The 54,609-nt window shown below is 67.3% G+C and carries 54 protein-coding genes (1 of these 54 only partly in view); 17 read left to right on the top strand and 37 right to left on the bottom strand.

Annotated features, from left to right (window positions below; genetic code table 11):
* The 4 genes from F3J18_RS00270 to F3J18_RS00255 all read right to left on the bottom strand — a co-directional run.
* Positions 1-467, bottom strand: partial view of a cellulase family glycosylhydrolase gene (locus F3J18_RS00270; RefSeq protein WP_226285292.1) — the 5' end (the start) only. The gene continues 709 nt to the left of window position 1, outside the view; the window shows 467 of its 1,176 coding nt (coding positions 1-467); its start codon is at positions 465-467; the stop codon falls past the left edge of the window.
* 336 nt (positions 468-803) lie between these two features.
* Entirely contained in the window at positions 804-1,547 is a 744-nt protein-coding gene (locus tag F3J18_RS00265; RefSeq protein WP_166910612.1) for a YoaK family protein, read from the bottom strand.
* Between the two features lie 94 nt (positions 1,548-1,641).
* Complete coding sequence (locus F3J18_RS00260) at positions 1,642-2,487, bottom strand: cytochrome c (RefSeq protein WP_025101774.1); 846 nt, start codon at positions 2,485-2,487, stop codon at positions 1,642-1,644.
* Between the two features lie 276 nt (positions 2,488-2,763).
* Positions 2,764-2,997, bottom strand: coding sequence for a hypothetical protein (locus F3J18_RS00255; protein ID WP_025101773.1), 234 nt, complete (start codon positions 2,995-2,997; stop codon positions 2,764-2,766).
* Positions 2,998-3,339: 342 nt separating this feature from the next.
* Between F3J18_RS00255 and F3J18_RS00250 the strand changes: the two genes are divergently transcribed.
* Positions 3,340-4,278, top strand: a complete 939-nt coding sequence (locus tag F3J18_RS00250; RefSeq protein WP_025101772.1) for a LysR substrate-binding domain-containing protein — start codon at positions 3,340-3,342, stop codon at positions 4,276-4,278.
* Here the strand turns inward: F3J18_RS00250 and F3J18_RS00245 are convergent.
* The 6 genes from F3J18_RS00245 to F3J18_RS00220 form a co-directional block, all read right to left on the bottom strand.
* Positions 4,247-6,385: a phospholipase C, phosphocholine-specific gene (locus F3J18_RS00245; protein ID WP_166910610.1), complete on the bottom strand. Its 2,139-nt coding sequence runs from the start codon at positions 6,383-6,385 to the stop codon at positions 4,247-4,249. The genes F3J18_RS00250 and F3J18_RS00245 overlap by 32 nt on opposite strands.
* A gap of 34 nt (positions 6,386-6,419) precedes the next feature.
* The gene (locus tag F3J18_RS00240; RefSeq protein ID WP_036054952.1) at positions 6,420-6,695 is read right to left on the bottom strand and encodes a hypothetical protein; all 276 of its coding nucleotides are present in this window, start codon (positions 6,693-6,695) and stop codon (positions 6,420-6,422) included.
* Between the two features lie 12 nt (positions 6,696-6,707).
* Complete coding sequence (locus F3J18_RS00235; protein ID WP_166910608.1) at positions 6,708-8,789, bottom strand: LamG domain-containing protein; 2,082 nt, start codon at positions 8,787-8,789, stop codon at positions 6,708-6,710.
* A gap of 159 nt (positions 8,790-8,948) precedes the next feature.
* Entirely contained in the window at positions 8,949-9,821 is an 873-nt protein-coding gene (locus F3J18_RS00230) for an endo alpha-1,4 polygalactosaminidase (RefSeq protein ID WP_166910606.1), read from the bottom strand.
* Between the two features lie 298 nt (positions 9,822-10,119).
* Positions 10,120-11,970, bottom strand: a complete 1,851-nt coding sequence (locus F3J18_RS00225; protein ID WP_025100787.1) for a hypothetical protein — start codon at positions 11,968-11,970, stop codon at positions 10,120-10,122.
* A gap of 386 nt (positions 11,971-12,356) precedes the next feature.
* Entirely contained in the window at positions 12,357-13,103 is a 747-nt protein-coding gene (locus tag F3J18_RS00220) for an SDR family oxidoreductase (RefSeq protein WP_046581083.1), read from the bottom strand.
* A gap of 134 nt (positions 13,104-13,237) precedes the next feature.
* Between F3J18_RS00220 and F3J18_RS00215 the strand changes: the two genes are divergently transcribed.
* A complete protein-coding gene (locus tag F3J18_RS00215; RefSeq protein ID WP_025100785.1) occupies positions 13,238-14,209 on the top strand; it encodes a LysR family transcriptional regulator in 972 nt (323 codons plus the stop codon).
* A gap of 67 nt (positions 14,210-14,276) precedes the next feature.
* Here the strand turns inward: F3J18_RS00215 and F3J18_RS00210 are convergent, their stop codons facing one another.
* Together F3J18_RS00210 and F3J18_RS00205 are read right to left on the bottom strand one after the other, a co-directional pair.
* Positions 14,277-15,626, bottom strand: coding sequence for a type II toxin-antitoxin system HipA family toxin (locus F3J18_RS00210; protein WP_166910604.1), 1,350 nt, complete (start codon positions 15,624-15,626; stop codon positions 14,277-14,279).
* 1 nt (position 15,627) lies between these two features.
* Positions 15,628-15,891, bottom strand: coding sequence for a helix-turn-helix domain-containing protein (locus tag F3J18_RS00205; RefSeq protein WP_013688942.1), 264 nt, complete (start codon positions 15,889-15,891; stop codon positions 15,628-15,630).
* A 341-nt stretch (positions 15,892-16,232) separates the two neighbouring features.
* On the opposite strand from F3J18_RS00205, the gene F3J18_RS00200 reads away from it, so the two are divergent.
* Positions 16,233-16,850 (top strand): LysE family translocator, encoded by a 618-nt coding sequence (locus tag F3J18_RS00200; protein ID WP_025100782.1) that lies wholly within the window; start codon positions 16,233-16,235, stop codon positions 16,848-16,850.
* A 121-nt stretch (positions 16,851-16,971) separates the two neighbouring features.
* The gene (locus F3J18_RS00195; protein ID WP_013688940.1) at positions 16,972-17,220 is read left to right on the top strand and encodes a hypothetical protein; all 249 of its coding nucleotides are present in this window, start codon (positions 16,972-16,974) and stop codon (positions 17,218-17,220) included.
* Positions 17,221-17,311: 91 nt separating this feature from the next.
* On the opposite strand, the gene pcaC is transcribed toward F3J18_RS00195, so the two are convergent.
* From pcaC to F3J18_RS00165, 6 genes are all read right to left on the bottom strand, one after another.
* On the bottom strand, positions 17,312-17,704 hold the full coding sequence (pcaC, locus tag F3J18_RS00190; RefSeq protein ID WP_025100781.1) for a 4-carboxymuconolactone decarboxylase: 393 nt from the start codon (positions 17,702-17,704) through the stop codon (positions 17,312-17,314).
* A 12-nt stretch (positions 17,705-17,716) separates the two neighbouring features.
* Positions 17,717-18,502 carry a 3-oxoadipate enol-lactonase gene (gene pcaD / locus F3J18_RS00185; protein ID WP_025100780.1) on the bottom strand — a complete coding sequence of 262 codons (786 nt, stop codon included), beginning with the start codon at positions 18,500-18,502 and terminating at the stop codon, positions 17,717-17,719.
* Positions 18,503-18,514: 12 nt separating this feature from the next.
* Positions 18,515-19,873 (bottom strand): 3-carboxy-cis,cis-muconate cycloisomerase, encoded by a 1,359-nt coding sequence (locus F3J18_RS00180; protein ID WP_166910602.1) that lies wholly within the window; start codon positions 19,871-19,873, stop codon positions 18,515-18,517.
* A gap of 167 nt (positions 19,874-20,040) precedes the next feature.
* Positions 20,041-20,697 (bottom strand): 3-oxoacid CoA-transferase subunit B, encoded by a 657-nt coding sequence (locus F3J18_RS00175; RefSeq protein WP_166910600.1) that lies wholly within the window; start codon positions 20,695-20,697, stop codon positions 20,041-20,043.
* 17 nt (positions 20,698-20,714) lie between these two features.
* Positions 20,715-21,416: a 3-oxoacid CoA-transferase subunit A gene (locus tag F3J18_RS00170; RefSeq protein WP_025100778.1), complete on the bottom strand. Its 702-nt coding sequence runs from the start codon at positions 21,414-21,416 to the stop codon at positions 20,715-20,717.
* Between the two features lie 145 nt (positions 21,417-21,561).
* Positions 21,562-22,791: a 4-hydroxybenzoate 3-monooxygenase gene (locus F3J18_RS00165; RefSeq protein ID WP_025100777.1), complete on the bottom strand. Its 1,230-nt coding sequence runs from the start codon at positions 22,789-22,791 to the stop codon at positions 21,562-21,564.
* Between the two features lie 115 nt (positions 22,792-22,906).
* Between F3J18_RS00165 and F3J18_RS00160 the strand changes: the two genes are divergently transcribed.
* From F3J18_RS00160 to F3J18_RS00150, 3 genes are all read left to right on the top strand, one after another.
* Positions 22,907-23,830, top strand: a complete 924-nt coding sequence (locus F3J18_RS00160; RefSeq protein ID WP_166910598.1) for a LysR family transcriptional regulator — start codon at positions 22,907-22,909, stop codon at positions 23,828-23,830.
* Positions 23,831-23,948: 118 nt separating this feature from the next.
* On the top strand, positions 23,949-24,611 hold the full coding sequence (gene folE, locus F3J18_RS00155) for a GTP cyclohydrolase I FolE (protein WP_025100775.1): 663 nt from the start codon (positions 23,949-23,951) through the stop codon (positions 24,609-24,611).
* Positions 24,611-25,414, top strand: a complete 804-nt coding sequence (locus tag F3J18_RS00150; protein ID WP_166910596.1) for an SDR family NAD(P)-dependent oxidoreductase — start codon at positions 24,611-24,613, stop codon at positions 25,412-25,414. Before folE ends, F3J18_RS00150 begins: the two co-directional genes overlap by 1 nt.
* A 180-nt stretch (positions 25,415-25,594) precedes the next feature.
* Here the strand turns inward: F3J18_RS00150 and epsC are convergent, their stop codons facing one another.
* Together epsC and F3J18_RS00140 are read right to left on the bottom strand one after the other, a co-directional pair.
* Positions 25,595-26,545, bottom strand: coding sequence for a serine O-acetyltransferase EpsC (gene epsC / locus F3J18_RS00145; protein ID WP_025100773.1), 951 nt, complete (start codon positions 26,543-26,545; stop codon positions 25,595-25,597).
* Between the two features lie 221 nt (positions 26,546-26,766).
* Complete coding sequence (locus F3J18_RS00140) at positions 26,767-27,003, bottom strand: hypothetical protein (protein WP_013688929.1); 237 nt, start codon at positions 27,001-27,003, stop codon at positions 26,767-26,769.
* A gap of 477 nt (positions 27,004-27,480) precedes the next feature.
* On the opposite strand from F3J18_RS00140, the gene F3J18_RS00135 reads away from it, so the two are divergent.
* Positions 27,481-27,972 carry a universal stress protein gene (locus F3J18_RS00135; protein WP_025100772.1) on the top strand — a complete coding sequence of 164 codons (492 nt, stop codon included), beginning with the start codon at positions 27,481-27,483 and terminating at the stop codon, positions 27,970-27,972.
* 114 nt (positions 27,973-28,086) lie between these two features.
* On the top strand, positions 28,087-28,833 hold the full coding sequence (gene fnr, locus F3J18_RS00130; protein ID WP_013688927.1) for a fumarate/nitrate reduction transcriptional regulator Fnr: 747 nt from the start codon (positions 28,087-28,089) through the stop codon (positions 28,831-28,833).
* A 91-nt stretch (positions 28,834-28,924) separates the two neighbouring features.
* On the opposite strand, the gene F3J18_RS00125 is transcribed toward fnr, so the two are convergent.
* Positions 28,925-29,815 (bottom strand): LysR family transcriptional regulator ArgP, encoded by an 891-nt coding sequence (locus F3J18_RS00125; RefSeq protein ID WP_046581094.1) that lies wholly within the window; start codon positions 29,813-29,815, stop codon positions 28,925-28,927.
* A 102-nt stretch (positions 29,816-29,917) separates the two neighbouring features.
* Here F3J18_RS00125 and F3J18_RS00120 point away from each other — a divergent pair, with 102 nt between their 5' ends.
* A complete protein-coding gene (locus tag F3J18_RS00120) occupies positions 29,918-30,535 on the top strand; it encodes a LysE/ArgO family amino acid transporter (protein ID WP_098182367.1) in 618 nt (205 codons plus the stop codon).
* Positions 30,536-30,624: 89 nt separating this feature from the next.
* Here the strand turns inward: F3J18_RS00120 and F3J18_RS00115 are convergent, their stop codons facing one another.
* Together F3J18_RS00115 and F3J18_RS00110 are read right to left on the bottom strand one after the other, a co-directional pair.
* Positions 30,625-31,329: an SDR family oxidoreductase gene (locus F3J18_RS00115; RefSeq protein ID WP_036054995.1), complete on the bottom strand. Its 705-nt coding sequence runs from the start codon at positions 31,327-31,329 to the stop codon at positions 30,625-30,627.
* A 233-nt stretch (positions 31,330-31,562) separates the two neighbouring features.
* The gene (locus F3J18_RS00110) at positions 31,563-32,792 is read right to left on the bottom strand and encodes an NADH:flavin oxidoreductase/NADH oxidase family protein (protein ID WP_166910593.1); all 1,230 of its coding nucleotides are present in this window, start codon (positions 32,790-32,792) and stop codon (positions 31,563-31,565) included.
* Positions 32,793-32,867: 75 nt separating this feature from the next.
* On the opposite strand from F3J18_RS00110, the gene F3J18_RS00105 reads away from it, so the two are divergent.
* Entirely contained in the window at positions 32,868-33,335 is a 468-nt protein-coding gene (locus F3J18_RS00105; RefSeq protein WP_036028209.1) for a MerR family transcriptional regulator, read from the top strand.
* A 21-nt stretch (positions 33,336-33,356) separates the two neighbouring features.
* Here the strand turns inward: F3J18_RS00105 and F3J18_RS00100 are convergent, their stop codons facing one another.
* On the bottom strand, positions 33,357-33,767 hold the full coding sequence (locus tag F3J18_RS00100; RefSeq protein ID WP_166910591.1) for a hypothetical protein: 411 nt from the start codon (positions 33,765-33,767) through the stop codon (positions 33,357-33,359).
* On the opposite strand from F3J18_RS00100, the gene F3J18_RS00095 reads away from it, so the two are divergent.
* Complete coding sequence (locus F3J18_RS00095) at positions 33,717-34,607, top strand: LysR family transcriptional regulator (protein ID WP_036028211.1); 891 nt, start codon at positions 33,717-33,719, stop codon at positions 34,605-34,607. The genes F3J18_RS00100 and F3J18_RS00095 overlap by 51 nt on opposite strands.
* 60 nt (positions 34,608-34,667) lie before the next feature.
* Here the strand turns inward: F3J18_RS00095 and F3J18_RS00090 are convergent, their stop codons facing one another.
* Entirely contained in the window at positions 34,668-35,927 is a 1,260-nt protein-coding gene (locus tag F3J18_RS00090) for an alginate lyase family protein (protein ID WP_166910589.1), read from the bottom strand.
* Positions 35,928-36,128: 201 nt separating this feature from the next.
* A complete protein-coding gene (locus tag F3J18_RS00085) occupies positions 36,129-37,949 on the bottom strand; it encodes a transporter (RefSeq protein WP_166910587.1) in 1,821 nt (606 codons plus the stop codon).
* Between the two features lie 378 nt (positions 37,950-38,327).
* Here F3J18_RS00085 and F3J18_RS00080 point away from each other — a divergent pair, with 378 nt between their 5' ends.
* Positions 38,328-39,509, top strand: a complete 1,182-nt coding sequence (locus tag F3J18_RS00080) for a glycoside hydrolase family 88 protein (protein WP_166910585.1) — start codon at positions 38,328-38,330, stop codon at positions 39,507-39,509.
* Between the two features lie 48 nt (positions 39,510-39,557).
* Here F3J18_RS00080 and kdgR read toward each other — a convergent pair whose 3' ends face one another.
* The 5 genes from kdgR to F3J18_RS00055 all read right to left on the bottom strand — a co-directional run bounded on the left by kdgR (position 39,558) and on the right by F3J18_RS00055 (position 43,731).
* On the bottom strand, positions 39,558-40,418 hold the full coding sequence (kdgR, locus tag F3J18_RS00075) for a DNA-binding transcriptional regulator KdgR (RefSeq protein WP_166910583.1): 861 nt from the start codon (positions 40,416-40,418) through the stop codon (positions 39,558-39,560).
* A 190-nt stretch (positions 40,419-40,608) separates the two neighbouring features.
* Positions 40,609-41,658, bottom strand: a complete 1,050-nt coding sequence (locus tag F3J18_RS00070) for an alpha/beta hydrolase (protein ID WP_025100762.1) — start codon at positions 41,656-41,658, stop codon at positions 40,609-40,611.
* Between the two features lie 79 nt (positions 41,659-41,737).
* Positions 41,738-42,163, bottom strand: a complete 426-nt coding sequence (locus tag F3J18_RS00065) for an organic hydroperoxide resistance protein (protein WP_013688918.1) — start codon at positions 42,161-42,163, stop codon at positions 41,738-41,740.
* A gap of 232 nt (positions 42,164-42,395) precedes the next feature.
* Positions 42,396-42,962, bottom strand: coding sequence for a TetR/AcrR family transcriptional regulator (locus tag F3J18_RS00060; protein WP_025100761.1), 567 nt, complete (start codon positions 42,960-42,962; stop codon positions 42,396-42,398).
* A gap of 172 nt (positions 42,963-43,134) precedes the next feature.
* A complete protein-coding gene (locus F3J18_RS00055) occupies positions 43,135-43,731 on the bottom strand; it encodes a TetR/AcrR family transcriptional regulator (protein WP_205194069.1) in 597 nt (198 codons plus the stop codon).
* Between the two features lie 177 nt (positions 43,732-43,908).
* Between F3J18_RS00055 and F3J18_RS00050 the strand changes: the two genes are divergently transcribed.
* From F3J18_RS00050 to F3J18_RS00035, 4 genes are all read left to right on the top strand, one after another.
* On the top strand, positions 43,909-44,628 hold the full coding sequence (locus F3J18_RS00050; RefSeq protein WP_166910581.1) for a hypothetical protein: 720 nt from the start codon (positions 43,909-43,911) through the stop codon (positions 44,626-44,628).
* A 67-nt stretch (positions 44,629-44,695) separates the two neighbouring features.
* Positions 44,696-45,421, top strand: coding sequence for an SDR family NAD(P)-dependent oxidoreductase (locus F3J18_RS00045; protein WP_166910579.1), 726 nt, complete (start codon positions 44,696-44,698; stop codon positions 45,419-45,421).
* 145 nt (positions 45,422-45,566) lie between these two features.
* Entirely contained in the window at positions 45,567-46,565 is a 999-nt protein-coding gene (locus tag F3J18_RS00040) for an alpha/beta hydrolase (RefSeq protein ID WP_166910577.1), read from the top strand.
* 108 nt (positions 46,566-46,673) lie between these two features.
* Complete coding sequence (locus F3J18_RS00035; protein ID WP_166910565.1) at positions 46,674-47,504, top strand: hypothetical protein; 831 nt, start codon at positions 46,674-46,676, stop codon at positions 47,502-47,504.
* A 45-nt stretch (positions 47,505-47,549) separates the two neighbouring features.
* Here F3J18_RS00035 and F3J18_RS00030 read toward each other — a convergent pair whose 3' ends face one another.
* The 6 genes from F3J18_RS00030 to F3J18_RS00005 all read right to left on the bottom strand — a co-directional run bounded on the left by F3J18_RS00030 (position 47,550) and on the right by F3J18_RS00005 (position 54,188).
* On the bottom strand, positions 47,550-48,347 hold the full coding sequence (locus F3J18_RS00030) for a FadR/GntR family transcriptional regulator (RefSeq protein WP_166910575.1): 798 nt from the start codon (positions 48,345-48,347) through the stop codon (positions 47,550-47,552).
* Positions 48,348-48,438: 91 nt separating this feature from the next.
* Positions 48,439-49,380, bottom strand: a complete 942-nt coding sequence (locus F3J18_RS00025; RefSeq protein WP_166910573.1) for an ABC transporter substrate-binding protein — start codon at positions 49,378-49,380, stop codon at positions 48,439-48,441.
* A 71-nt stretch (positions 49,381-49,451) separates the two neighbouring features.
* The gene (locus F3J18_RS00020; RefSeq protein ID WP_025102230.1) at positions 49,452-50,489 is read right to left on the bottom strand and encodes an ABC transporter permease; all 1,038 of its coding nucleotides are present in this window, start codon (positions 50,487-50,489) and stop codon (positions 49,452-49,454) included.
* A 29-nt stretch (positions 50,490-50,518) separates the two neighbouring features.
* Positions 50,519-52,081, bottom strand: coding sequence for a sugar ABC transporter ATP-binding protein (locus F3J18_RS00015; RefSeq protein ID WP_166910571.1), 1,563 nt, complete (start codon positions 52,079-52,081; stop codon positions 50,519-50,521).
* Complete coding sequence (locus F3J18_RS00010; RefSeq protein ID WP_166910569.1) at positions 52,082-52,858, bottom strand: SDR family oxidoreductase; 777 nt, start codon at positions 52,856-52,858, stop codon at positions 52,082-52,084. It abuts the gene before it with no gap.
* 52 nt (positions 52,859-52,910) lie between these two features.
* On the bottom strand, positions 52,911-54,188 hold the full coding sequence (locus F3J18_RS00005; RefSeq protein ID WP_166910567.1) for an L-fuconate dehydratase: 1,278 nt from the start codon (positions 54,186-54,188) through the stop codon (positions 52,911-52,913).
* Positions 54,189-54,609: the final 421 nt, after the last annotated feature.

Raw genomic sequence — 54,609 nt, 5'->3', positions numbered from 1 at the left:
TGGCCGCCGATCACGCCGTGCATGTCGAAGATCACGTAGATGCCGTTGGCCGCCGCGTTGGCCACCAGCTGGTCGAGCTCGACGAAGGCATCGCTGCGCCAGCCCGGAATGGTCGGATTGTCGAGATCGAAGAACTGCCCCCACCACAAGGGCACGCGCACCACGTTGAAACCGGCGGCCTTGATATTGGCGAAATCCTGGGCCTGGATCCAGGTGTCCTGGTAGGCCTTCATCAGCGCGCGTTCCTCGGTCACGCCGTAGGCGGCGTCGAGCTGCTTCATCACGCTGTAGGTATCGGTCAGGCTGCCGGCATCCATCGGCGACATGTAGCCTTCCATCACGAACCAGCCGCCGAGATTGAAACCCTTCAACTGGACCGTCTTGCCGCTGGTATCGACGATCTGCCGTCCACTCGCGTGCAGCATCGACAAGGCCGCCTGCGCATCGGCGCCCGAGGCGGCGAACATGGCGAATGCGGCGGAGGCAAGGATGGCAGCTCGACGGAGACGTCCGATGGCGGACTTGCGGGGCGTTTTCATTCAGTATTCCTGTTCGAATGTCCGATGCCTGGCATCGGGCGCGTTGCAAACCAGGCCGCTTCGGCGAAGCGGCACGGGGGCTCGGCACAGCAAACTCATCGTCGCGACACGTGACGCGTTATTCACTTTTCTTGGGGTGTCGGCGATGACTCGGCAAAACGCGAGAGGCATTCGAATCAAATACCATTTCCCTGCTGCCCGCAATGCGGGAATGGTATGGTCCGCGGCCCGAATCGATATCAATAAGAATTCGGAATGAGGCGATCAAATACGGCGCGTCAGCATGTCGTCGAAAACCGGGACAAACGCGAGCGCGAACACCACCAGCGCGAGCGGCACGGTGGCGATGAAGCCGAGATGGCCGAAGCCGAGCGCGCCCACCACGCCGCCGGACAGGAAGGACAGGAACAAGGTGCCGAGCAGCACGATCTTCTGGCGATCGGCGCGCACGCGCTCTTCCGGATCGCCCCCGGCATTCCAGTACAGCAGCTTGCCGAGTTCGATGCCGATGTCGGTCACCAGGCCGGTGACATGCGTGGTGCGAATCTCGGCCTTGGAGATCTTGGTGATCATCGCGTTCTGCAGGCCCATCACGTAGCAGAGCAGGCAGACCGTGACCGGCACGAACAGCAGGCGATGGATTTCGAGGTTGGCGCCGAGCAGGCCGAACGCCAGCAGCAGCGATGCCTCGAGCAGCAGCGGGATCGCGTAGCGGCTGCGCAACTGCCGGCGGCGGCCCCAGTTGATCAGCATCGCCGAGCTGGCCGCGCCGGCCAGGAAGGACAGCAGCGAACCCAGGCCGGCGGCCACCAGATCCAGGTGGCCGAGCGCGAAGTTGTCGGCCAGCGAGGAGACGATGCCCGACATGTGCGAGGTGTATTGGCCCACCGCCAGGAAGCCGCCGGCATTGGCGGCCCCGGCGACGAAGGCGAGCGTGCGTCCCAGGCGGCGATTGGCGGCGTCGCTGCGTTGCGGCGTGGTGAAGCCGCGCAGGTAGTTGAAAGGCATCTGGCAGGCTCCCGGTGTGGATCACGCGTCGGCGGCCGGCTCGCGCTGGATGGCGAGCCCGCGACGCCCTGCATTGTATCGAGCCCGCGGCCGGTTACCTGGCAGCCGATGCCGGGTGCTTGCGCCCTGCCATGTACGCCAGGTAAGTCACCACCAGGTCGATCTCGCGATCGCTGAGCTGCGCCGCCGAGAAAGCCGGCATCGCGCGACCCGGCCAATCGCGCACTGAAGCCGGGTTGCGGATATAGCGATGCAGGGCGGCCGGCTGGAAGTATTCGGTCGGGTTCATCGGCAGGTTGAGGTCGGGGCCCATGTTCGAGCTGCCCGCGCCGTTCAGGCGATGGCAAGCCAGGCACTGCGTGATGAACAAGGTCTGGCCGGCGCGCACGGGATCGGTGGCCGGCAGCGCGGCATCGACCGCGAGCGCGGGCCAGCGCGCCGCCGGCGAGGGCTGCAGGGCCAGGTGCGTGACCTGGTAGGGCCACTGCTCGCTGCGCACCGAGGCGGCCTGCCTGCCGACCCAGACCAGGTAGAACGGCCCGGCGCCCACCGCCTTGCCCGGCAGCTTCGGCCAGGGCCGCGCCGGCTCCTCGATCGCCAGCCACGCCACGGCGCGCGACGGATCGCGGTTGAGCACCAGGTCCATCGGCAACTGCGCGGCGAAGCCATCGGCGGCGCGCGTCTCGAGTACCTCCCCGGCCGGCAGCGTCGCGCCCGCCAGCAGGTCGGCCAGCGGCACCGCGCGATAGCGCATCGGCTTGCCGTAGGAGACGTCGCGCGCCACCTCGATATCGGCCGCGTCGGCGCGCGCCAGCAGCGCGGCGCGCGTGAAGGAGACGGTCTTGCCGGCGGTGGCGAGGTCGACGGCGGGTTCGGCGGCCAGCGCATGGCCGATCGCGCAGATCGCCCACAGCAGCGCGCACAGGCTTCGTTTCAGCATGATTCTCGGGTCGGTCGTATCGGTCGAAGCGGGGGCGCCTTCATGGCGCGCCCGGGCCGCGTGAATTATCGGCAAAGCGCGGCGGCATGTCGAACGACTTTCCGAGAGGGAAGCCCATGTCGTGGCCGCTCCCGGGCCGCGACGATTATCTTTTCGCCTTCCCGTCACTCACTGAACATATTTATTAATTCAACAATTACAGACATGCCGGATGTGAAAATCAAACTCACGCCCGACGCCGAACCGCGACGACATCGATTCGGCGCCGCCCGCATTTCACTTGTTGACGTTCTCGCAACTCTTGGGATCGTCGCCCCAACTCTTGCCGCCGCCGTTCTTGCATTGCTGCTTGGTGTATTGCTCCGGCGGCCCGTTCTTCGGCAGCTTGCCGTCGTCCGGGCAGTTGTGGTGGTAATAGCAGAATGCCTTTGCCGCTGCGTTCGCGGCATTGCCGCCAATCAGCAAGCCGCTGGCCAGCGCGATCAAGACGATTTTTCCGAGCTTCGACATCGTGGTCTCCCGAGCTTGAAAACGACGAAAGAACCGCCACGCGGTCATACCTGGATTCGAAATGGCGTCCGCAATGACGGAACCGGAATCAGATTATTCCCGGCCAACATGGCGGTCAACGCATTTCAATACGATTCCCCCGCCTGCCATTCCGGGATTTTAAAAACATCGGATGCTATTCATGGCGGGATATTGAAAAATCAATCTCATCGTTCTCGTTCGCATTATCGAATCGGCGCAGGTATTCCCGGCAAACCCGTGCGCCGCCCTGCCATCAAGCCGACATGCGGCCGCCACACACTGCCCGCTCCTTCCGCCTGTCGCCCGCGCGCGCCTCCCGCCATGCTCCCCCTGCTTCTCGCCGCCTTCTACGAAACCGCCCGCCAGGGCAGCGTGACCGCCGCGGCCAGGCGGCTCGACATGAGCCAGCCCACCATCACCTCGCGGATCCAGCAGCTCGAGCGCCATTACGGGGTCGAGCTGTTCCATCGGCGCGGCAACCGGCTCGACCTCAGCGACGCGGGCGCCTCGCTGATGCCGCTGGTCGGCCAGATGATGCAAATCGAGAACGACATCGACTTCGCGCTGCGCAACGAGCGCGAGCTGCGCACCGGCAACCTGCGCGTCGGCACCACCGGCCCGTTCTACATCCTGCCCGCGATCGCGGCATTCCGGCGCCAGTATCCGGCCGTGAAGATCAGCATCGAGATCGGCAACTCGCAGCAGGTGCTCGACGCGCTGGTGGATTTTCGCGTCGATATCGCCGTCTCCTCGCAGCGCGACGACGATCCGCGTTTCGTGCGGCACACCATCGCCAACGATCCGCTGGTGGTGGTGGTGCACCCGTCCCATCCGTTCGCCACGCGCGAGGCCATCCCGCTCGCGGCGCTGGCCGGCGAAGCGCTGCTGCTGCGCGAACCGGGCTCGCGCACGCGCTCGATGATGGAAGACGTGCTGCGGCTGGCCGGCATCGAACTGCCCGCCAGCGTGATCGAGCTGGGCAGCCGCGAGGCGGTGCGCGAGGCGGTGCGGCACGACATGGGCTGCACCCTGATGCCGCGCGGCGAGGTGGGCAGCGATCCCGAGCTGTGCGCGATCCCGCTGGTCGACGAGATGCCGCCGATGCACGAGTACCTCTACTACCTCGACGCGCGCGGCGGCACGCGGCTGATCTCGGCCTTCATGGCCAATCTCGAGCCGCGCGCCGGCTCGCGCACCGAAGAGCGCGAGCCGGCGGCCGCCGCCCGGCTCAGCCGAGCACGCCCATTGCCGGATCGCTGATGCCGTCGCGGCCGGTCTCGACGCGGCCGGCGAAGCGCCGCGACAGGCCGTTCTCGGCGCTCAGCGTGAAGTCGTACCAACTGCTCGAGGCATCCAGCGTCCAGTACGGCTCGACCTGCATGCCGGCCGGCACCGCGTAGCTCCACGGACCGTCGCTGCGATAGGCGTTCGAGCTCACCGTCACCTGGCTGGCCGTCTTGCCGACGTTCATGATGGTGAGGTAGACCGCGTTGTTGGTCGGGTCGTAGCAGACGCGCACCTCGGGAGCCGGGCCGTTGGCGGCCGCGCTCACGTTGCCCTTGAACTCGCGCAGGAAGCCGTTCGGCCCGAGCACCCAGAGGTCGTAGCTGCCCGCGTCGTCGGCCACCGCGTTCCAGGAATCCGACAACTGCTTGCCGGCCTCCACCGTATAACGACGCGGCACGCGATCCAGGTGCAGCTTGTCGTAGACATGGAACACCGCGCCGGCCGAGCCGGTATTGCTGAACGACAGCCACAGCTTGCCGCCCGCCACGTCGGCGTTGGCGCTGGTGTGCAGCTCGTAGGGCAGCGCACGCGAGCCGCGCGTGCCCGATTGTTGCGTGGGCATCGTCTGCGCGCTGACCGACGGCACCGGCACCGCGCCCGCGTGGCTCTGCTGGGTCGATTGCGCATCGGCGGCGGCCTTGGTGGGCGCCGAGCGCGCGGTGGTCGCGGCCGCGTTCGGGTTGCGGAAATTGAAGGCCGAGGTCAGGTCGCCGAACACCGTGCGGCGCCACGGGCTGATGTTCGACTCCTGCACGCCGAAGCGCTGCTCGAGGAAGCGCAGCACCGAGGTATGGTCGAACACCTGCGAGTTGACCCAGCCGCCCGCGCTCCACGGCGACACCACGAACATCGGCACGCGCGGCCCCGCGCCATACGACAGGCCATCGGGCTTGAGCGGCGAGGAATCGCCGGTCGGGTTCGGCACCGTGAAGTATTCGTACTGCGTGGTGACGGTGGAGTTGCCCGCGTAGCTGCCGTCGGCATTGCGCGTGGGCGCGTTCGGCGGCGGCATGTGGTCGAAGAAGCAGTCGTTCTCGTCGTAGTTCACGAGCAGCACCGTCTTGCTCCAGACATCCGGGTTCGCGGTCAGCGTATCGAGCAGCAGTTGCAGGTAGTAGGCGCCCTGCCCCGGCGTCGACACGCCCGGGTGCTCGCAATAGGCTTGCGGCGACACGATCCAGCTCACCTGCGGCATGCGGTTGGCCGCGATGTCGTCGGCCAGCGCCTGCAGGAAGCCGCCGTCGGGCATGGTGTTGCCGATCCCCTTGTAGAGCGGCGAGAGCGCTTCCATGGCCGGCGTGTAGGGCGCGTCCGGCGAACCCGCCAGGGTCTCGTTGACCTTGCGGAAGGTGGCGAAGCCGGCCAGCGGGTTGTCGGTGTAGTTGTCGGGCTGGTTCTGGTAGACCTTCCAGCTCACCCCGGCCGCCTGCAGGCGCTCTGGATAGGTGGTCCACGACAGGCCCGTGGCCGACGGGCCGAAATCGTCCCAGCCGTTGTTGTTGACCACCGCCGTGTTCGAGCCGGTCGGGCCGTTGGTGCCGGTCCACTGGAAGATGCGGTTCGAGTTGGTGCCGCCGTGCAGCGAGCAGTGATAGGCGTCGCAGATCGTGAAGGCGTTGGCCAGCGCGAAGTGGAACGGCAGGTCGCCCTGCTGCAGGTAGCCCATCGAGGCATCGCCCTTGGAGGCGGGCCAGGCGGTCATGCGCCCGCCGTCCCAGGCGGAATGCGCGTCGGACCACGAATGCGCGCCGCCCACCAGCAGCGCGTTGCCCTTGGTGCTGTCGAGGTAGAACGGCAGCACCGGGCGCACGCCGTCGCTCTGCTGCCAGACCGTGGCGCCGCCCGGCTGCGGGATCGTGAAGCGATCGCCGAAGCCGCGCACGCCGGCCATGCTGCCGAAGTAATGGTCGAAGGAACGGTTTTCCTGCATGAAGATCACGACGTGCTGGACGTCGTTGATCGTGCCGGTCTGGTTGTTGGCCGGAATCGCCAGCGCGCGGCGGATCGCCGGCGGGAACATCGAGAAGGCCGTGCCGGCGGCGGCGGCACGGAGGAAGGAGCGGCGGTCGATGAGGGTCATGATCGGATCTGGGTTCGTCGCGGGAAGGCGCGCGTCACGGCGCGCAGCGCAGCTGGGCATTCAGCGAGGGCGACGGCAGCGCGGTCGTCCCCGAGGCCGGGCACGGCCCGGCGCCCGGCATCACCACGATCGGCACCGGCGCGCTGGCGCCGCCGGAGCCGGCCGGCGCGGCATCGGCCTTGGTGGGGGCCGGCGCGGCGCCGTCCGAGGAGTCGCCGCCGCAAGCGGCCAGCAACACGCTCAGGGCGCAGGCGGCCAGCAGCGCGCGCACGAGATGGGCGCCGCGGCGGCCCGGGAAATTCGCGTTCATGTCGGCGTTCCGTCAGTGGAGGATGGTGGACAGCGGCTTGCCCGAGCCCGCGATCGATTGCAGCTCGCTCTCGGTGAGCACGCGATTCCAGATCGCGAGGTCCGAGAAGCCCTCGAGGTTCGGCTTGACCGTGGTGCAGCCATTGACCGTGTAGCCGCCGGGATAGGAACTGGCGGGCTTGCCGCAGGCCAGCATGTGGTACTGGCCGGTGCCGTCCTCGTTGATGCCGAAGGTCTTGTTGTTGAGGCCCGTGAGCGCCGACGGCGCAACCGTGAGCGGCGTGCTCTGCTTCTGCTCGCCGAGCACCGGATCGAAGGTATAGGCCGTCATGGTCTTGGCCGCCGTGTCGATCACGAAGGCCGCGTAGGCCCATTGGTTGCCGCTCACGCTCATGGTCTTCAGGTCGTTGCGGTTGGTGCCGTCGCCCGCGTTGAACTGGATGTTGCAGCTGCCCGAGGGCGCGCCCGACACCTGCGGGAACAGGCCGATCGCGATGCCGGGGTTCTTGCCGGTCTGCCAGTTCTTGTTGGCGAACACCGGGGTGCCGAAGCCCACCACGTCGCTGCACGGCGTCTTCACCCACATGCCGATCGTGAACTGCGACTGGGCGGTGATGTCGGCGTTCTGCACCAGCTTGTAGCCGTCGAAGCCGTTGGTGTCGACGGTCTGCGTGTTGACCTGCAGCCCCTGCGAGCCGAACGGATCGGCCGCCAGCGAGCCGCCGTCCGCGTCCGACGCGAACGGGCCCAGGGTGCTGGCGTTCAGCGCGTCGGCCGCCGGCAGCGCGCCGAACGGGTAGTAGGACACCAGGTTGTTCTTCAGCGTGGTGGCCAGCGGCGGGGGCGGCGGCGGCGGCGGCACGTAGGCGATCCGCGCGATGGTGCCGAGCGGCGCGTTGCCGGCCGTCACCACGTAGTCGAAGCTGTAGGTGCCGGCCGCGCTCAGGCCGAGCTGGCTGTCGGTGTAGCTGCTGGTACCGGCCGGCAGCGTGGCGATCTGCTGGCCGGCGCGCAGCACGGTGATCGCGCCGCTGGCGGGCGCCGTCCAGGACAGCACCAGGCTGCGGCTGTCGGGGCTCGCGCTCGTCAGTTGCGAGACCGGCTGCGCGCCGATCAACTCGCCGCCGTCGAGCTCGTAGACGGAGGCGGCCGGCAGCGCGCCGAGCTGGGCCAGCACGGTGGGCGCGAGGTCGGCGATGCTGGCGCGCGCATGCAGGTCGGCCAGCGAGGCCGGCTGCGCGGCGCTGCCGAGCCGGCCGTTGTCGGCCTGGTTCATCGCGACGAAGGTGGTGGATTCCGGCAGCAGCGGCAGGCCGTCGGCGCCGCCCGCCGCGTTGAGCCCGTGGCTGCCGGTGACCAGGATCAGCCAGTTCTCGCCGCTGCGCCTGGCGGTCTCGGCGGCCAGCGTGCCGACCGCGGCATCGAGCTGCTGCAGCGTGCTCGCATAGGCGGAGGCACCGAGCCCGTAGTTCAGCGCGGCATCCTGCGCCGAATGGTATTGCGCGACCACCAGCGCATAACCCTGGTCGATCATCGAGATGCCCTGCTGCGTCACGCAACTGTCCACCGAGGCGCAGTTGGAGAGCGTGTCGAGATTGCCGGCATTGCGGTCGATGCCGAGCAGCGAGGCCAGGCCCGCCGAATCGACGGCCGCGCCGAGCTTGCCGGCCTTGGCCGTCTTCAGCGCGTCGAACAGGGTGGGCGCCTGCAGCGCCTGGTTCGGCGCATCGGACAGCACCTGGTGGCGATTGGCCCAGGTGCCCGTCAGCAGCGTGGCCCAGCTCGGCGTATCGAGGTTCGGCTGCTGCGAGAGCGTGCCGTTGAGGCCGCCGCTATAGGCCGGCGCCACATGCAGCTTGGCGAGGTTCGGCAGCGAACCGTTGGCGATGCCGGCCGCCAGCGCGGCATAGGTCGCGCCGTCGAGCTGGATCAGCAGCGCGTGCTGGCTGCTGGTCTGCACCGGCGTGGTCGAGCCGCCGGCCGCCGCCGAGCTGCTGCCGGTGCCGGCGCCGCTGTCAGAATTGCCGCCGCAGGCGCCGAGCGTGGCGACCAGGACCAGCCCGCCCAGCAGGCGCGCGAGTGTCGTTTTCCGCATGCTTCCCCCTTCCGCTGTTTTGAATGTCCGGACCAGGCCGGTGAACGCAGTGGATTCTGGGCAGGCGATGCGATGGCAGTATTTCGTTTGGCAGAAGGGAGCTGATGGAGGTATCAGGATTTTTTTGGGGGCCGGCATGCCGGCTCCCTCGATTCCCGATCAATCGCAACTGAAGCGGTAGCTGTCGTCCAGGTCCATGCTCAGCACCAGGGTCCGCAGCTTGCGGGCGCGCGCGTCGGCGCAAAGCGCGCGCTGCCCGGCCGAAGTCCGGTAGCTGGCCTCGTACTCCGCGTTCAGGACCGGCTTGTTGGCCGAGGTGAACGGGCCGTACTTGTCGCATTCGCCCTGTTCGTGACATTCCTCGTTGACGGCGAAATCGAAGGACGGCGCCAGCAGCGCGACCTGGTCGACGTCGTTCTTCAGGCCCACCGCGAGATTGCGCCGGTGCGCCTCGGCGGCGATGAAGCGGTTGAAATCGGCCTGGTCGGCGGGCGTGAGCGGAAAGCCGGAATCGTTCGCGTAGGCGTCGACGTTGTCGGGCTCGACACCGTCGCAGCCCTTGGCGACGGCGCGATCCAGACGCGCCGTCATGATCGCGCGGACATTGGCCGAGCGCGTGTCGAGCCAGTTCTCGCCTTCCCAGTCGCTGTCCGGCGAGCGCTTGACCACCTTGCCCTTGTCGGCGGAGGCGAACTGGCCGAAATCCGGGCGCCAGTCTTCCGAGCTGCCGGCCGAGAAATAGCAGACCACCTTGCGGCCCGCCTGGTGCAGATCGGCGATCGTCTGCGCGCTGTTGTCGAACAGGTCGATGTCGTAGATCGCGACGGCGTAGCCGCGATTGAGCTTGCCCCGCAATTGCCATTGCCAGGTGTCGGAGGCGATCGGTTGCCAGCGCGAGGCGAGCGCGGCCGGCTTCGCCGCCGCGTCGATCGACGGCGAGGGCGCGGCGGAGGAATCGCCGCCGCAGGCTTGCAGGGCCGAGGCGGCGACCAGGGCAAGCGCGGCACCGAACAAGCCGAGGGCGATTTTCATGGGGAGCGGCTCCGATATCAGGGCTCGGGGGGAGGAACAAGCCATGACGCCATCCGCTGGTTCGCGACGGGCGATGGCGAAACGCATCGCAGTCTAGCCACTCGCGACGCTCATCGGTTCGCCGCGCACAGACGCGACAAGAAAATCAGAAGGACTACACAATCGATCCCGATTCGGCAGGCGGCCGACGACAAATCTGCACACGATCCCGAGATGTCCCGGCCACCTCGCGATCGTGCCGGGACACGCGGAGAAGCGCGCCCCGGCACGACGTCGACGCTTCATCGCATCGCGATCGTCACGGATAGCTGACCAGGTTCACCGGAATCGTCGACACGCCGGCTGCCTGCGCGCCGGTGTTGTTGACGATGTGCGTGATGGTGCCCACCCCGCCGAGCGATACCGTGAAGGTGTCATGCAGCTTCACGCCGGCCGTTTGCGGCACCTCGAAGCCGTGCAGCGCATTCACCGAGGGATTGACGTTGAAGAAGCAGTAGCTGCCCATCCCCCAGGTCTCGTGGCTGGTCACGCCGGCGGCCACCTTGTAGGCCGCGTAGCCGTTGCCTGCCGGGCTGATCCAGGCGGACTGGTTCGGCACGTCGTAGGGCAGCTCGTTCTGGAAGAAGATGGTCCTGCCGTTCTGGCCGTTCCACTGCACGTTGTACTTCTGGTAGTGCTCGACGAACAGGCCGGTGGCCAGCACGTTCGCGCCGTTCACCACCACGCCGGTATCGGCGGTGTTGACGGTCCAGCCGGTCGGCGCCGAGCCGTGGTCCGCGCGCCAGGCCCAGATATGGTCGATCAGCGTGTCGTTGGCGTTCACCACCAGGCTGTTGGTGGCCTTGCCGGACACCGCCCCCCCGATGCGGAAGTACACGTCCTGCACGCTGACCGGATCGCCCGCGTGGCTGGCCGAGGAGCCGGCGGTGCCGACCGTCAGCAGCGCGTTGCTGTTCACGGTGCCGGCATCGAACAGCAGGCCGGAGATCTTCACGCCGTTGACGTCCGCCACCGTCATCGCGTTCACGCCGTTGTCGGGCGTCAGCGTCGGGAAGCCGATGCCGAGCACCACCGTGTCGGCGCGCGTGATCGCGATCGGCTGGCTCAGGTGGTAGGTGCCGGGCGTGAAGAACAGGTTGAGGCCTTGCTGCAGGGCGGCGTTGAGGGTCGCGGCCGTATCGGACGGACGCGCGACGTAGAACTGGCTCATCGGGATCGAGCTGCCCGGCGTCGCGCCCGAGGCCCAGGTGATGCCGCTGGCGTTGTTGCGCAGCGCGGGCACGAACACGTTGTAGTTGCCGGCGCTGTCGATGTAGAGGTACGGCTTCTCGCGCGAGACCGGCGTGGTGCCGAGCGTGGTGTAGGGCGGCGCCGCGTTCCAGGTGGCCGGGAACGATTGCGCGGGCGCGCCCTGCACGCCGGAGAACACCATGTTCCAGACGCCGTTGACCCAGTTGCCGATGGTGCTGTCGCGCGTGTACCACTGCTGCTGCGAACCCGAGGACACGGTGCCGTCGATCTTGCTGTCGGCGATGTAGCCGCCGCTGGCATAACCCTGCCCGTCGCCCTGGTTCGACGGTCCGAGCGTCAGGTTGCCCCGGATATGGACCCGCCGCATCGGCGCGGCCTGCGAGACCGCCCAGCGATCGGTGCCGCCGTTGGGCGACACCGCGAGATTCTCCACCGAGCGCCAGAAATTCTGCGTCGCATTCGATTGATCGCCGTAATTCCAGCCGCTGTCGACATTCACGCTGCCGCTGATGGCCGTGTCGTCGGGATTCTTGCCGAGCCCGGCGATCGCCGTATAAAAACCGACATTGGCATTGATGTTGTTATAGCTGCCCGGCTTGAACAGGAATGCATAGCGTTGCGACCCGAATTGCGCGGTGGGGCTGCGCAATTGCGAATTGAAGGCATTGTCGAGTTGCGACTGGATCGAGGCGCTCGACATGCTCGGGTCGAACACGACCACGTTCGGGCCGAAGTCGGGCGTATTCGAGGTGGCGAAGGTGCTGGCCTTGGCGCCGACCACCGAGCTCTGCGCGAGCGCGAGGCCGCCGGGCGAGGCGCCGTCGTCGCCGCCGCAGGCGGCCAGCGAAGTGACCGCGGTGGCAATGAGCGTCAAGCTGACGTGACGAAGCTTCAACATATGAATCTCTCCGTATTTGAAAACGCGGGTTTTCCGTCGAAAAATTCCATCGTTTTCACGCCGACATCCCAGGCCGGGCATCCGCCTGCACCATCCGCGAGAGGGCTTCAATGAAAGCCGAAAAGGCTTTTTCTTGTATTTTTTTGAATAGTCATTTCGAGCCGGCCGCGAGTTGAAATGAATCTCGAATTCGCTTGCTGTCGAGGCGGCTCGGCATATGGCGGAGCGAGCTTAGCACGCAGTCTTTTCGATATGGAGATTTATTATCTGGAATGTTTATTGCGAATAAGGATTCGCATTGCGCATATTCGTATTCAATTGCGCGAGTTGTTTCGGTGATCGCGATGCGGCTCGATTCGTCGATGTCGAAGCCGCATCGCCGTGCCTCAGGGCAATTGCCGGGTCGGCCGGAACAGGATCTCGTTGACGTCCATGTCCTCGGGCTGGGCGATGGCGAAGGCCACCGCGCGCGCGAAGGAGTCGGCGGAAATCGCGTTGGCCGCGTAGAAGTCGCCCAGGCCGCGCGCGATATCCGGCTCGCTCACGCCGCCCGGCAGCTCGGTGTCCACGGCACCCGGCGAGATCACCGTGGTGCGGATGTTCCAGGGCTTGATCTCCTGCCTCAGGCCTTCGGACAGGGCCCCGACCGCGTGCTTGGTGGCGCTGTAGACGGCGCCGTTGAGCATCAGCTTGTGACCCGCCACCGAGGACACGTTGATCACCTGCCCCGACATCTGGCGCTGCATGTGCGGCAGCGCCGCCGCGACGCCGTACAACACGCCCTTCAGGTTCACGTCGATCATGCGATCCCATTCGTCGACCTTCAGGCGCTCCAGCGGCGCGAGCGACATCAGCCCCGCGTTGTTGATCATCACGTCGATGCGGCCGAAGCCCTGCACCGCGCCGTCAACGAGCCGCTCGACCTGTTCGCGCACGGTCACGTCGGCCGCGAAGGCCAGCGCACGCGCGCCCTGCCCGCTCAATTCCTCGACCAGTTGCTGCAGGCGCTCGATGCGCCGCGCGCCGAGCACCACGCGCGCGCCCCGCGCGGCGAGGTGGCGCGCGGCCGCCAGGCCCAGGCCGCTGCTGGCGCCGGTGATGACGACGACCTTGCCGTCGATGTTCTCGCTCATGGAATCCTCCCGGTGATGGTGAATGAGACCGGGCCCATTCTAAGCAGGCGACCATCAATCCAGTAGCCTTCCACCGCTTGCTCCATTGGCAAGTTCAGGTTGATACTGCCTGCTCCTTTTTTCCGGGGTGCCCCATGTCCGTCAGCGACGTCCGCGCGATCGAGATCTTCATCAAGGCCATCGAGCTGGGTAGCATCCGACGCGCCGCGGCCGCGCAGGGCATCAGCCCGCAAGCCGCAAGCCAGGCGCTGGCCGCGCTCGAGAAACGGCTCGGCGTGCGCCTGCTGCATCGCACCACCCGCAGCCTCGCGCTCACCCACGAAGGCCAGCAGTTCCTCGAAACCACGCAGCCCGCGCTGGCGGCGCTGGCGCGCGCCATCGACCGCGCGCGCATCGCGAAGGACGAGATCGCCGGGCCGCTGCGCATCGTCGCGCCGAAATACTCGTTTCTGCCGGTGCTCTGGCCGCTGGTCGACGAATTCTGCCGGCGCCATCCCGGGATCCAGCCCGACGTGACGCTCGACGATCGCATCGGCAACTGGGTGCGGGATCGCATCGATGTCGGCTTCCGCATCGGCACCACGCTGGAGGACGAGCTCACCGCGCGCCGCCTGTTCGCCCTGCAACTGATCGTCTGCGCGGCACCGGCCTACCTGGCCGCGCACGGCGCGCCGGCTTCGATCGAGCAGCTCGCCTCGCATCGCTGCAGCGTGTTCCGCCATCCCGGCAGCGGTCGCGTGCTTCCCTGGCTGCTGCGGGTGGGCGACGAGGTGATCCGGCATGAGCTGCCGCCGATGCTGTCGACCAACGATGCGCAACTGGAAACCGAGGCGGTCCTGTCGGGGCAGGTGATCGGGCTGTTGTCGGGCCTGTCGGCGGCGCCGCTGATCCGTGCCGGGCGGCTGGTGCCGCTGCTCTCTCGACATGCGGCCGATCACATGAGCGTCTACCTCTATTACGGCAGTCGCACGGCGCAGCCGTCGCGAGTGCGCGCCTTCATCGACCTCGGCGTCGAGCGGCTGGCCGGCTCGCGCGATTACGTGCTGGATGCGCGTGAACTGGCGACGGCGGAAGCCAGGGGACGCAAGGCAGCGCGCGGGCGATAGCAGCGCGCGATCGCGCGAGCACCGCTGAACCGCCTTCGTCGCCACCGACGATCGCATGCGGCGAACCTCAATCCGGCGTCATTCGCTCGAGCTCCCGCGCGGCACTCAGCAAGCCGCCCAGTACCGTATCGGCCACGCGTTGCGAAAATCCGTCCGGCAGTTCGGCCGCTACCTGCTCGATGGCCGCCGGCGTGCGTGCGATCAGTTCCTGGATCAGCGGCTCGGCGTCGTCGCCATAACCGAGCTTGCGCGCCGTGCTGTTGAAATGCCGGCGTCGAATGGTATGCACCTGATAGTGGCGGTTCCTGCCGAGCAGCGCCATCGCCAGCTTGATGTCCCGCGCGGCCCATTGATTCGGCCCGTCGCCCATCACCGGATAGGCGGACATCACGTCGTAGATCGGAGTGAGACGAAACCCTCCCGCATCGCCGCCTTGCAACTGGATGCTGAAATTCTTGGCATGACCGTCGGGCGCACGCAGCAGCCAGAACAGAATCTGTGTCGCCATCAGGGTGCGCAGGTCGCGCTCGGCCTCGCGCGATTGATGGACGAGCTCGAACAAGGCCTTCAGGCCCGGCCCGCCTTCGTTTTCGTATTTGAGCAGCGGTGACGTGGCGGTGGCTTGGCAGAAATCCTCCTGGACCAGGCGAAGCAGGCGCGAACCGCTCGTCGAGACGATGCGATCGAAACGTTCGACCACCAGCACGCGCTGGGTGCCGAAAGCGGCGACGCTTGCGTTGGCGGTCGGCAGGCCATAGGCCTTGAACAGGCGCAGGCACAGCCACTCGTTGTCCACCGAGGTGCTGAAATCGGCACGCCGGCCGCCGATCAAACCCAGCGGCAGCTTGAAGATATGCGTGGTAGGCGTGGCGCCGCGCGGCTTCATCCATCGACCGTTCCACCACAGGAAGGCGTCCTTTTCCTGCGCGCCGGCCAGCGAGATCCGGAAATCGTCGTCGGGATCGCGCGCGCCCGCGAAGCGATCGGGCGTGACCATTTCCAGCAGATGCCGCTCGATCGCCTCCTCGTCCAGCGCGATGCCGTCGATGCGATCGATACCGTGTGGCGTCTCGCCCTCGGGCAGCAGTTGCAATGCGCCGACACAATCACGCCCGATCACACGCAGAAGATCGAACGCGTCGGTGGAGCCGGTCCGGAAGCGGGCGGCGACGCGTTTGCGAATCGTGTCGCTGTCGGGCAGCAGGCCTTCGAAGTAATGGGAGACGGCGGGGCCGCGTATCGCCGCGTTGCCGACCGTGAAAGGCAGCGACAGGGAGAGCGGCCGCCCCCGGGGGGAGCGAAACCAGGCGTCGTCATAGCGCAGTTCCATCTCGCCGCGCGCCGTGACGGTCCAGCGTCCGACCGGTTCGCCATTGGCCCAGAGGGCAAGTGTCTGACTGTGCGAGCGGCGCCCCATCTCACCACTCCAGTTCGTCGCCGGGCGGCGAATGATCGGGCTCGCCGAGCCGCAGTTCCAGTCCCACGACAGCGCACCAGCCCAGCAGTTGCCGGAAGCTCAATTCCTCGGGATGCTGTTCGAGATGGGAGATGCGGTTCTGGCTCAGGCCCAGGCGCGTCCCCACTTGCGCTTGCGTGAGCTTGCGCCGCTTGCGGGCGCTCTTCAGCAACTGCCCGAGTTGCAGGGCCGACATCAGCTTCTGGGGCGAGAGGATCAAGGCCATGGAGAAAAATATCCTGATTCCAGATTTTTTGAGTTTATCTGAAATCCAGATATGCGCGATATATCTGCATTCCAGATATTTCAAGAATAGCTGAATCTCAGATAAACGAACGAGAAAACTGGCGGTCTTGCTAGTCAGTCATGTGGACATGACGCTCCGGACAGCATCGCGAGATCGCCGCCAGACCAGGCTCCATCAGGCAAGCCTCGGCACACATCGCCATCCAGCCAGCCGCGCCGTATCGCTGCCATCCAGCCAAACTGTATCGGTACTGTACAGATAACTGTCGCTACACTGCCTCTTCCCCGACTGTTTCCCATTCCCGGTCTCGAGAGGCACCCATGAACATCATCACCCTGAGCGCGCTGCCGGCCGGCATGCTGTTCGCACTCGTGACGTCGATCACGCCAGGCCCGAACAACACCATGCTGCTGGCATCCGGCGTCAATTTCGGCTTCCGTCGCACGTTGCCGCACATGGTCGGCATCAGCACGGGGGTGGCGATCATGATGGTGGCGGTGGGTTTCGGCCTGGGCGAGGCCTTCGCGCAACTGCCCGTGCTCTACACGGTGCTCGAGGTCGCCAGCATCGCCTACCTGCTCTACCTGGCCTGGAAGATCGGCACCTCGGGCCAGGTGAATGCCAACAAGGGCAAGTCGCGCCCGATGACCTTCGTCGAGGCCGCGCTGTTCCAGCTCGTCAACCCGAAGGCCTGGATGATGGTGCTGACCGCCGCCACCACGGTCCAGCTCTCGGCCAGCTACGGCACCAACGCGATCGGCATGGCGCTGGTGTTCATCCTGGTGGGCTTTCCCTGCATCGGCGTGTGGGCCGCGTTCGGCCAGGGCATGCGCGGCTTCCTGTCGAATCCGCGGCGGCTGCGCATGTTCAACGTGACCATGGCGATCCTGCTGGTGGCTTCGCTCTATCCGCTGTTCGCCCGGCTGCTGGCCGCCTGACCCCGAATCCGGCATGCCGGCGCGCGGCATTTCCGGTTGTCGGCCGCCGCGTGCAGGCGTAGGCTGGTCGGTCCCGGACGCCGGCGCGTCGACGGCGCGCCCGCCCGGGCAGGAGGGTCCGATGAAGCACACCATGAAAGCCGGCGACCGCATCGAAGGCCTGCACTGGCGGGCCGAATATCATCCGAACACGCATCACATCCGCGTGCTGCGCGAGCACAGCGAGGTGGGCACCTATATCGCGCCGCGCACCCTGTTCGGCGACGAGCACACGATGCGCGCGGCCACCTCGGCCGATCGCCGCTGTGTCGAGTCGGCGCTGCGTGCCTATCTGCGCCAGTTCGCCAAGATCCACGACGCCGAGGAATGAAAACGGGGCGGCAAGTGCCGCCCCGTTTTCATGTCGTTCGAGCAACGGCGCCGTCTCGCCGGCGCCTGCCTCGCCCTGGCGGGCGAGCCGCTCAGGCGGCGCCGCCCGCGTCCTCTTCCTTGAAGATCCGGTCGGCCAGGTGGAAGGCCGAATTCGCCGCCGGCACGCCGCAATAGATCGCGGTCTGCATCAGCACTTCCTTGATCTCGTCGCGCGTCACGCCGTTGTTCTTGGCCGCGCGCAGATGCAGCGCCAGTTCCTCGCCGCGATTGAGGGCCACCATCATCGAGATCGTCAGCAGGCTGCGCGTGTGACGCGGCAGGCCCTCGCGGGTCCAGATCTCGCCCCAGGCATAACGCGTGATCAGGTCCTGGAACTCGGTGGTCAGCTCGTTGCGATTGGCCAGCGAGCGATCGACATGGGCCTCGCCGAGCACGGCGCGGCGCACGCCCAGGCCGTCTTCGTAGCGTTGTTTCTCGTCCATCTTGCGGCTCCGTCAGGCGGTCAGGAATTCGATCAGCGCGCGGTTGAAACCTTCGGCGCATTCGATGTTGGAGATATGCGCGGCGTCGAACTCGACGTGCTTCGCGCCCGGAATCGCGGCAGCCAGCTCGCGGCCCAGCGCGGGCGGCGTCGACATGTCGTGCGCGCCCGTCACCACCAGCACCGGCAGCGCGATGCCCTTCACTTCCTCGCGCAGGTCGGCTGCGTTCAGCGCGTCGCAGTTGGCGGCATAACCCTGCTTGTCGTTATGCACGAAGGTGTCGCGCACCACGTCGACCAAACGCGGTTCGGCCGCGAAGAATTCCTTCTTGAACCAGCGCTGCAGCACCGCGTCGACCAGCGCGCGCATACCTTCGTCGCGCGCCTTCGCCGCGCGCGGCTCCCATACCTCGGGCGAGCCGATCTTGGCCGCCGTGTTGGCCAGCACCGCGCGCCCGATACGCCGCGGATGACGCGCGGCCAATGCGGCGCCGGTCAGGCCGCCCATCGAGATGCCGCAGAAATGGGCGCGCTCGATCCCCAGGTGGTCGAGCAGGCCGATCACGTCGCCGGCGAGCTGGTCGATCGTGTAGGCGCCGGCCGGCGCTTCCGAGTGGCCGTGGCCGCGCGTGTCGTAGCGCAGCAGGTTGAAATGCGCGCCCAGCGCATCGACTTGCGCGGCCCACATCGACAGGTCCGCGCCGAGCGAATTCGAAAACACCAGCCACGGTGCCTCGGCGTTCGCGGCACGATCGATTCGGTAATGCAGCTTCACGCCGTTGACAGAAGCAAAAGGCATCACTAGTTCTCCTTAATTGCCGCTCGCGTGACGCGCGAGCACGGCATCGACGAAGGCACCGGCCTCGCCGACGTAATGAGCGGGATCGAGCAGCCGCGCCAGCGCCTCGGGCGCGAGCTGCGCGGAGACGACGGGATCGGCGGCCAGCACGTCATGCAGGGTTCGGTTCGAGCGTACCGCTTCCTTCGAGGCCTGCTCGACCAGGTGATGCGCGTCGAGCCGGCCGATCCGGTCGCCGAGCGCGAGCATCACGGCCTCGCCGAGCACCAGGCCGCGCGTGGCGTCGAGATTGGCGGCCAGCCGCGCGGTATCGACCTGCAGGCCGCCGACGATCTGCGCCACCTGGGCCAGCGCGCCGCCGGCCAGGCGCGCCAGCTCGGGCAGCGCCTCCCATTCGGCCTGCCAGCCGCCGAGCGCGCGTTCGTGCTCCTGCACCATCCCCGCGAATACCGTGGCGAGCAGGCCCGGCGCGCGCACGGCGGCGCTCAGCACGGCCGCGCAGCCGACCGGGTTGCGCTTGTGCGGCATGGTCGAGGAACCACCCTTGCCGGCCGCGGCCGGCTCGGCCAGTTCGCCGATCTCGGTCTGCATCTGCAGCGAGATATCGCGCGCGATCTTGCCGAGCGTGCCGATCACCATCGCGAGAAACGAAGCGGTTTCGGCGATGCGATCGCGCTGCGTGTGCCAGGGCACCTCGGGCAGCGTCAATTGCAAATCCTCGGCCAGCGAGGCGGCCACCTTCGGCGCGGCCTCGCGCAGGCTGGCCAGGGTGCCGGCCGCGCCGCCGAACTGCAGCACCAGCACCTCGCCGCGCAGCGCGGCGAGCCGCCGGCGATGGCGGCCCAGGGTATCGAGCCATTGCGCGAACTTCAGGCCGAGCGTGATCGGCAGTGCCTGCTGCAGCCAGGTGCGGCCGATCATCGGCGTGTCGCGATGCGCGCGGGCCAGCGCGGCCAGCGAGCTGCACACGGCATCGAGCAGCGGCTCGATCGCATCGAAGCTGTCGCGCAACTGCAGCACCAGGCCGCTGTCGATGATGTCCTGGCTGGTGGCGCCCCAGTGGACGAACTTGGCCGCCTCGGCATCGTCGTCCTTGACGCGCGCGGTCAACTGCTTGACGAGTGGGATCGCGAGATTGCCGCCGAGCGCCGCGTCGCGCGCCAGCGCCTCGGCGTCGAGCTGCTCGGCACGGCAGGCCGCCACGATCGGCGCCACCGCCGCGGCGGGAATCACGCCGTGGGCGGCCAGCGCGCGCGTCAGCGCGGCCTCGACGTCGAGCATCCGCTGCAGGGTGGCGGCGGGCGACCAGATGCGCGCCAGCGTGGCATCGCCGCCGATCAGGGAGGTCAGTCGGGCACTGTCTTCGAACATGGAATGGTCAGCAGGTCGGGAAGGGCCGGGAGCGCCTATTGTCCACCGAAGCGCGCCGCCTTGCGCGCACGGCGAATGGCCCCGCGCGACGCGGCAAGCGGCGTGTCGCGCGGGGCCATCGGCAGGCAGGCGCCTGGAAGAACGGGAATGCTTGAAAACAGCGGCGCTTACGCGGCCGCGCGTTCGGTGGCGTCGACGAGCGGCACGCCCGTCAGCGCCTGCAGTTCGTCGAACGACAGGTCGGTGAAGATCTCGCGCACGGCGAGGCCTTCGGCCGTCACGTCGAGCACGGCGAGATCGGTATAGATGCGCGTCACGCAGCCGATCCCGGTGACGGGATACGAGCATTCGGCCACCACCTTGCTCTCGCCCTGCTTGGTCAGGTGCTCCATCATCACGAACACCTGCTTGGCGCCGATCGCCAGGTCCATCGCGCCGCCCACGGCGGGGATCGCGTCGGGCGCGCCGGTGTGCCAGTTGGCCAGGTCGCCCCTGGCCGACACCTGGAAGGCGCCGAGCACGCAGTAGTCGAGATGGCCGCCGCGCATCATCGCGAAGGAATCGGCGTGGTGGAAGAACGCGCCGCCGGTCAGCAGCGTGACGTGCTGCTTGCCGGCGTTGATCAGTTCGTCGTCCTCATGGCCGGCCTCGGGCGCCGGGCCCATGCCGAGCACGCCGTTCTCGCTGTGCAGGAAGATTTCCTTGTCGGCGCCGAGGTGGTTGGCCACCAGGGTCGGCACGCCGATGCCGAGGTTCACGTAGGCGCCTTCGGGGATGTCCTGGGCGACGCGTTGCGCCATCTCATCGCGGGTCAGTCGTTTCATGGTGGTGTCCTCCGGGTTCAGGCGGCTTGCGCGCCGAGTTCGGCCGCATGCACGGCTTGCGGCACTTCGACGACGCGTTGCACGAAGATGCCCGGCGTCACGATGTGTTCGGGATCGAGCCCGCCCAGGTCGACCACCTGCGAGACCTGCACGATGGTGGTCTTCGCCGCGCTGGCCATCACCGGCCCGAAGTTGCGCGCCGTCTTGCGATACACCAGGTTGCCCCAGCGATCGCCCTTGAAGGCCTTGATCAGCGCGAAATCGGCGTGGATCGGCGTCTCGAGCACATACTGCTTGCCGTCGATCTCGCGCGTCTCCTTGCCCTCGGCCAGCCGCGTGCCGTAGCCGGTGCGCGTGAAGAAACCGCCGATGCCGGCGCCCGCCGCGCGGATCCGCTCGGCCAGGTTGCCTTGCGGCACCAGCTCCAGCTCGATCTCGCCGGCGCGGTAGAGCGCGTCGAACACCTGCGAATCGGCCTGGCGCGGGAACGAGCAGATGATCTTGCGCACCCGCCCGGCCTTCAGCAGCGCCGCCAGGCCCGTCTCGCCGTTGCCGGCATTGTTGTTGACGATCGTCAGATCGCGCGCGCCGTGCGCGATGAGCGCGTCGATCAGCTCGGACGGCATGCCGGCCGTGCCGAAGCCGCCGATCATCACCGTCGCGCCGTCGTGGATGTCGGCCACCGCCGACTGCAGGGAATCGAAAATCTTGTTGACCATGGCTCTTCCTGAGGGAATCCGCGTCGCGCCACGCGAGCGTCGGACAGCGCGCCGGACTTCCTCCGAAGGCACGCCGCACCGGGCCGTCCTTGGCCCGATTTGTTCGTATTTCGAACTCAGATTCGATTAGCGAACGATGCGGCGATCATAGAATCTCGCTCGCGGCCTTGTCAAGGCGGGGTGATGCGGAGGCGGCCGCGTCGTCGAAGGGCAGGCCGACGTAGTTCTCGGCCAGCGCGCGCGCCGCCGCGGGCGAGCGCGTCACGTACTTCAGCTCGGCCAGCTTGAGGCGATCGACGAAGGGCGTGTCCTCGGGCGAGGCGTGCAGCATGTTGGTCATGAAGTAGGAGAAGTGCTCGGCGCGCCAGACGCGTTCCAGGCAGGTCGACGAATAGGCGTCGAGCGGTGCGGCGTCGCCGCGATAGTGGGCGGCCAGCGCCCGCGACAGCGTCCGCACGTCGGCCACCGCCAGGTTCATGCCCTTGGCGCCGGTCGGCGGCACGATGTGGGCGGCGTCGCCGGCCAGCAGCAGCCGGCCGTGGCGCATGGTCTCGCACACAAAGCTGCGCATCGGCGTGACGCTCTTCTGCGTGATCGCGCCTTCGGTCGGCGTCCAGCCCGTGCCGTTCGAGAAGCGCGTGTGCAGTTCGTCCCAGATCCGCGCGTCGGACCATTGCGCGAGATCCTCGTCGGGGCGGCATTGCAGGTAGAGCCGCGTGACGCTGGGCGAGCGCATCGAGAACAGCGCGAAACCGCGCTCGTGATGGGCATAAACGAGCTCGTCGAGCGAAGGCGCCGCGTCGGCCAGGATGCCGAGCCAGGCGAAGGGATAGACGCGCTCGTAGCAGCGCTGCAGCGCCTCGGGAATGGTCTGCCGCGCGATGCCGTGGAAGCCGTCGCAGCCGGCGATGAAGTCGCAATCGATGCGCTCGGCCACGCCGTCCTGGCGCCGGAAGGTGACGGCCGGCCGTTCGCCGGTCACCTCGTGCAGCGCCACCTCGCTCACCTCGAAATGCATCGCGTGACCCTGCTCGATGCCGGCGGCGATCAGGTCGCGCACCACCTCGTGCTGGCTATAGACGGTGATCGCGCGGCCGCCCGTCAGCGCCGACAGGTCGATGCGGTGCCGCTCGCCCGAGAACAGCAGCTCGATGCCGTGATGCACCAGCCCCTGGCTGCGCATGCGCTCGCCGAGCCCGGCTTGGTTGAGCGTGTCGACGGTGCCCTGCTCCAGCACGCCGGCGCGGATCCGGTTCTCGCAATACTCGCGCGAGCGCGCCTCGACCAGCACCGCGTCGATGCCCTGCAGGCGAAGAAGATGGGAAAGCAGCAGCCCGGCGGGACCGGCGCCGACAATCGCGACCTGGGTACGCATTGTTCGTCTCCTGAACATTGATTCGATTAGTGAAACGGATGTTCGGGCTTCGCCGACTATGCGGCAATGCCATTTTGGAGATATGTTCCATATCGAATTCCGATAGTGGTGAGGCATGTCCGAACTCGACCTGAACCTGATTCCCTACCTGGTGGCGCTCGACGAGACGCGCAACGTGAGCCGCGCCGGCGACCTGCTCGGCGTCAGCCAGCCGCGCGTGAGCGCGGCGCTGGGCCGGCTGCGCGAGCATTTCGGCGATCCCTTGTTCGTGCGCACCTCGCGCGGCATGGAGCCGACGCCGCGTGCGCTGGCCCTGGTGCCGGCCGCGCGCGACGCGCTCGCGCAGATCCGCCGCGGGCTGGTCGCGCCGCACGATTTCGATCCGGCGACCGATACCAGCACCTTCTCGATCGCGTTGTCCGACGTCGGCGAGATCGTGTTCCTGCCCAGGCTGCTGCAGGAGCTGGCGCGGCGCGCGCCGCGCGCGAACCTGCGCTCGGTGTCGCTGCCGCATGCGGAGATCGAGCGCGGGCTGGAGGCGGGCGGCGTCGACCTGGCGGTCGGCTATTTCCCCGACCTGGGCGGCAGCAACTTCTTCCAGCAGCGTCTGTTCACGCATCGCTTCATCTGCCTGATGCGACGCGGCCATCCGCTGGCCGGCAAACCGCTCACGCTGGAGCAGTTCCTCGCCTGCGGCCACGCCGTGGTGCGCGCCGAGGGGCGCAGCCAGGAGATCCTCGAGCAGCACCTGGCGAAGGCGCGGCTGCAGCGGCGCGCGGTGCTGGAGACGCCGCACTTCATGAGCCTGCCCTTCATCCTGGGCCGCACCGATCTGATCGCCACCGTGCCGCACGCGATCGGTTATGCCTACGCGGCCGAGCACGCCTCGATCACCCTGGTCGAGCCGCCCTTGCCGCTGCCGCGCTTCGACCTGCGCCAGCACTGGCATCGCAAGTACCACAACGATCCGCGCACGGCCTGGCTGCGCGGCATGGTGGCCGACCTGTTCAACGACGCGCTGGACGAATGGCCGAAATGAACCTCACCCCGGACGCCGTCGAATAACCCTATCCGGGACAAGGCGCGGCATCTGCGTCAAAACCATGAAACAATGCCCGGTCAGCCGCGCCAGGCGGCAACCCTAGGAGCCCGAGAGCATGTCCAAACGCAAGACCGCCGGCAAGGCGGCAGCCGAGACCACGGTCGCCAAGACCGCCCAACCCGCCGAGCGCCCGAGCCGCGCCGAAGCCGAGGACGCCGTGCGCGTCCTGCTGCGCTGGGCCGGCGACGATCCTACCCGCGAGGGCCTGCTCGACACGCCCGCGCGCGTGGCGCGCGCCTACGAGGAATTCTTCAAGGGCTACCAGCTCGAGCCGAAGGACATCCTCGCGCGTACCTTCAGCGAGGTGGAAGGCTACGACGAGATGATCGTGCTGAAGGACATCCGCTTCGAGAGCTATTGCGAGCACCACATGGTGCCGATCATCGGGCGCGCGCACGTGGCCTACCTGCCGAACCACCGCGTGGTCGGCATCTCGAAGCTGGCGCGGCTGGTGGACGCCTTCGCCAAGCGCCTGCAGATCCAGGAAAAGATGACGGTGCAGATCGCCGACACGCTGTTCGAGGTACTGCAGCCCAAGGGCGTGGGCGTGATCCTCGAAGCCGCCCACCAGTGCATCTCCACGCGCGGCATCCACAAGCCCGGCGTCGAGATGGTCACCTCGCGCATGCTCGGCACCTTCCGCACCGATCCGTCCACGCGTCGCGAATTCCTCTCGATCGTGTCGAATCCGTCCTCGGTCAACCTGACGAACACGTGATGCCGCACGACACCGACCTGCGCGAGGCGCCCGTGGTGCTGGTGACGGGCGCCGCGCGTCGCGCGGGCCGCGCCTTCGCCAGGCACTTCGGCGCGCGGGGCTATCGCGTCGCGGTCCACTACGACCGCTCGGCCGAGGCGGCCGCCGAGGCCGTCGGCGAGATCGGCACGGACGGCGGCGAGGCCATCGCGCTGCAGGCCGACCTGGCCGACGCCGCGGCCTGCGATGCGCTGGTCGAGGCGGTCCATGCCCGCTTCGGGCGGCTCGACGTGCTGGTCAACAACGCCTCGGTGTTCTGGCAGGACCACTTCCCCGGCTTCGACCTGGCCGCCTTCGACAGCGCCTGGACCGTCAACTGCCGCGCGCCGATCCTGCTCGCCCGGGCCTTCTACGAGCGCGCCAAGGCCGCCGGCCGGCAGGGCGTGGTAATCAACGTGATCGACCAGAAGATCAAGGAGAACTTCCATCGCGACCACTTCAGCTACACGGTCGCGAAGGCCGCGCTCGGCAACCTGACCCAGATGCTGGCGATGTCGGCCGCGCCGGTGCTGCGCGTGAACGCGGTGTTCCCGGGATTGATGCTGCCCAGCGACGACCAGACCGAGGCCGATTTCGCGCATGCGAGCCGTGCCTCCACGCCGCTGGCGCGCATCGCGGGGCCCGAGGATGTCGCCAACGCGATCCTGCTGCTGACGGGCAGCGCCTACAACGGCGTGGATTTCGTGGTGGATGCGGGACAGAACCTGATTCGCGTCGATCAGGACGTGCTCTACAAGCATCGCTCGCCGGCCCGCGGCAGCTGAGTCGAACCACAGCGTCAGGCGCCTGGTTCGAAGGCGCCTTGCTTCGGAACCCTGATCAAGCGGGTCGATCGTTGCTCGCGGCGCATCACCCTCGATGGCGGCGGCTCCCGAAAAACCTCACCTTCGATACCGTTTGAAACAGGCGCCACGAACGTGGCGCCTGTTTTTCATGCTTCCTGCCTAGGCTTGCGCCTCGCCGTTCTCGCCGGCGCCGCGCTCGCCCTCGCGTACCTTGCCCTGCGCCACGCTGCTGCCCGGCGGCACGCTGTGCGTAAGCCAGACGTTGCCGCCGATCACCGAGCCGCGCCCGATCGTGACGCGCCCGAGGATGGTCGCGCCGGCATAGATCACCACGTCGTCCTCGACGATCGGGTGGCGCGCGTTGCCCTTCACCAGCGTGCCGTCGCCGTCGGCGGGGAAGCTCTTCGCGCCGAGCGTGACGGCCTGGTAGACGCGCACGCGCTCGCCGATGATGGCGGTCTCGCCGATCACCACGCCGGTGCCGTGGTCGATGAAGAAGCTCGGCCCGATGGTCGCGCCGGGGTGGATGTCGATGCCGGTGGCCGAATGCGCGATCTCGTTGATGAAGCGCGCCAGCAGCGGCACGCCGAGCTTGTGCAGCGCATGCGCGAGGCGGTGGTGCATCATCGCCAGCACGCCGGGGTAGCAGAGCAGGATCTCGGTGATGTGCTGCGCGGCGGGGTCGCCCGCGTAGGCGGCCTGGATGTCGCTGACCAGCAGCGCGCGGATCGCCGGCAACTGCTCGCCGAAGGTGCGCGCGATCTCGAACGCGCGTTCGTCGAGCGGGCCCGGCTCCGCATCGGCGTACTCGGGCAGGAACGGCAGCGCGCGACGCACCTGCTCGTGCAGCACGCGCAGGGTGCTCTCCAGCGTGTGGCCGACGTAGAAATCGACGCTCTCGTCGGTCAGGTCGGGCGCGCCGTAATGCGTCGGAAACAGCGAGGCACGCAGGCCGGTCACAATCTTGCAGATCGCATCGCGCGAGGGCAGCTCGCGAATGCCGCGCGGGTGCCGCGTGCGATGCAGCGTTTCGCGCGACTCGCGCAGTTCGGCGACGATCTGTTCAAGACCCCAGCCGCGGGTGAGGGACGAAGCGGACGATTTCGACATGGCGCTGTGGACGGCCGTGCGTAACATGCGTAACGAACGGCCGCGCTGTTTGAAAAAGGTGAATGACAGGGTCGACAAGATTACCGCGTTTCGTCCGCGCCCGCGAAACGCGGGCCGCGCCGGGCGCCGATGCGCTCCGTTGCGGCGGCGAGGCACGCGCGATGGCGCCGGGCCAGGCCCGCGCGACTCGGGATCGGGAAACCAGGGCGCGGGGAGCGCGCCTAGACCGTCATGCTGCTCGCATCGATCCAGCGCACGGCCCAGTCACGCGCATGCGCGATCGCATCGCCTTCGTCGCCGAAATGGAGATCGGATGGAAAAAAACGATTCGCGACCAATTCGCCGTCGCTGGATCGGGAGATGACCACGTAAGGCTGGAACGAACCGTCGCTGGCACGCGCCGGAGCGCAATTCAACAGATAGCCGCGATGCGTGAATGCCGTCGTCGTCGAGTGCATGAGTGCGCCCACCTTAAGTCCCTTGCGTTCTTCTTCACTGCCGTCCGTTAAGGGTGCCGCGGTGCCCGTTGCGGGCAGGAGCCGCGCGGCCGGCACGTGCCGCCGCGCCGTCTCGAAAGGGAATCATACTCTGTCGTCCCGGTGCCTTCTAGTTGAAATAAAACCCGTCGACACTGGATGATCGCGCGCGCGCCGCGCCTCGGGCATCGCGCCGTCTGAAGGCGGGGTTTTCACCGATCGGCGCGCGCCGCCGCGTTCACAATCCACCCACATCGTGGAATCTCCACGCCGGCCTCGATGCGCCGTGCGATGTCTCTCGATGCGCCGCATCATGCGACACGAACCGCGCAGTTCCCGGAATCGCCTTTGATCCACGGCACTGCAAGCCGGGGCCCGTTCGTATACGCTCCCATCCAGCAAGGCACACACGCCGCCCGGCCTCGGCCGGTCCCTCATTCAACGCACCACGGAGCCACCATGTACCAGCGCATCTTCGTTGCAGTCGACGGCAGTGAAACCTCGCGTCACGCATTCGACTCCGCCCTCGCGCTCGCGCGCTCCGAACGCGCCACGCTGCGCGCGTTCTACGCGGTCGAGAACGCGACCCTCTACTACAACGTGCCCGGCTACGATCCCTCGGTGCTGCGCGCGCAACTGATCGAGCAGGGCGGCGACCTGACCCGCGAATTCGCGCAGCGCATGCAGGAGGCCGGCGTGAAGGGCGACGTGCTGACCGGCGAGGCCACCACGCTGGCCGACGTCTCCTCGCTGATCCTCGAGGCCGCCAAGGAGTACCAGGCCGACCTGCTGGTGCTGGGCACGCACGGGCGCCGCGGCTTCAAGCGCCTGGTGCTCGGCAGCATCGCCGAGCAATGCCTGCGGCAGGCCTCGCTGCCGGTGCTGCTGATCCCCTCGGCCGCCTCGCATCCGCCGGCGGCCGCCGCCGAACCAGACAATTCGGAAACCTGATTGCCTTGCCGTAACGCAACCGCGACGCAGCTCGCGTCGCGGCGTTTTGCCGCTCAGCTCATGGAAAACCCGGTGGGACAATGACCCCGTTGTGATTCCTTGTGCGAGCACCACATGCTGACCCCCACCCCGCTGTCCCCCGTCCGCTCCCGTCCCTCCCCCTCCTGGTCCCCTCATCAGGCCGCGCACTGCTCGACCTGCTCGATGCGCCATCTCTGCGTGCCGCAAGGCCTGAGCAACGATGCCGTCGAACGGCTCGAGACGGTCATCTGCCTGGCACGCCCGGTCCGTCGCGGCGATGCGCTGTTCCGCGAGGGCGACGGCTTCGACAGTCTCTACGCGGTGCGCTCGGGCGCGCTGAAGTCGGTCGCCACGCGTCACGACGGCCGCGAGCAGGTGGCCGGCCTCCATCTCGCCGGCGAGCCGCTCGGCCTCGACGGCATCGCCGACAACCAGCACCCGCGCACCGCCGTCGCGCTCGAGGACAGCACCGTCTGCGTGATCCCCTATGCCCCGCTGCGCTCGCTCTGCTCCGAAACCAGCACGCTGCAGGCGCGCGTGCTCAAGCTGATGAGCGAGCAACTGGTGCGCGAAACCACCCAATCGATCCTGCTCGGCTCCCTGAACGCCGACGAACGCGTGGCCGCGTTCCTGCTCGACGTGTCGCGGCGCTACCTCGCGCGCGGTTATTCGTCCACCGAGTTCAACCTGCGCATGACGCGCGAGGAAATCGGCAGCTACCTCGGCATCACGCTCGAAACCGTCAGCCGCACGCTGTCGAAGTTCCAGCGCAACGGCCTGCTGTCGATGCAGGGCCGCATCGTGCATATCCTCGATTTCGAAGGCCTGCAGGCGATCTGATCGCGCCTTGCCTCGCGCAGCGCTCCCGCTTCCCGCCACGAATGCAAATGGCGCCCATTGGGCGCCATTTTTTCGTGCCGACCCGCCCGGCTCAATCGAGCCAGCGCGCCGCCTGCGTCTTCAGCGCGCGACTGAACTCGTCGAGCCAGTCGATCGAGAGCCGCCAGCTCTGCCAGTAGAGCTCGATATCGATGCTGCGCCCTTCCGAGAGGTCGATCATCTCGCCGGCCGCCACCTGCCGCTCGATCATCCGGTCCGGGCACATGCCCCAGCCGAGCCCCGTCTCGCAGGCGCGCAGGTAACCGGCCACGTGCGGAATCCAGTGCTTGGGCGGATCGAGATCGGTGCGCACGGCGCGCCGGATGAAACGCATCTGCAGGCTGTCCTTGGGGCTGAACATCACGCAGGGCGCGCGACGCAGGGCCTCGCGCGTGAGCCCGTCGGAAAAATAGCGTGCGTGGAAATCGGGCGAGCACACCGCGTGATAGCGGATCCGGCCCAGGCGCGTGGAGCGGCAGCCCTGGATCGGCTCGGCCTGCGCCGTGATCGCGCCCTGCACGCTGCCGTCGCGAATCCGCTCGGCCGTGTAGTCCTGGTCGTCGATCACGAGGTCGAGCAAGGTGTTGCTCTCGGCGCAGAACGGCCCGACCGCGTCGATGAACCAGGTGGCGACGCTGTCGTCGTTGACGGCCACGCGCAAGGTCGGCCAGGCACCGACGCTGCCCGGCAGGTGCGGCACGCGCCCGGAAAGCTCGGCCTCCAGCAACTGCACGCGCTCGGTATGCCGGCACAGCAGCGCGCCCGAGGTGGTCGCCACGCAGGGCTGCCCGCGCTTGACCAGCACGCTGCCGACGCGCTCCTCCAGCAGCTTGACGCGCTGCGAGACGGCCGAGGGCGAGACGTTCAGGTCCTTGGCCGCGCGTTCGAAGGATCCGTGCCGGATCACCGCGGCCAGCGCCTCCAGCAGGGCGTAGTCGAGCATTCAGTTTTCCTTCATCGGCATTAGGGAAATTAGCTTCGCTTATCCGAAGCCTGCCCGCAGACTAGCGGCAATTTCTGAACGAGTCTACTGCCCCTCCTTGCCATGAACTGGATTGCCTTCACCCACGGCGCCGCGCTCTGCGCCTCGCTGATCATCACCATCGGCGCGCAGAACGCCTTCCTGCTGCGCCAGGGCATCATGCGCTCGCACGTCGGCAAGATCGTGCTGCTGTGCGCCGCCTCCGACATGCTGCTGATCGCGGCCGGCGTCGGCGGCGCCTCGGTCCTGGTCGAGCGCTACCCGACCTTCATCCACGTCGTGCTCTATCTCGGCCTCGCCTACCTGGCCTGGTTCGGCCTGAGCGCGCTGCGCCGCGCGCTGAAGCCGGGCCACGCGACGCTCGACGTGAGCGGCAGCGCCGCGCCGCCCGTGCAGGGCGCCTGGCCGGTGGTGCTCTCCACGCTCGCGCTGACCTGGCTCAACCCGCATGTCTATCTCGACACCTTCCTGCTGATCGGCACGGCCGGCGCCCGCGAGCCGGACGGCACGCGCGCCGCCTTCGCGATCGGCGCGATGCTGGTCAGCGTGCTGTGGTTCGTCGGCGTGGGCTATGGCGCGCGCCTGCTCGCGCCCTGGTTCAGGAAGGCGCTCGCCTGGCGCCTGCTCGACGGCGCGGTGGGCAGCATGATCCTGTGCCTGGCGGCCGTGCAGTTGCGCTGAAGCGGGCCCCGGATGCGAGATCGCCGGCCTGCGCGATACGCAAGGCCGGCGATGTCTTCATCGGGCGATCGCACCCGGCTCGAGCCGATTCACAGCGCGCGGACGATCCCGCCGTCCACCCGCAGGTTCTGGCCCGTGATGTAGCCGGCGCCGTCCGACAGCAGGAAGGCCACCGTCTTCGCGATCTCCTCGGTCTTGCCGAAGCGCCCCGCCGGGATCCGCGCGACGATCTCGGGCGTTTCCGGCCAACTGTCGATGAAGCCCGGCAGCACCGAATTGATGCGGATCCCCGCGCTCGCGTAACGATCGGCATAGAGCTTGGTGAAGGCGCTGAGCGCGGCGCGCAGCGCCGAGGACACCGGCATGGCCTGCTCGGGCGCGTCGGCCGCGAAGCTCGAGATGTTGACCACCGCGCCGCCGCCCTGCTTCTCGAACACCGGCGTCACGCGACGCAGCACGCGCGCCACGTTCAGCACGACCAGGTCGAGGCCGAGATGCCATTGCTCGTCGCCGATCGCGAGCAGATCGCCCTTGGGCGGATGGCCGGTGTTGTTGACGACCGCGTCGATGCGGCCGTACCTGGCGAGCGTCTCGTCGACGAAGCGCCCGATATCGGCATCCTCGGTGACCGAACCGGCGATGCCGAAGCCGCCCAGTTCGGCGGCCAGCTCGACGGCGCTGCCCGAAGGCGACATCAGCGCGACGCGATAACCGCCGGCGGCCAGCTCGCGCGCGATCGCGGCGCCCATGCCCTTGCCGGCGGCGGTGACGAGTGCAACTTTTTCTGCAGACATGTTTTCTCCTGGGTTGAGAATGGGCGGCCCAGGCTCCGGCCGTCCCGTGCATGCCGCACTGTAGGACGCGCAAACGCCGGTGTCGAACCATCAATTCTGCTTCGAGTCAGTAGAATTTCTACTGTCTCTGCAAATCCCGCGAGGATCGGCCGTTCCGCCAGGAATTGAAGCCCGATGCGGTATGTCGCGATCGCATCGGGCGCCCTTCCATCACCAGTTTTTCTACAGGATATTCAGCGCGCCGCGCCGGTCCAGCGCCGATACTGCCGCGTCTGGCAGGCATTGGCCAGGCGTTGCCGGAGCAGCGCGCCGACCGGCCAGACGTCCGGCCGGGTGCGACGGCCGCGGCTCAGCCTCACCAGCTGGTACTTGACCATCGCCATGTTGGCCATCGCGCCGAGCATCTTGTTCTTCAGCGTGACCGGCCGCAGCACCGGCACGATCTCCTCGCCGGCGCGCCAGCGCCGCGGCAGCGCCGGATCGATCGACATGGCGGTGGCGATGCCGGCCATCGCCACGCCGCTGGCCAGCACCTGCTCGACCACCGCGCGGCGCCGGATCCCGCCCGTCACCATCAGCGGCACGCGCGAGACGGCGGCGATGTCCTCGGCGAACTCCAGGAAATAGGCCTCGCGCGCCAGCGTGCGGCCGTCGCGCGCCTGGCCCTGCATGGCCGGCGCCTCGTAGCTGCCGCCCGACAGCTCGATCAGGTCGACCGCGAGTTCGTTGAGCATCGCCACCACCTGTTTCGCGTCCTCGGGGTCGAAGCCGCCGCGCTGGAAATCCGCCGAATTCAGCTTCACCGACACGGCGAAACCGGGGCTCACCACCGCGCGCACGGCGCGCACCACGTCCAGCAGCAGCCGCGCGCGGTTCTCGATCGAGCCGCCCCAGCGATCGCCGCGCCGATTCGACAGCGGCGAGAGGAACTGGCTCAGCAGGTAACCATGCGCGGCGTGGATCTGCACGCCCGTGAAGCCGGCCGCCTCGGCCAGTTGCGCGGTGCGCGCGAAGCGCCGCGTGACCTCGTCGATGCGCGCCTCGTCCATCGCCTCGGGCACCGGGAAGCGGTTCGAGAAGGCGCCCATGTCGAGCGGCACGGCAGAGGGCGCGATGGTCGGCTGGCCGAGCTCGGCCGGCATCTGGCGCCCCGGGTGGTTGATCTGCATCCACACCTGGGCGCCGCCCGCGCGCGATGCCTCGGCCCAGCGCCGGAAGCGCTCGAGATGCGCATCGTCCTCGAGCACCACGCCGCCCGGCCCCGTCATCGCGCGGCGGTCGATCATCACGTTGCCGGTCAGGATCAGCCCGGCGCCGCCCTCGGCCCAGGCGCGATACAGGCGCAGCAGCGCCTCCGAAGGGGCATGATCGGCATCGGCCAGGTTTTCCTCCATCGCCGCCTTCGCGAGGCGGTTCGGCACGGTCGCGCCGTTCGGCAGTGTCAGCGAATTGAAAAGTGTCATGAGCGGCTCCCCGCATTGAATGCCGCTCACGATAAGTTTAAAGTTCGCTTGAATGTCAAGCCCCGGGAGGCAGCGATGAAGATCGGCGAACTGGCGAAACGCAGCGGCCTCGCGCCGTCGCGGATCCGTTTCTACGAGGCCAGCGGGCTGCTGCGCGCCGCGCAGCGCCAGGCCAACGGCTATCGCGAGTACGCGCCCGAGGCGCAACTGGTGCTGGCTCTCATCGTGCGCGCGCAGGAAGCCGGCTTCTCGCTCGACGAGATCCGCAGCATGCTGCCCGACGACCTGGCCGACTGGCGACACGCCGACCTGGTGCCCAAGCTGCGCGCCAAGGTGGCCGATATCGAGGCCATGGAGCAGCGGCTCGCCGCCAGCAAGGCGCGGCTGCTCGAGGTGATCCGGCAGGTCGAGGGCAAGCCCGACGAGATGGCCTGCCGCGACAATGCCAAACGCATGCTCGACGAACTGGTCGCCGCGCCGCCGGCGGCATCATCGCCCGCCCCCTCTCCCTTGCCGCCCGAGCACGCCGACACGGCGAGCTGAGCCCGGGCCGGTTTCACGCCTTCACAATCCACGCCGCGGCCAGTTGCGAAACGAGACGATCGCCAGGCTGAGCGCGATCGAGCCCGTCGCCGCCCGCGGCGCCGCTTCGCCGAGCGGTTCGACGAATCTCGCCCGCGCGCGCTTGCCGACCGTCGATTCGGTCGGCGCGCGCTGATTCCCGAGTTCCGCGCCGGTGGTCTCGTCGCGGCCGGGCTGTGGCTCGCGCGGCTCCGCCGCGGCCCCCGCATGGGTTCCGGTCGGGCATGAATCGAAATGTCGGGCGCACATGGCAAATCCTTCGAGGCAGCAGGAGCCCGTATTGAACGCGGCGGCGATCGATCCGTAAAATGAATGTTTTGAGCGATTTGATAACCACGCAGAATGGAACTGAAACTGCTGCGCGCCTTCCTGACCGTCACCGAGCTGCGCCATTTCGGTCGCGCGGCCGATGCGCTGCACATGAGCCAGCCCGCGCTGAGCAAGCAGATCGGCGCGCTGGAGGCGAGCCTGGGCGGCCGGCTGTTCGAGCGCGGCCGGCACGGCGCCGAGCTGACGCCGTTCGGCGACGCCTTCCTGCTCGATGCGCAGGCGCTGGTGCGCGATGCCGACGAGATCCTGGCCCGCGCGCGCGAATCGAGCAGCGGCCGGCGCGGCCATCTGCGGATCGGCATCTGCCTGTCGGTGCTGACCCTGGTGCCGCCGCTGATCGCCGAGTTCCGGCGCCAGCACCCTTCCGTCTCGGTCACGCTGAGCGATCTCTCCTCGGGCGAACAGACGCGGCGCCTGCTGGCCGGCAAGCTCGAAGCCGGCTTCATGCGCATGCCGGCGCAGGCCGTGGAGGGCCTGTCCTCGTTCAAGGTGATGGAGGAAAACCTCGCGCTGGCGCTGCCGCCGCAACTGCCGCCGATCACCCCGGCCCAGTTGCCGGCCAGGCTGGCCACGCTCAACGAGATCGGCTTCATCGCGCTGCAGCGCTCGCGCGGCGCCGGCCTGGCCGCGCAGGTCGAGCGCTGGTGCCGCGCGCGCGAGTTCGTGCCGAACGTCAGCCAGCAGGCCGAGGATGTGCAGTCGGTGCTGGCCTCGGTGGCGGCCGGCGCCGGCGTCGCCTTCATTCCCTCGCGCGCGCGGCACCTGCTGCGCGACGCGGCCGTGCTCGAGCTGCGCGATCGCGATGCGCGCTGGCGCGTCGGCCTGGCCTGGCCCGACACGCGCCAGGACCCGGTGATGGAGCGCTTCGTGTCCTTCGTGCGCGCGGCGCTGCGCAAGGCCTGAACCGCCGGGACCTCACACCTCGCCGCGCGCCGTCGACACCGATGCACTTGCGCCCGGCGCTCACTCCACCGGTGTCGACGGGCTGTCGCCGTGCGTCAGCACCTCCCACTGCACGTTGTGGCCATCGTTCGCCTCGGCGGCCGGAATGATGTCGTCGAGCAGGTGCGCCTTGGTGGCCGGCAGGGACATGCCCTTGCGGATCGCATAGGCGTTGTAGGCCCGCACCATGGTGCCCTTCAACACCGGCACGAACTGGTTCGCATGCCCCGAGACGTCGGTGCAAAGCGCGCCGAGGTAGGCATTCGGCACCGGCTGGTAGGCCGTCTGCGAGGTGTTGCGAGTGCCGTGCAGCAGCTTCGAGAGGAATTCGAGCGAGGTGGTGAGGCGGTCCGCGAACACGGCATAGAGGTCGGTGCCCTGGATATAGGCGGTCTCGGCCGCGTTGAAGGTGGCGGCCATGCCGAGCCCGACGTGCTGCGTATCGCGGCAGGTTTCCTGCGTGACGCCGCTGACCTGCGCGTTGAACACGGTCTGGCCGTTCCAGCCGCCCGGGCCGCCGGAGAACTTGACCGGCGCGCCGCCGTCCTTCGCGGCGTTGTAGTAATAGGCCGACATCCACTGGCGGAAGGTGCCGGTGGCGGTATTGAACAGCGATTGGTCGTCGTTGTAGACGGCGATGCCGATCATCCCGTCGATCATGCTGAGCTTCCAGTTGCCGTTGCCGCCATTGCCGTTGCTGCCGGTGATGTAGGGCAGGTGCTGGGTGCTCAGCATGGTGCCGAAGGCCTTGGCGTCGCTGGCCGACCAGCCGCTGTAGGTGTAGCGGATGATCTCGGCGGCGGCCGGCCAGACCTCGGCGGCCCAGGCCGATTGCAGCGGCGCGTTGGCGCCGCGATGGCCGCCCTTCAGGTTGCGCGCGTAGAAGTTCATGATCGAGACGGCGTTCTTCGCGTAGGTGCTGTCGCCCGTCAGGTACCACATCAGCGCCTGCGTGTAGGCCGCCGTCATGTCGCCCTGCTCGGCCTTGCAGCCGTGATCGTTCGAGGACACCGCATCGCACGAGATATAGCCGCCGTCGAGCGTGCCGGCAATCTTGTAGGTCTTCGAGGCCCAGCTACTGCCCTTCATCTGGTTGAAGGCATTGACGAACAGCTTGTTGTTCGCGGCGATCTGCCCTTTCACGTAGTCGAGACGCGCCTGCGTGACGAGGATGCCGGGGTGCTTGAAACCCGCCGCCTGCGCGTTGCCGCCGGCCGCGCCGAGCGCCAGCACCGCCAGCGCGCCGCCTGCCATCATCGAGACCTGGAATCTTCGCTTCATGTCATCTCCTGGGTTGCTATCGATATGGATTGCCGATCGACCGGCTTGCGGCTGCCGTGACGATCGAAGTCGCCTTTCGAGCTTGCCCCTTGCATCGGCGGGTGGGCACGACCCGCTCGCGCGACGGCCCTCGCCGCGCGTTTCACGCATCGCGGTGCCTACATCCGGCAGGCGCCGCGACACTCGATTCGGATGATGGGTTCAGGCGCTGGAGCGCGTCGCGCGCAGCCTGCCGTCGTCGTGCGTGCCGTCGTGGGTCGGCAGGGCCGCGTCCGGCAGCACCTTCGTCGCCCGCGCGCTGCGCACCAGCAGCGCGCCGATGGTGCCGACCGCCAGCGCGCAGCCGAGAAACACCAGCCGCCCCCAGGCGGGATTCGGAATCGCCACCATCGCCAGCAGGCCCGCCGTCATCACGAGCGTGATGCGGCCGAGCTTGAGTCGCTGCAGGCGATCGAACTCGCCCTGCAGGCCGTCGCTGTGAACGGGCGTCGCGTAATCGCGCCAGAACTTCGCCAGCACGCCGGCGCGGGCCGCGTCCGGCTGGCGATGGAACAGTCGCGTGGCGACGAAGAAACCGCCCGTCAGCACGCAATGGCAGAGCACGGCCCACATGGTGTCGAACTCGGAAGTCTCGCGCGCGCTGAAGCCCCAGCCGAACCAGCGGCTCAGCTCGTGGCCCGAGATCACCGCGCTGCACAGGCAGGACACGCCCAGCCCGACCACCACCGTGGCCCAGCCGGCCCAATCCGGCACGCGCCGGATCAGCAGGCCGAGGAACAGCGGCACCACGATCGGCAAGGTCGCCAGGGTGCCCACCCGCATCATCAGCGTGAACAGGCTCAAGCCCTTCAGGTGGGAGAAGCCCAGCGCGATCACGATGATCACCAGCCCGTTGAGCACGTTCATGCCCTTGCCGGCCAGCACCGATTCGCGCTCGGACAAGGCGCGAGCGCCGCGGATCACCGGCTGGTAGAAGCTGCGCACGAAGATCCCGGCGTTGTGGTTCAGCGCCGCGTCCATCGAGGCCATGGTGGCCGAGAACATGCCCGCCATCAGCAGGCCGACCGTGCCCAGCGGCATCGCGCGCTCGACGAACACCAGGAACACCGCGTCGCCCGACTTGGACCCCAGGTCGTGCGCATGCGCGACGGCCGCATCGGGGTAGAGGATCGCCGCGGCCCAGGGCGGCACCATCCAGATCAGCGCGCCCGCCGTCATCAGCACCAGCGCGAACAGCGCGGCCCGGGTCGCGTTGCGCGAATCCTTGGCGTTCAGGAATCGATAGGCATCCTTCATGTTGTTGATGGCCAGCATCTGCTTGACGCACAGGAACAGGAAGGAGCCCACCAGCAGGCTGCCGTGGCTGTAGTCGGGCCCGGTGAGGAAATCGACCGGAAAGCGCGCGACGATCTCGCCCGGCCCGCCCAGCTTGACCAGCGCGACGATCGCGCAGGCCACCGACATCACCGCCACCACGATCGACTGCACGAAATCGGAGGCGACCACGCCCCAGGCGCCGCCGAGGAAGGACAGCGCCAGCACCGACAAGCCGGTGAGCCAGAGCGTGGTGCTCAGGTGGAAGCCCGTGACAGCCGAGAAGAACACCGCCAGCGCGTTGAGCGAGACGGCGCCCTGCAGGATCGACAGCGGAATCACCGACCAGGTGAAGAACTGTTCGTTGCCGCGCCCGAAGCGCTGGCGGATCGCCTGGGTGGGCGCGTCGCAACGCAGTTGGCAGAAGCGCCTGCCGAGCCAGAAGGTGGCGACCAGGTAGCCGACGCAGTTGCCGATATAGACGTAGCAGGCCGGCAAGCCGTTGCGGAAGGCCTCGCCGGCGGCGCCGGTGAAGGTCCAGGCCGAGAACTGGATCATGAAGGCGGAGCTGCCGACCATCCACCACAGCATGCGGCCGCCGCCGCGAAAATAATCGCTGGCCGACTGGCTGGCCATCTTCCTGAACGCGGCGCCGATCGCGAACATCAGCAGGAAATAGCCGGCCACCACGGCGATATTGACGTCCATCTGTCTCGTCCTTCTCGTTTTTCTCGTCCTTCTCGTTCTTGATATGGATGCCGAAACGTCTGCCGCGCCAACGCCCGAACGACTTCCCTTATCGATACGACGACGCGCTGCGCGAGGATTCCCGGACTTGCCGCCCGGGCCGGCATGAAGGCAATCTAGCACGCATCCGGAACGATGGTCCGAATCGAAATGCACTGAGCCGCCTATCGTTTACCCCTGAAAATCCAAGTCGTATCGATAAAGCACCCTCATTTTCACCAGTCGTCTTTTCGGCCCCGATTTCTTCTTTATTTAGTTCGAAACGATGTTCCGGAAATTTGATCGATGTGATTCAATACCGGCTGCAATGAAAATGAAAACCTGGCCACCGGAGGAGAGATGAAGCAAGACGGCCCGCCCAGCACCTATTTCGTGGAAGTCGCCGAGGTCCGTTCGATGGACCGGCACCAGGCCGCGCTGCTGCGCTGCGTCGCCAAGCTGAAGGCGACCATGCCGATCGTCGGCCTGCGCAATCCGAAGATCGGCCTGCCGGACCTGAGCTGGGAGTATTGCGACGCGTTCGACTGGGTGATCGGTTTCCAGGCCGGCCAGTTATGGCTGGCCGCCGCGCTGACCGGCGATCCGGCCTTCGTGATCGCGGCGCAGGCGCGCCGCCAGTGGTTTCGCGAGTTGCTCAGGCATCCGCGCGAACTCGATCACGACACCGGCTTCCAGTTCTCGCTGTCCTGCGTGGCCGACTGGAAGATGACCGGCAACGAGGAAGCCCGCGCGCTCGCGCTGAAGGCGGCAAGCCTGCTCGCGCAGCGCCACGAAGCCGGCGGCGGCTACCTGAAGGCATGGAATTCGCGGGCCGGCGATCCGGCCTATTCGCGCTTCGCGGCCGGCCGCATCATCGCCGACACGATGCAGAACCTCGCGCTGCTCTACTGGGCCGATCGCGAGGAAGGGCAGCCCGCCTATCGCGAGATCGCCGATGCGCATGCACTGGCCTCGAGCCGGCACCTGATCCGCGAGGACGGCAGCACCTATCACACCTTCCTGTTCGACGCGGGCGGGGAACCGCTGCGCGGCGAGACGCGCCAGGGATATGCCCACGAATCCTGCTGGGCGCGCGGGCAGGCCTGGTTGATCCACGGCTTCGCGCAAACCTACGCCTACACGCGCAATCCGCAGCATCGGCAGATCGCCGCGCAACTGGCCGCCACGGCCGAGACGCTGCTCGGCGATCGCGCGGTGCCGCCCTGGGATTACCGCTTGCCCGATGGGGAAACGCCCTGGCCAGACAGCTCGGCCGGCGCGATCATGGCGGCCGGTCTCTACCTGCTCGCCGCATCCAGCGAGGAAGCGGACAAGACACGCTGGCGCGCCTTCGCGGATCGCCTGGTGGATGGCCTGCTCGATAGTTGCGACCTGAGCGGCGACGCGGCCGCGCACGGCCTGCTGGCCCACGGCGCGGCACATGTGCCGGCGGGGCGCCACGACAACATGCTGCCTTATGGCGATTACTACTTCATGGAAGCGCTGATGCGCTCGCAAGGGCACGACCGCTTCGCGTGGTAGCAAGAAATCGCGGCGGCGCCGATGGCCATGCCTGCCGCGCGCCGCCGCTCAGCGCGACGCGGGCCAGGGGCCGCGATAGCCGATCCGCGCCGAGATCGCCTGGGCGGCCTCGCGCAGCAATTCGACGTAGTGGGTACGCGTGTTCGCGCCGCAGCGCATGGTGGGAAACGAGATCGACAGCGCCGCGACGGCATTGCCGAAGCGATTGAAGATCGGCGCCGCGAGACAGCGCAGCCCTTCCTCCTGCTCCTCGTCGTCCTCGCCGTAAGCCTGCCGCCGAACCTGCGGCAGGATCGCGACCAGCGCCTCGGCCGAGCCGAGCGTGCGCGCGGTGGAAGGCTTGAACTCGACGCGCGCGAGCGTCTCGCGCACTTCGTCCTCGGGCATGAAGGCCAGCAGCACCTTGCCGATCGCGGTGCTGTACAGCGGGTTGCGGCGGCCGACGCGCGACTGCATGCGCAGCCCGTAATCGGCATCGATCTTGTGGATGTAGATGATGGCGTCCTCGTCGAGCGCGCCGAGGTGGATCGCCTCGCGCGTCATCGAGGCGATGCGGCGCATCTCGAGATCGGCCTCGCGCACCAGGTCGACACTCTCCAGTGCCTTGGCACCGAGCTCGAACAGACGGATCGCAAGCCGGTAGTGCTCGCCCGCGCCATCCTCGCCGGCCACGCGCGCCACGTAGCCGAGCGACTCGAGCGTCTGCAGCAGGCGCTGCACCACCGGCCGCGACATGCCCAATTGCTGGGACAATTCCGCCGCGCCCGCCGTGCCGCTCGCGCCGAGCGCCGACAGGATCGTGAAGACCTTGCCGACCGCCGCGACCGATTCGGTCCTGTCCGCGCCGGGCTCGGCCGGCGTCTCGCCTTCCGCCTGCTTGCCGCCGCGCGACCTGGGCATTGATGTCATGTCCGCCTGTCCGTGAGATCCGAAACCGCCAAGCATAACGCGTCGCGCGGGCCGATCGCCAATGCGGCGCGCCCGAGGGGCTCGAATGTGGGTTATCGGCGACGCTCGCATGCACCGGAACCGCTGGACATGAAAACGGCCCGGCCGCGCATGCCAGCGCGGCCGGGCCGTGTCATCGAGGCGCGACGCTTCAGTTCAGGCGCGTCTTCAGCTCGTTGGCCATCGCCTTCATCGCCGCCTTGGTGGCCGGATCCTCGGCCAGCGCGTTCAGCAGTCCGAAGTCATGGATGGTGCCGTCGTAGCGCGTGGTGGCAGCCTCCACGCCGGCCGCGTCGAGCTTGCGGCCATAGGCTTCGCCCTCGTCACGCAGCACGTCGAACTGCGCGACCTGGATCAGCGCGGGCGGCAGGCCCTTCAGCTCGTCGAGCGAGGCGCGCAGCGGCGAGGCGTAGATCTCGTTGCGTTGCGCTTCCTTCTTCGTGTACGCGTCCCAGAACCACTTCATCATCGGCCGCGTCAGGAAGTGATCCTTCTGGTACGCGACGTAGGAGCCGTCGTTGAAGTTGTGGTCCGTCACCGGCCAGAGCAGGCCCTGGAAGCGGATCGCCGGGCCGCCCTTGTCCTTCGCCATCAGGGCCACCACCGCCGCCATGTTGCCGCCCACGCTGTTGCCCACCACCGCCAGGCGGCTGCCGTCCACGCCGATCTCGTCGCCGTGCGCGGCCACCCACTTGGTGGCGGCATAGGCCTGGTTGATCGCCACCGGGTACTGCGCTTCCGGCGAAGGCGTGTAGTTCACGAACACCGCCACCGCGCCGGATTGCACCACCAGGTCTCGCACCAGCCGCTCGTGGGTCGGGAAGTCGCCGAGGATCCAGCCGCCGCCGTGGAAGAACATGAACACCGGCGGGTTGCCCTTCACGCCTTCCGGACGCACGATCGTGACCGGCACGCTCAGGCCGTCCTGTTCGATGGTGCGGTTCGACACCTCGATGCCCGACAGATCGACCTTCACGCTGTTCTGCGCACCCACCAGCACCTGCCGCGCCTTTTCCGGCGACAGGGTCTCGAGGCCCGGGCCCTTCTGGCTGTTGAGGGCGGCGAGGAAGCGGCTCGTGACCGCATCGGGCTGGTCGACCGGCGCGGCCGACGGGGTGTGCGAGCCGGCCGTGCCGGCGGCGAACGCGGAACTGGCGGCGGCAATCGCGACGGCAATCAGCAGCGGTTTGACGATCTTCATGATGGACTCCTGGGCAATGGGCCCGAATGGTTTGGCCTGGATGGCGGATTTCGATGCGGGGAGAAGCGAGCGCCGGCGATCAGACCAGCGTGAGCGTGACGTCGATGTTGCCGCGCGTCGCGTTCGAGTACGGGCAGACGATGTGCGCCTTCTCGATCAGTGCCTGGGCCGCTTCGCGCTCCATGCCGGGCAGCGAGATCTTCAGTTCCACCTCGATGCCGAAGCCGTTCGGGATCGCGCCGATGCCGACGCTGCCGTCGATCGCGACGTCGGCCGGGATCTTGATCTTGTCGCGCGCCGCGACGAACTTCATCGCGCCGAGGAAGCAGGCGCTGTAGCCGGCCGCGAACAGTTGTTCCGGGTTCGCGCCTTCGCCGCCGGCGCCGCCGAGCTCGCGCGGCGTGACCAGCTTGAAATCCAGCTTGCCTTCGGGCACCACGGCGCGGCCGTCGCGGCCACCGGTGGCGTGGGCATGGGCGCGGTACAGAACGTTTTCGATCGACATGACTGACTCCTGTTGGATGAATGAACCAGGCCGGGGCGGAACCCTTTCCGCCATCGCCGGCTGAACTGCCTGTCGCACCACTATCGACTACTAGATAGAGAACACGACTCAAAAAATGCAGACGTTTCCGTCTGCGTCGTTTCCTGCATTTTTATCTATCAATAGATAGATAACCAGCTTCAATAAAAAAGCGGTGAACCGCCTTTCGATCTTTTTACCTACCTCCGCCGCGTCAGGGCGCTTTCTTCCACGCCTTCTCGACTTCGTCCAGGCGCGCCTTCGACTTGAACAGCCGGCTCGCCAGCACCGCGCCCTGGAACGCGGCGTACAAGGTGCGCGCCGCATGTTCGGGCTTGCCGCTGAACACCAGCGTGCCGTCGGCCGCGCCCTGCTCCAGCAGCGCCGCGAGCCATTGCTCGTTCGCGTTGAAGAACGCCTGCACCGCCTGCCGCACCGGCTCGGGCAGCGATTCGATATCCGCCGCCAGCATGCCGCACAGGCAGATCTGGTTGCCGTCGCCGAGCGTCTTGCCGAACAGCTTCGTGTAGCGGCTGAGCTTCTCGTCGGCCGGCAGCGAGGGGGAAATGGCCGCGACGCCGTTCATCACCGTCTCGCTGTACTCGCGCACCGCTTCGAGCACCAGGTCGTCCTTCGATGGAAAGTAGTAGTGGATGCTCGAGGTCTTCACCCCCACCCGCTCCGACAGATCGCGATAGCTGAACCCGTTGTAGCCGAGGAGCATGATCAGCTCGATGGCGTGTTCGAGAACCTGTTCGCGGACTGGCGTTTTCGTTTCCATGGGTCGTAATTTATCTACTGGAAGATAGAGAGTCAAGCGGTTTTTTGAAGAATCTTTGGGGGAAGCGAGATCCGCAGCACAAGCCCGACCCATCCGCCGGCCAGCTCACGTCCGGTCGAAACCGCCGCCAGACTGGCTTCCTCGCCCCGGATCCGGCGCCGCACCACCTCCGCTATGCGCCCTCGCGCGCGGACGGCACCAACGGCGCCTGCTCCAGGATCGCCGCCGCCGCATCCTTCGCCAACAGGAACGCCGAAGTCTCCCCCGAGGCATGCGACAGCGCCAGGGCGCCCTGAAGCAACAGATTGAGCTGCTTGGCAAGGCGCTGCGGCCTGGCGAAACCGGCACGTTTGCAGAGCTCGAGAAACTTCACTTCACCGCGCGCACCGGCCGCGATACCGAGTTCGACGATGCCATCGTGCTTGCCCGCGTATTCCTGCGCCGCCTTCGTGCCCAGGCATCCGCGCGTCAACATCCGGCCCGTGATCTTGCGCACGTCGAAGAACTCGACGATCTGCTCCCGCGGGTCGCTGATATGCGCAACCGGATCGAACAGCGCATGCACGACGCCATTGCTGTAGAGCTGCAGCACGGCCTCGATCAGTTCTTCCTTCGACGGGAAGTACTTGTACAGCGTGCGCTTGGAAATGCCGCTGCCGGCCAGCGCAGCCTCCATCCCCGTCGCATGGAAGCCGGCCTCGTAGAAGCGATCGAACGCATATTTCACGATCTCGAGCTTCTTGCCCTCCATTTCGTCGCCCTGCTCCATTTCGTCATCCTCGTGAAGTCCAGGCGTACTTATAGCAAATTCAGTTGACAAAGTAAACGACACCGTTTACAAATGCATCGATGTAAACGACTTCGTTTACTTTTGCCGTGCCAGCGTCGGGCTCGAAGTGTGAGTCGCTGAACAGGCTACCGCCTAACCACAAGGATCCAATACTCAATGACCGAGCTTCTGGAAAAGGTACTTCACGCACATGGCGGCCTGGACAACTGGCGCCGCGTCAACACGATCGACTTCCGGCTGACGTTGCGTGGGAGCGCTCTCGCATTCAAGCGGCAGCCACAAGGCCTGAGGAACGTGCTGGTCAAGATCGATGCCCGCCATCCGAGAACCCTGATCACGCCGTTTCCGTTCCCCGGCAGCCGAGGCGTGTTCGACGACGGCAGCGTCAGGATCGAGACCGATGCCGGCGTGCCGACGACCCTGCTCGACACGCCGCGCAAGTCGTTCGAGGCTCATGATCGGCAGTCGCCATGGAGCGAGAGCCAATTGCTCTATTTCATCGGCTACGCGCTGCGCAACTACATGACGATGCCGTTCCTGTTGGCAAGCGACGGCGTGCATTGCGAAGAAGTCGCGCCGCACGAGGAACACGGGGAAAGCTGGCGCGTGCTCGAGGTCCGGTTCCCGCCCGACATCCACGTTCACTGCCCGGAACAGAAGTTCTACTTCAACGATGCGGGCCATCTCGTGCGCAACGACTACGCACCCGAGGTCAGCCGTGGTACCGCCGCGCACTACACATTCGACCACCAGGACTTCGACGGCTTCATTTTTCCTACCCACCGGCGCGTGGTGCACCGCGAGCCGAGCGGCCGGACGCTGCTCACCGCGCCGTCCATCTTCCGACTCGATATCGAGTCGATCGTCCTGTCCTGACGATCGCTCACAACGCCCGACAGACGCTTTCCCCAGGCAACAAGTACCCGGATATCAGGAGAAGCTCATGACGCTCTCGAACAGAATCGTATTGGTAAGCGGTGCGAATCGTGGCATCGGCGCCGCCATCGTGAAGGCATTGCTGGACACCGACGTGGCCAAGGTCTATGCCGCGGCGCGGGACTTGCAGGCACTGCCGCCGTTCGGCGACTCGCGCGTGGTTCCGCTGCAGATGGACATCACCAGCGACGCCTCGGTACAGGCAGCGGCCACCGCTGCGCATGACGTGGACGTCCTCATCAACAACGCCGGCACGCTGGCCTTCGGCAACTACCTCGACAACGACTGGGAAAGCTTCGAGGACGACATGCGAACGAACTACTTCGGAACGCTGCGCGTCCTTCGGGCATTCACGCCTCGGTTCGTGGCGCGCCAAGGCGGCACCATCGCGAACATCTGCAGCGTGGTCGGCCTGTCGGCCGTGCCCCTGATGGCCGGCTACTCGGCCTCCAAGGCGGCCCTGCACTCGCTGACCCAATCGCTGCGCGGCTCGCTGGAAAAGCATCGCATCGCCGTGATCGGCATCTATCCCGGCCCGATCGAGACCGTGCTCGCCAGGGACGTACCGTATCCGGACAAGGCAACGCCCGAGCACGCCGCCGCCAACATCGTGAAGGGTATTGCCGAAGGGCAGGACTACATCTTCCCCGATCCGCTGGCGCGGCAAGTCGAACAACTGTGGTCGACCGACAACCGAAAGCTGGAACATGTCTCGCTGCACCTCGGCGCCTGACTACCACCGGTGTCGCGGCAGCCGTATTGACACTGGCATCCGCCGGCCGGATCGGCGGATGTCGATTCGCCCCAGACTTCGTCACGATGATGGCCTGTCGCGATGACGGCTGGTTCTGTTTCAACCTTCGCAGGACAAGCCCTTCATGATTACCCGCCGTTCCTTCACCACGAGTTTGCTCGCGGGCGCCGCAGCCATGGCCGCCTCCAGCGCAGCGTCGGCCAAACCCCGATCCGCCGGGGCCGCCGGCGCGAACACACGATCCTCGCTTGCCGGCAATCCGGCATTCCCAACCCGATATCGCACGGTGGATATCGACGGAACATCGGTCTTCTATCGCGAAGCCGGCGCGCCAGGTGCGCCGGTCGTCCTGCTGCTGCCCGGCTGGCCATCCTCTTCGGCGATGTTTCGCGACCTGATCCGCGAGTTGTCCGCGAACTACCACGTCTTCGCGCCGGACTATCCCGGCTTCGGCAACAGCGACGTTCCCGATCGCTCGCACGGCGTCTATACCTTCGATGCCCTGGGCGAAACCATCGGCAAGCTCGTCGACAAGGTCGGCATCGAGGAATATGCGCTGTACGCGACGGATTTCGGCGGCCTCGTCGGTTATCGCGTGATGCTGAAGACGCCAGGCCGGATGAAGGCCCTGATCGCGCAAAACAACCCGCTATTCCTGGGCGCCAGTCCTTGGTTCGGCCCGCTCCTGCCTTACTGGAAGGACGGCACGACGGAGAGCCGCGAACAGGTGAGGCAGCACTATCTGACGCTCGACGTGGTTCGCGACCTGTACACCACCGGCGTAAGCGACACCTCGCTGATCGATCCCGGGCTGTGGCAAGTCGATCATGCCTCGCTGCAACGCCCCGGCGCGGCGGACATTTCGCTCGACCTGCTCTACGACATTCGCACCAACGGCCCCGCGCTCAAGAATGCCCAGGACTATCTGCGCGCGCACCAGCCACCGACGCTGGTCGTGAGCGGCAAGAACGACATCCTGTTCCCCGCCGACAGCCAGTTGCGGTATCGCGAAGTGGTGCCCAAGGCCGAGATCCACCTGACCGATAGCGGCCACTGCGCGCTGGCCGACAAGAGCGAGGAGATCGCCCTGCGCATGCAGGGGTTCCTCTCGCGCGTGCTCTAGCTCCACCTCGGCACCTCGCCATCGCGCCGCTGCCATGCCTCGCGCCGAATAGACCACGCCGCCGGGCATGGCAAGCAACCCTAAGCAGCCTCACTGACTGGATTCGACATGACCATCGATCTGACTCGACGTGGCATTCTCGCCGCCGGCGCGGCCACGCTGATCGCACCCGTCGCCCTTCCCGCAACGCCGGCTCGCGCGGCTACCGCTTCCGCCTCCCGAAGTTCGTTGCTCGACAACGTGCTGCAAGCGCACGGCGGACTGGCCGCCTGGCAAACCGTCAAGCGCATCGAGGCGCAAATCGTCGCCGGGGGGCCGGTGTTCCAGCTCAAGCAGTCGCCCGTCAACCTGCAGAACGTGACATTGCGAGCCGACCCGCGCGCCGTGAGCGTCGAAGTCTCTCCGTATCCGAAGCCGGGGTATCGCGGCATCTATACCCCGCAGCGCGTCTGGATCGAGGACGACAACGGCAGGGTGGTGGCGCAACGCAGCGGCGTCTTCCAGGTGCTGCAATCGCAGGCTCCCACCGATCCCTGGGATACGCTCGACGAGCTGTGCTTCATCGGCTACGCGACCTTCGAATACCTGAGCTTGCCGTTCCTGCTGGCCGAACCCGATGTCCAGGTCCAGGAAGTCGCGCCGCACACCGAATACGGGTCGACGCCGTGGCGCGCCCTGCGCGCCGTGTTCCCGGTCCGCATCCCAACGCACAGCACGGTGCAGACCTTCTATTTCGACGATACGTTCCGGCTGCGCCGCTTCGATTTCCACGATATCGGCTCGGAAGCGGCGGCGTATTACTTCGATCCGGTCACGGTGCAGGGGATCACGTCCTACTCGCTGCTCCGGATCGTCGCGGACACGGCGCCTGCACCGCTGTTCTCCTCATCGACCAATGTGCTGGTCCAGTTCTCGAACATCCGATATCTCCAGACCTGAGCTCGACCGATCGGCGCGGCCTCGATCTCGAAGGCCGCGAACCGCTCAATCCATCGCCCGCCCGAAGATCCGCACCACCTCGTCCAGATGCCCGGCCATCGCGCGGCGCGCCGCACCGGCATCGCGCGCGCGGATCGCGTCGAGAATCTCGCGATGCTCCAGCTCCGAGCGATGCGGCATGTCGTTCGACATGTACAGCGACTGCAGGCGCCGGAACATCGGATCGTATTTATGCGCGAGCAGTTGCTTGATGATCAGCGCGTAGGCGGGATTGTCGCTGGCCTCGGCGATGCGGATATGGAACAGCCGGTCGCCGGGATGGGTGAGCGAGCCGCTGCGGTTGTCTTCCTGGTTGCGCAGGAAGGCGGCGTGGATCGCCGCGATCTGCGTCTGCGAGCCGTGCTTCGCGGCGAGCGCCGCGGCTTCCGGCTCGATCAGCCGGCGCGCCTGCAGCAGCGCGAACGGCGGAATCTCGGTATCGAGGTCGAGCGCGATGCCGAGCTCGGGGTCCACCTCGACGATGCCCAACGGCGCGAGCTTCCTGTCCGGCGCATCGGGAAGCCCGGACGCGGCGGCACGCGCCGGCAGCGCAGCCGCCGTCGCGCCCGCCTCGGGCTGGCGCACCTTCACACCATCGCCCACGCGCACGCTGACGCGCCCGCTCACCTCGAGCGCGATCAGCGCCTCGCGCACCGAGGTGCGCGACACGCCGAACTGCTCGGCCAGCTCGCGCTCGGGCGGCAGGTAGCTGCCCGGCGGGAAATCGCCGGCCTCGATCAGGGCACCGAGCTTGTCGGCGATCTGCTGGTAGAGGCGACGGTTCTGGATCGGCTGGATGGACATGCCTGGGCCTTGCTGGGCGGTTTCGTTCCGAAACATCGCGTGCCGTCGCATCGGCGTGCCGCCCGATGCAACGACGACGCGATACGCGGGTTCAGTCGTACAGCGCCGCGGCGATCTTCGGATCGTCGATATTGCTCTTGTCGTACCAGTAGAAGCCGGTATCGATCACCTTCGGCAGCTTCTCGCCCTTGATCGCCTTGACCGCCGCCTCGACCGTCTTGTAGCCGATGCCGACCGGGTTTTGCGTGATCGCGCCGGCCATCAGCCCGCTGCGGATCGCGTCCTTCTGCTGCTTGCCCGAGTCGTAGCCGACGATCACCACCTTGCGCTTCATCTCGCGCACGCCGTTCACCACGCCGATCGCCGAGCCTTCATTGGTGCCGAACAGGCCCTTGAGCTTCGGATAGGCCTGCAGGATCGACTTGGTCACCTCGGTCGACTTCAGCTGGTCGCCCTCGCCGTATTGCACGGTGACGATCTGCACCTTCGGGTGCGCCGCCTTCATGCGCTCCAGGAAGCCGTCGCGCCGGTCGATGCCGGTGCGGCTGGTCTGGTCGTGCGCGACCACCGCCACCTCGCCCTCGTCGCCGATCAGCGAGGCGAGCTTGTCGGCGGCCAGCGCCGCGGCGGCCTTGTTGTTGGTGGCGGCGGTGGTGACCGGGATGTCGCTGTCGACGCCCGAGTCGAAGGCGATCACCGGGATCTTCTGGGCCTGGGCCTTCTTCAGCAGCGGCAGCGCGGCCTTGCTGTCGAGCGCCGCGAAGCCGAGCGCGGCCGGCTTCTTGGCGATCGCGGCCGACAGCATGTCGATCTGCTTGTCCACCATCGCCTCGGTCTCGGGCCCCTCGAAGCTCACCTTCACCTTGTAGTCGGCGGCGGCCTGCATCGCGCCGGCCTTCACGGCCTGCCAGAACTGATGCTGGAAGCCCTTCGAGATCAGCGGGATATAGGTTTCCTGCGCCTGCGCGCCGGCCGCGAGGCCGACCGCGAACGTCATGCCCACCACCGCATTCAACAGCTTGCTCCTGATCACTTCGCGTCTCCTTTTTTCGTATCGAGTGGGATGCCGGCCGGAACCGGCGGTGAAGCGCATGCCCGCGCGCGTCAGCGGCGCCGACGACGCAGGATGTCGACGTAGACGGCCAGGATGATGATCACGCCCGTCACGACGGTCTGCCACTCCTGCGCCACCGACATGATGCGCAGGCCGTTGGTCAGCACGCTCATGATGAACGCGCCGATGATGGTGCCGAGGATGCTGCCCGCGCCGCCCGACAGCGAGGTGCCGCCGATCACCACGGCGGCGATCGCGTCGAGCTCGTAGCCCTGGCCGAGCGCCGGCTGGGCGGAATTGAGGCGCGAGGCGATCAGCAGCCCGGCGATCCCGCATACCGCGCCGCTGAAGGTATAGACGGCGATCTTCCAGGCGTCCACGTTCACGCCCGACAGCCGCAGCGCCTCCTCGTTGCTGCCGAGCGCGAAGGTGTAGCGGCCGAACAGGGTCTTGTTGAGCACGATCGAGGCGCCGATCGCGACCAGGAACAGGATCAGCACCGCGTTGGGGATCGGCAGCGCCGGGATCAGGTTGCCGATCAGCGAATCCTGCGCGATCGCGGTAAAGCCGGGCGTGTCGTTGAAGTAGATCGGGCGCGTGCCCGAGATCACCAGCGACAGGCCCTTGAGCAGCATCATCATGCCCAGCGTGGCGATGAAGGGCGGCACCTTCATCTTCGCGATCACGAAGCCCGACACGCAGCCGGACAGCGCGCCGAACAGCAGCGCGGCCAGGATCCCGAGCGGCAGCGGCATGCCCCAGTTGGTCAGCACCACGCCGGCCATCACCGCGCAGAAGGTCATCAGGGTGCCGACCGAGAGGTCGATGCCGGAGGTGATGATCACGTAGGTGCAGGCCACCGCGAGCACGCCGTTCACGGCGGTCGCCTGCAGGATCGACACCAGGTTGTCGACCTCCAGGAAGTTCGAGGAGGCGATGCTGAAGAACACGATCAGCAGCAGCAGGCTGGCGAAGGCCAGCAGCTTCTGGCGCGCGGCCGGATTGAAGAAGCGGGCCCGCAGGCTGGAGGCGGTGGCGGGCGTCTCGCCGGAAGCGAGGGGCGGGACGGGATGCGTATCGTTGGACATGATGGCTTTGGGCGTCTGGGTCGGCTGGGTCAGGACAGGACGGTCGATTCGCGCTGCGTGGCGAGCTGCATGATCTTTTCCTGCGTGGCCTCGGCCGCGCTCAGCTCGCCCGTGACACGGCCTTCGCACATCACCAGGATGCGGTGGCTCATGCGCAGCACCTCGGGCAGTTCGGAGGAGATCATCACGATCGCCTTGCCGGCGGCGGCCAGCGCATCGAGCAGCTTGTAGATCTCGCTCTTGGCGCCGACGTCGATGCCGCGCGTCGGCTCGTCGAAAAACAGGATGTCGCAATCGCGCAGCAGCCATTTCGCGATCACGATCTTCTGCTGGTTGCCGCCCGACAGCAGCCGCGCCGGCTGCGTGACCGAGGGCGTGCGAATCGCCAGTTGGCGCACGTAGCCCTGCGCGGTGTCGCGCATCTTGCGCGCGTCGAGGAACAGGCCGCGGCGCAGGAAGCGGCGCATGCTCGACAGCGCGATGTTGTTCTGCACGTCCAGCCCGACCGCGAGCCCGAAGTGCTTGCGATCCTCGGACAGGTAGCCGATGCCGAACTTCACCGCGTCGGCCGGCGTGCGGATCGTCACCGCACGGCCATGCACGCGGATCTCGCCCGCGTCGATCGGGTCCGCGCCGAACACGGCGCGCGCCACTTCCGTGCGGCCCGCGCCCATCAGCCCGGCGAAGCCGAGGATCTCGCCGCGCCGCAGCGTGAAGCCGACCTCGCGGATCGCCCGGCCGCGCGACAGGCCACGCACTTCCAGCGCGACCTCGTTGGCCGAGGTATCGGGCGGCGTGCGCGATTCCGTTTCGAGCTGGCGGCCGACCATCATCGAGATGATGCTGTCCATCGAGGTGCCGGCCATCGGCACGGTGGCCACGTACTTGCCGTCGCGCATCACCGTCACGCGATCGGCGATCTGGCGCAGCTCGTCCATCTTGTGCGAGATGTAGACGATGCCCACGCCGTTGGCGAGCAGGTCGCGGATGATGCGGAACAGCTCGGCGATCTCGGCGTTGTTGAGCGCGGCGGTGGGCTCGTCCATGATCAGCACGCGCGAGTCGAAGGACAGCGCCTTGGCGATCTCCACCATCTGCTGTTTCGCCACCGTCAGTTGCCCCACCGGCGTGCGCGGATCGAGATCGAGGCGCATGCGCGCGAAGATCGTCGCGGCGTCGCGATTGAGCCGCTCCTCGTCGACGAACACGCCCAGGCGGCCGCGCGGCTCGCGGCCGATGAAGATGTTCTGCGCCACGCTCAGGTGGTTCATCAGGTTCAGCTCCTGATGAATGATGCCGATGCCGAGCGCCTGCGCGGTGCGCGGATCGGCGATCTCCACCGCGCGGCCGTCCATGCGGATCTCGCCCTCGTCCTTCTGGTAGACGCCGGCCAGGATCTTCATCAGGGTCGACTTGCCGGCGCCGTTCTCGCCCATCAGCGCATGCACCTCGCCGGCGCGCAGGTCGAAGCGGCAGTCGTCGAGCGCCAGCACGCCGGGAAAGCGCTTGCTGATGCCGCTCAGCGCGATCAGGGGCGCGCGTTCGGCGCCGGAGTTCGATTCGGTTGGCATGGGTTCGGGGTTCCGCTGCATTCAGCTGATCGCGCGATCGAGGTGGGTGTAACCGCCGTCGACGAACAACCACTGGCCGGTGGTATGCGAGGCGCGCTCCGACAACAGGAACACGGCCGTATCGGCGATCTCCCCGGCCGTGGTGAAGCGCCTGCCGAGCGGCACCTTGCCGGCGATGTCGTCGAGCTTGGCTTGCGGATCGTCGAAGCCGGCGATCCAGTCGCGATACAGCGGCGTCATCACCTCGGCCGGAATCACCGCGTTCACGCGCACGCCGTCCTCGCGCAGCGCCACCGCCCATTCGCGCGTCAGCGAGAGCTGGGCGCCCTTCGAGGCGCAGTAGCCGCTGGTATTGCCCTGCCCGGTGACGGCCGTCTTCGACGAGACGTTGACGATCGCGCCGCGTGCCGCCTTCAGGTGCGGCACGCAGTGATGCGCCATCACGTAGTAGTGGATCAGGTTGCGTTCGAGCGAGGCGACGAAGGCCTCGCGCCCCGCGTCGAGGTCGATGCTGTCGTTGATGCCGGCGTTGTTGACGAGGCCGTCGAGGCGGCCGAAACCGGCGACGGCCTGCGCCACCGCCTCGCGGCATTGCGCGTCGTCCTGCAGCTCGACCGCGAAGAAGGCCGCGCGCGGCTGCTTGCCCACGAGTTCCTGCCAGAACGCGTCGTCCGGCGCCTGGCGCGCGAACACCACGGGAATCGCGCCCTCGCCGGCCAGCCGCATCGAAATCGCCGCGCCGATGCCCGACGCGCCGCCGGTCACGATCACGACCCTGTCCTGCAGATTCAAATCCACTTCGCGTCTCCGTCGTTCGTGTTCTGCCGGCCTCGATGGGCGGGCCGTATCCTCAGCCTCGGAACCGGTACTGCTCCAGCGATTCGGGTTTCATCTCGATCGAGAAGCCGGGCGCGCTCGGCGGCATGTAGGCCGCGTCGCGCACCACGCAGGGCTCGACGAAATGCTCGTGAAGATGGTCGACATACTCGATCACGCGGCCCTCGCGCGTGCCGGCGATCGCGACGTAGTCGATCATCGCCAGGTGCTGCACGTATTCGCACAGGCCCACGCCGCCCGCGTGCGGGCATACCGGCAAGCCGTATTTCGCGGCCATCAGCATCACCGCCAGGATCTCGTTGACGCCGCCGAGACGGCAGGCATCGATCTGCACCACGTCGATCGCGCCGCGCGCGATGAACTGCTTGAACAGCACGCGGTTCTGGCACATCTCGCCGGTGGCCACCTGCACCGGGCCGATCGCCTCGCGGATCTTGCGATGCCCTTCCACGTCGTCGGGGCTGGTGGGTTCCTCGATGAACCAGGGCTTGGCGAAGGCCAGCTCGCGCACCCAGTCGATCGCCTCGTCCACTTCCCAGACCTGGTTCGCGTCGATCATCAGCTTGCGATCGGGGCCGATCACCTCGCGCGCGATCGTCACGCGGCGGATGTCGTCCTCCAGGTTCGCGCCCACCTTCAGCTTCACGTGGTTGAAGCCGGCGTCGATCGCTTCATGGCAGAGCCGGCGCAGCTTGTCGTCGCTGTAGCCGAGCCAGCCGGCCGAGGTGGTGTAGCAGGCGTAACCCTCGCGTTCGAGCGTGGCGATCCGCTCGGCCTTGCCGGGCGCCTGCTTGCGCAGCAGTGCCAGCGCCTCGTCCTGCGTCAGGCAATCGGTCAGGTAGCGAAAGTCGATGGCGCGCACGAATTGCTCGGGCGTCATGTCGGCCACCAGGCGCCACAGCGGCTTGCCCTCGGCCTTGGCCCACAAGTCCCAGGCGGCGTTGACCACCGCGCCGGTGGCTAGGTGGATCGCCCCCTTGTCCGGGCCGATCCAGCGCAGTTGGCTGTCCGAGGTCACGTGGCGCCAGAAGCGGCCCATGTCCTCGCGAATCCAGTCCAGGTCGAGACCCACCACCAGATGGCGCATCGCCTCGATGGCCGCGCAGCAGATCTCGTTGCCGCGGCCGATCGTGAAGGTCAGCCCGTGCCCTTCCAGGCCGTCGCGATCGGTTTCGAGCACGACGTAGGCGGCCGAATAATCGGGATCCGGATTCATCGCGTCGGAGCCGTCGAGCTGGCGTGAAGTCGGAAAGCGCACGTCGAGGACGCGCATCGATCGAATGATAGGCATGACTAATTGTCTGAGAAAAGAAACCAGGCTTGCGTGATGCGCGGAGGGACAGGCAGCCGATGTCCGGCGCGCGATTGGCACAAAGGACAAAAGGTCCATCCAATGATAGTGAGCGACCCGGCGTTTGTCACGGAAAGCGAACGCAGGGTTTTCCTGGGCGTGTGATGACAGGTCCTGTCACGCCGAGGACATCGACGGCCGGCGAGCGACGGCCGCAAAAAAACCCGGCCGGAGCCGGGTTGTCTGGTGCGATGCGTCAAGCGATTGGCGGGTTCGGCGATGCGCGCCTGGCTATCGCGTCAGGCGCGCCGCGCTAGCCACGACCACCGCCGGGGGGACGGTTGCCGCCCCCGCCCGGCGGCCTGCCGCCCTGGCCGAGTGGGCGAGCGCCATGGCCCGGCGGACGCGCGCCGCCGTTGCC

It is taken from the genome of Burkholderia sp. Ax-1720, assembly GCF_011753035.1.
Classification (GTDB): domain Bacteria; phylum Pseudomonadota; class Gammaproteobacteria; order Burkholderiales; family Burkholderiaceae; genus Burkholderia; species Burkholderia gladioli.
Note: the sequence above shows the minus strand (reverse complement) of the source record. Positions and strands in the feature narration are given on the sequence as shown.

What these genes read in the sequence shown, in the direction of transcription:
- F3J18_RS00265 (WP_166910612.1), bottom strand. Translation starts at nt 1,547, where the DNA reads ATGCCTTTCAACTACCTGCGCGGCTTCACCACGCCGCAACGCAGCGAC.
- F3J18_RS00260 (WP_025101774.1), bottom strand. Translation starts at nt 2,487, where the DNA reads ATGCTGAAACGAAGCCTGTGCGCGCTGCTGTGGGCGATCTGCGCGATC.
- F3J18_RS00255 (WP_025101773.1), bottom strand. Translation starts at nt 2,997, where the DNA reads ATGTCGAAGCTCGGAAAAATCGTCTTGATCGCGCTGGCCAGCGGCTTG.
- F3J18_RS00250 (WP_025101772.1), top strand. Translation starts at nt 3,340, where the DNA reads ATGCTCCCCCTGCTTCTCGCCGCCTTCTACGAAACCGCCCGCCAGGGC.
- F3J18_RS00245 (WP_166910610.1), bottom strand. Translation starts at nt 6,385, where the DNA reads ATGACCCTCATCGACCGCCGCTCCTTCCTCCGTGCCGCCGCCGCCGGC.
- F3J18_RS00240 (WP_036054952.1), bottom strand. Translation starts at nt 6,695, where the DNA reads ATGAACGCGAATTTCCCGGGCCGCCGCGGCGCCCATCTCGTGCGCGCG.
- F3J18_RS00235 (WP_166910608.1), bottom strand. Translation starts at nt 8,789, where the DNA reads ATGCGGAAAACGACACTCGCGCGCCTGCTGGGCGGGCTGGTCCTGGTC.
- F3J18_RS00230 (WP_166910606.1), bottom strand. Translation starts at nt 9,821, where the DNA reads ATGAAAATCGCCCTCGGCTTGTTCGGTGCCGCGCTTGCCCTGGTCGCC.
- F3J18_RS00225 (WP_025100787.1), bottom strand. Translation starts at nt 11,970, where the DNA reads ATGTTGAAGCTTCGTCACGTCAGCTTGACGCTCATTGCCACCGCGGTC.
- F3J18_RS00220 (WP_046581083.1), bottom strand. Translation starts at nt 13,103, where the DNA reads ATGAGCGAGAACATCGACGGCAAGGTCGTCGTCATCACCGGCGCCAGC.
- F3J18_RS00215 (WP_025100785.1), top strand. Translation starts at nt 13,238, where the DNA reads ATGTCCGTCAGCGACGTCCGCGCGATCGAGATCTTCATCAAGGCCATC.
- F3J18_RS00210 (WP_166910604.1), bottom strand. Translation starts at nt 15,626, where the DNA reads ATGGGGCGCCGCTCGCACAGTCAGACACTTGCCCTCTGGGCCAATGGC.
- F3J18_RS00205 (WP_013688942.1), bottom strand. Translation starts at nt 15,891, where the DNA reads ATGGCCTTGATCCTCTCGCCCCAGAAGCTGATGTCGGCCCTGCAACTC.
- F3J18_RS00200 (WP_025100782.1), top strand. Translation starts at nt 16,233, where the DNA reads ATGAACATCATCACCCTGAGCGCGCTGCCGGCCGGCATGCTGTTCGCA.
- F3J18_RS00195 (WP_013688940.1), top strand. Translation starts at nt 16,972, where the DNA reads ATGAAGCACACCATGAAAGCCGGCGACCGCATCGAAGGCCTGCACTGG.
- pcaC (WP_025100781.1), bottom strand. Translation starts at nt 17,704, where the DNA reads ATGGACGAGAAACAACGCTACGAAGACGGCCTGGGCGTGCGCCGCGCC.
- pcaD (WP_025100780.1), bottom strand. Translation starts at nt 18,502, where the DNA reads ATGCCTTTTGCTTCTGTCAACGGCGTGAAGCTGCATTACCGAATCGAT.
- F3J18_RS00180 (WP_166910602.1), bottom strand. Translation starts at nt 19,873, where the DNA reads ATGTTCGAAGACAGTGCCCGACTGACCTCCCTGATCGGCGGCGATGCC.
- F3J18_RS00175 (WP_166910600.1), bottom strand. Translation starts at nt 20,697, where the DNA reads ATGAAACGACTGACCCGCGATGAGATGGCGCAACGCGTCGCCCAGGAC.
- F3J18_RS00170 (WP_025100778.1), bottom strand. Translation starts at nt 21,416, where the DNA reads ATGGTCAACAAGATTTTCGATTCCCTGCAGTCGGCGGTGGCCGACATC.
- F3J18_RS00165 (WP_025100777.1), bottom strand. Translation starts at nt 22,791, where the DNA reads ATGCGTACCCAGGTCGCGATTGTCGGCGCCGGTCCCGCCGGGCTGCTG.
- F3J18_RS00160 (WP_166910598.1), top strand. Translation starts at nt 22,907, where the DNA reads ATGTCCGAACTCGACCTGAACCTGATTCCCTACCTGGTGGCGCTCGAC.
- folE (WP_025100775.1), top strand. Translation starts at nt 23,949, where the DNA reads ATGTCCAAACGCAAGACCGCCGGCAAGGCGGCAGCCGAGACCACGGTC.
- F3J18_RS00150 (WP_166910596.1), top strand. Translation starts at nt 24,611, where the DNA reads ATGCCGCACGACACCGACCTGCGCGAGGCGCCCGTGGTGCTGGTGACG.
- epsC (WP_025100773.1), bottom strand. Translation starts at nt 26,545, where the DNA reads ATGTCGAAATCGTCCGCTTCGTCCCTCACCCGCGGCTGGGGTCTTGAA.
- F3J18_RS00140 (WP_013688929.1), bottom strand. Translation starts at nt 27,003, where the DNA reads ATGCACTCGACGACGACGGCATTCACGCATCGCGGCTATCTGTTGAAT.
- F3J18_RS00135 (WP_025100772.1), top strand. Translation starts at nt 27,481, where the DNA reads ATGTACCAGCGCATCTTCGTTGCAGTCGACGGCAGTGAAACCTCGCGT.
- fnr (WP_013688927.1), top strand. Translation starts at nt 28,087, where the DNA reads ATGCTGACCCCCACCCCGCTGTCCCCCGTCCGCTCCCGTCCCTCCCCC.
- F3J18_RS00125 (WP_046581094.1), bottom strand. Translation starts at nt 29,815, where the DNA reads ATGCTCGACTACGCCCTGCTGGAGGCGCTGGCCGCGGTGATCCGGCAC.
- F3J18_RS00120 (WP_098182367.1), top strand. Translation starts at nt 29,918, where the DNA reads ATGAACTGGATTGCCTTCACCCACGGCGCCGCGCTCTGCGCCTCGCTG.
- F3J18_RS00115 (WP_036054995.1), bottom strand. Translation starts at nt 31,329, where the DNA reads ATGTCTGCAGAAAAAGTTGCACTCGTCACCGCCGCCGGCAAGGGCATG.
- F3J18_RS00110 (WP_166910593.1), bottom strand. Translation starts at nt 32,792, where the DNA reads ATGACACTTTTCAATTCGCTGACACTGCCGAACGGCGCGACCGTGCCG.
- F3J18_RS00105 (WP_036028209.1), top strand. Translation starts at nt 32,868, where the DNA reads ATGAAGATCGGCGAACTGGCGAAACGCAGCGGCCTCGCGCCGTCGCGG.
- F3J18_RS00095 (WP_036028211.1), top strand. Translation starts at nt 33,717, where the DNA reads ATGGAACTGAAACTGCTGCGCGCCTTCCTGACCGTCACCGAGCTGCGC.
- F3J18_RS00100 (WP_166910591.1), bottom strand. Translation starts at nt 33,767, where the DNA reads ATGGCGCAGCTCGGTGACGGTCAGGAAGGCGCGCAGCAGTTTCAGTTC.
- F3J18_RS00090 (WP_166910589.1), bottom strand. Translation starts at nt 35,927, where the DNA reads ATGAAGCGAAGATTCCAGGTCTCGATGATGGCAGGCGGCGCGCTGGCG.
- F3J18_RS00085 (WP_166910587.1), bottom strand. Translation starts at nt 37,949, where the DNA reads ATGGACGTCAATATCGCCGTGGTGGCCGGCTATTTCCTGCTGATGTTC.
- F3J18_RS00080 (WP_166910585.1), top strand. Translation starts at nt 38,328, where the DNA reads ATGAAGCAAGACGGCCCGCCCAGCACCTATTTCGTGGAAGTCGCCGAG.
- kdgR (WP_166910583.1), bottom strand. Translation starts at nt 40,418, where the DNA reads ATGACATCAATGCCCAGGTCGCGCGGCGGCAAGCAGGCGGAAGGCGAG.
- F3J18_RS00070 (WP_025100762.1), bottom strand. Translation starts at nt 41,658, where the DNA reads ATGAAGATCGTCAAACCGCTGCTGATTGCCGTCGCGATTGCCGCCGCC.
- F3J18_RS00065 (WP_013688918.1), bottom strand. Translation starts at nt 42,163, where the DNA reads ATGTCGATCGAAAACGTTCTGTACCGCGCCCATGCCCACGCCACCGGT.
- F3J18_RS00060 (WP_025100761.1), bottom strand. Translation starts at nt 42,962, where the DNA reads ATGGAAACGAAAACGCCAGTCCGCGAACAGGTTCTCGAACACGCCATC.
- F3J18_RS00055 (WP_205194069.1), bottom strand. Translation starts at nt 43,731, where the DNA reads ATGGAGCAGGGCGACGAAATGGAGGGCAAGAAGCTCGAGATCGTGAAA.
- F3J18_RS00050 (WP_166910581.1), top strand. Translation starts at nt 43,909, where the DNA reads ATGACCGAGCTTCTGGAAAAGGTACTTCACGCACATGGCGGCCTGGAC.
- F3J18_RS00045 (WP_166910579.1), top strand. Translation starts at nt 44,696, where the DNA reads ATGACGCTCTCGAACAGAATCGTATTGGTAAGCGGTGCGAATCGTGGC.
- F3J18_RS00040 (WP_166910577.1), top strand. Translation starts at nt 45,567, where the DNA reads ATGATTACCCGCCGTTCCTTCACCACGAGTTTGCTCGCGGGCGCCGCA.
- F3J18_RS00035 (WP_166910565.1), top strand. Translation starts at nt 46,674, where the DNA reads ATGACCATCGATCTGACTCGACGTGGCATTCTCGCCGCCGGCGCGGCC.
- F3J18_RS00030 (WP_166910575.1), bottom strand. Translation starts at nt 48,347, where the DNA reads ATGTCCATCCAGCCGATCCAGAACCGTCGCCTCTACCAGCAGATCGCC.
- F3J18_RS00020 (WP_025102230.1), bottom strand. Translation starts at nt 50,489, where the DNA reads ATGTCCAACGATACGCATCCCGTCCCGCCCCTCGCTTCCGGCGAGACG.
- F3J18_RS00015 (WP_166910571.1), bottom strand. Translation starts at nt 52,081, where the DNA reads ATGCAGCGGAACCCCGAACCCATGCCAACCGAATCGAACTCCGGCGCC.
- F3J18_RS00005 (WP_166910567.1), bottom strand. Translation starts at nt 54,188, where the DNA reads ATGCCTATCATTCGATCGATGCGCGTCCTCGACGTGCGCTTTCCGACT.